Below are 55,990 nucleotides of genomic sequence, written 5' to 3'. Positions count from 1 at the left end.
CGTCGAGACCGCCGAAGGCGTGACCGAGGACGAGTTGCGCGCGGCGACCGAGGCGACCATCGTCTGACGGCACACCGCCCGGACACTTGCAAGGCGGCCCCGCGGGGCCGCTTTTTCGTTTGTGCGGCGTCCCTTGCAGGGACATGGCAGACCGGTCACACTCGCCCCCATGGAAGAAGAGAACGCAACGCAGGTTCAGACCGCGCCGCAACCCGAGGCCGCCGTCCCACCGGAAGCCATGTGGGACCAGATCCTCGCGCTGTGGGTCGGGGTCGAGAATTTCGTGCTCAGCCTCGCGCAACCCGGTTGGCGTCTTTACCAGGTGTTGATCATCCTCGGGATCGCGCTGGTCGCATGGGGCCTGCACCGGGTGTCATCCACCGCGATGAATTCATGGGTGCGGGCGCGCGAAGGCTGGACGCCATGGCAGTTGCGCGGCCTTGTTCAGGTGCGACGGCGGCTGGGGCTTATCTGGTTCTCGCTGATGTCATGGACGCTTTTTGCGGTCATGCAGCAGGTCACGTGGCCGTCGCGGTCCTACCTGATCGGACTTGCGGCAACGCTTGCGACGGCGTGGATCGCCATCGCGCTTGCCTCTGCGCTCGTGCGCAACCGCTTCCTGCGGCGATTGGTGAAGTGGGTGCTGTGGATCTACGTCACGCTGTTCTACCTTGGCATATCCGGGCAGATCGCCGCGTTCCTCGACGGGCTCGCCCTGTCGATCGGTTCGTTCCACCTGTCGGTGCTCGACGTCCTGCTCGCGATTGCGGTGATCGGCGTGCTGTTCACCGGTGCGCGGATCCTCAGCGGCGCGGCTTCGGCCTCGATCAAGAAGAACGAGGACATATCGCCGTCGATGCAGGTGCTGGCGGTCAAGGTCCTGCAACTGATCCTCTATACCGGCGCGTTCTTCATCGGGTTGCGGGCCATCGGCATCGACCTGACCGGCCTTGCCGTCCTGTCCGGCGCCATCGGCGTGGGCCTTGGTTTCGGCTTGCAGAAAGTCGTGTCGAACCTCGTGTCGGGCGTCATCATCCTGCTCGACAAGTCGATCAAGCCGGGCGACGTGATCTCTTTGGGCGATACGTTCGGCTGGATCCAGACGCTTGGCGCCCGCTATGCCAGCGTGGTGACGCGGGACGGCAAGGAGTACCTGATCCCGAACGAGGACCTGATCACGGGGCAGGTGGTCAACTGGTCCCATTCGAACGACTTCGTGCGGCTCGACATCTATTTCGGCACCTCCTACGGCGACGATCCCCACAAGGTCCGCGCGCTGGCGATCGAGGCGGCGAAATCGGTCGAACGGGTGCTGACATACCGCGCGCCCGTCTGCCACATCGTCGGCTTCGGCGACAGTTCGGTCGACTACATCCTGCGCTTCTGGATTCGCGATCCCACCGCCGGTCTGACGAATATTCGCGGCAACGTCTACCTGGCCCTGTGGGACGCGTTCCAGGCCAACGGCATTTCGATCCCGTTCCCGCAGCGGGAGGTCCGGATGCTGAACGAAAGGGACGCCGCGGCGCTGGGCGACTGACGGCGGCCATTCGCCCGCCAATGCGGGTTTCCCTGTTTTTCCTGTGGCCGCGCCGCGATTCGCTGTATGCTGGTAAACAGTTGAATTATTTGGGACAATTGCCATGAGATTGCCGGTATTGTTGACGGTATGGAGCGGTATCCTCGCCCTTGCGGGGTGCAACGTGCTGGATAACGGCACGCTCGCGCAGATCGACGCGGTCGGTGGACCGCTGAACGCTGACCCTTCCAGGATCGAGATCCTCGTGGACTTGCCGCCCGGCCTGGGTATCCCAGAGGGCGCTGCCGTGATGAACGTGTCCGCCGTGCGCAACGACATCGGCGCGCGGAATGATGCCTCCTACGTGCTGGAACAGGGCACGCGCGACGACGGGTTGCGCCGGTTCCGCGTGGCGCCGGGCGATATCGACCGGCTGCGCGCGCAACAATCGCTTCTGCGCGAATGGGAGACCGAGGCACCGGACCGGACCGAGGGATCGCTGACCGTGGACGTGACCGGCTGCGCCATCGGGGCAGGGCCGCAACCCACGGCATCGCTGTCGATCTTCGCCGTAGTGCTGCCGAACCCGACGCCACGCCCGCTGTTGCGGGGTGTGCCCGTCAGCCAGATCATGGACGCCACCGATCAGCGCGAATTGCCCGCCTGCTGAGCGGCCCTGCGCTGCCTGACGATCCTCGGCGGGATGTCGCAGGTCCCAATATTGAGATTTCGCAATGGCGATGTTACGATGATGTCACACCCGGCGCCGGGTTCGAGGCGCATGACATAGGAGGACCCTGGTTCTGTCTTTGACCGTTGATGCGGCTTCGGCCGCGGAACGCACGCAGGCCGACACGGCCCGCGATACCGCCACCGAAAGCGATGCCCTTCTGGCGCGCATTCTGGCCTCTCTTGACGAAAACAAGGCCGAGGACATCGTGCAGATCGATCTGCGCGGGAAATCGTCCATGGGCGATTACATGGTGATCTGCTCGGGCCGGTCGTCGCGGCAGGTCGCGTCGATCGCCGAAAAGCTGGTGGCCGATATCAAGGCCGACCTTGGCCGGTCGGCCAAGCTGGAAGGCAAGGATACCGGCGACTGGGTGCTGATCGACACGGGCGACGTGATCGTCCACGTCTTCCGCCCCGAGGTGCGCGAATTCTACCAGCTTGAAAAGATGTGGCTGTCCCCGGCGGAACAGGCCGCGCTGCCGGCCACGCAGACGGCCGCAAGCTAGGTTGCGCGTTCACATCTGCGCGGTGGGCCGTATCAGGAACGGCCCCGAAGCCGCGTTGATCGACGATTACCGCACGCGGTTCGACCGGACGGGGCGTGCCCTGTCGCTCGGGCCGCTGGCGCTTCACGAAATCGATGACCGCAAGGGCGGGTGGGAGGCGGAGGCCTCCGGCCTCGAACGCGCCGTGCCCAAGGGTGCGGTGACGGTGGCGCTGGACGAACGCGGTGACAGGCTCACCTCCCCCGAACTGGCCGACAGGATCGCACGGTGGCGCGACGAGGGGGCGGGCGATCTGGCCTTCCTGATCGGTGGCGCGGACGGGCTCGCCCCGCATCTGCGGCGCGGAACGGGGGGCGCGCTGTCGCTCGGCCGCATGGTCTGGCCGCACAAGCTGGCGCGGGTGATGCTGTGCGAGCAGTTGTACCGCGCCGCCTCGATCCTCGGGGGCCTTCCCTACCACCGCGACTGAGCCGCCTTGCCGCGCAAGCCCGCCACGTGCTTATCCTGCGACATGGAATTCACCGACACGTTGCCCGAAGACCTTCTGCCCCTGACGGAGGCGGAATCGCGCGTCGTCGCGGAAGCGTCGAAAGGCAGCCGCATCACGCTTGGTGACGGATCGTTGCCAATCGAAGACGCTGAAGACGTCACGGTCCGCGCCGCTTTTCTGCGCGCCCTTCTTACCGCGCCAGTGTCAACACTTGGCAGCAAGGGACTGCGGTTGCGGGGCGCGTGGGTGACCGGTGTGCTGGACTTGCAGGGCGCGGATTTCGACCACGACATCTCGATTTCCGCCTGCCATCTCGCCGAATCCGTCGAACTGGTGAACGCGCGGGTGCGGGGCCTTTATATCTCCGGGTCACGGCTGGCCGGACTGCATTGCGACGGAGCGCACCTTGATGGAGCGCTGTTCCTGCGTGGCGGAACCGCGATCGCGGGGGAGATCAGCCTCGCAGGCGCGCGGGTGGGGGGCGATGTGCAGCTTTGCGATCTGACGATCACCGCTCCGGGGCAGGACGCGGTATTCGCGCAGGGAGTTCAGGTCGATGGATCGCTGTACCTCGGGAACTATCCCTATAGCGAGGAGGTGACCTCGCTCACCTGCGACGGGGCGCTGTTCCTGTCGTCGGCGCAGGTGTCGGGCGACGTGTTCATCACCAATTGCGCGGTCACGCCCATGGAAGGCGCGGCCAGTGCCGTCTTTGCCGAAACCGAAGAACACGGGCCCGGCATTGCCGTGTCCCTTGCCCGCGCCCGCGTTGCGGGGCTGCTGTATTTCGCCGACAACCAGATCACACGCGGATTGCTCAACCTTGCCGGGGCGACTGTGGCGCGGCTGCGCGACGAACCGGCAGCACCGGGCGCGACCTACCCGATCCGGCTGGACGGGTTTCGGTACGAAGACTTCAGCCGCCACACCAGCACCGACGTGGGCGACCGGCTGGCATGGCTGGCCCGCCATCCCGAAGGTCTGCCCTTTGTCGCGCAGCCCTACGAACAACTGGCGAGCGTCCTGCGCCGACTGGGCCATCGCAGCGACGCGCGCATGGTCCTGAAGGAGAAGGAACACCTCCTGCGCCGCGATGCGCGCGCGATCGCGGTGGCACGGGGTGGATACGGGTTGCGCTGGGCGGGCATGGCCGTGGGCGACGCGATGATGCGCTATGGCGTGGGTTACGGGTACCGTCCGGGCCGCGTCGTGATCTGGGCGCTGGCGCTGATCCTCGCCCTAGGCGTGTTCTTCGATACCGTCTGGCGAGCCGGCGACATGGCGCCAAACGCCGCGCCGGTGCTGGTGTCCCGTGGCTGGCAGGAGGCTGTCGCAACCCATCCCGACAACCCGGCGGAGCATTGGTCATCCCCCGGACAACCCGGCCAGGACTGGGAGACGTTCAACGCCTATGCCTATGCCGCCGACCTTGTCGTGCCGCTTGTATCCTTCGGGCAGGAGGCCGCGTGGGCCCCGACAACGGCCAATCCTGACAGCCTGTGGGGGCGGACGGGATGGTGGCTGCGCTGGTTTGCCAAGGTGGTGGGCTGGATCGTGACCGCGCTGGGCGCAGCCGCGATCACCGGCGCGGTCCGGTCGGACTGATCACGCGCCGTAGGGCACCCAGACGGTTTTCACATCCGTCGCGGCTTCGAGATAGGCGCGCACGGGGATGTCGCCCACGGGCCGCGGATCGATCCACGTCCGCTTGAGGTTGCCCGCCGCGCCTTCCTCGATCCGTTTCGCCAGGCCGGGGTCCGAGAAGGACCAGACCGCGTCGACATCCAGATGGTCCGCCAGTGTCCCGGCCATGTCGCCATGCGCGCCGGTCAGGATGTTTACGACACCGCCCGGCACGTCCGACGTGTCGAGCACCTGGTAGAAATCCGTCGCGGCGAGCGGGAAAGGATCGGACGCCGCCAGCACGCAGGTCGATCCCATCGCGATCGCCCCCGCCATCGGCGCGACCAGCCCCAGCAGCGGTGCGGCATCCTCGCACAAGACGCCGATCACGCCGGTCGGTTCACGCAAGGCCAGCGCCAGACCCCGGATCGGCACGTCCCGCGCCTCGCCACTGAACTTGTCGGCCCATGCGGCGGCAGAGAAGAGGGTGCTGATCGAGGCTTCGACCTCGGCCTTGCCGCCGCGCTTGCCGGTCAGTCCGTCGATGCGGTGTGCGAATTCGTCCGCGCGGGCGGACAGGTTCTCGGCCACGTAGTAGAGGATCTGCGCCCGCAGGTGCCCGGTGGACTTGGCCCAGCCGGACGCCTTGTGCGCGGCCTCGACCGCGTTGCGCACGTCCTTGCGGTTGGCGAGGCCGACCTCTCCCAGCATCTTGCCCTGTTTCGACCAGACCCGCCGGGAATAGCCGCCGTCGGGCCGCGCCTGCTTGCCTCCGACATACATCTTGGCGGTCCGGTCGATCCCGTCGCCCCCGGCTTTGCCCGCCTTGTGCGGCGCGACCTGCGCGCGAGTCTTGGGTTTGGCGGCGTCGCGGGTATAGGCCATCAGCCCTTCCCACCCGCCTTCGCGCCCGAACCCGCTTTCACGCACCCCGCCAAAGGGCGCGGCGGCGTCGAACATGTTGGTCCCGTTGACCCAGACCACCCCTGCGGCCAGCCGCGGCGCGATGTCGAGCGCGGTGTTGATGTTCTCCGACCAGACCGATGCCGCGAGGCCGTAGCGGGTGTTGTTGGCGACCTGCACCGCCTCGTACGGGGTGCGGAAGGTGGTGGCGCAGAGCACCGGGCCGAATATCTCGTCCTGCATCAGCGGCGCGGCGGGCGAGAGGCCGGTGATGAGGGTGGGGGGATAGAAACAGCCCTCGGGCATGTCGCAGGCGGCAACATAGGTCTCGCCCTCGGTATTGCCGTCCACCATGTCGCGGATCGTCTGCAACTGCACCGGATCGACGATGGCGCCCACGTCGATGCATTTGTCCAAGGGATCACCCACGCGCAGCCCATCCATGCGGCGCTTGAGGCGGCTGTAGAAGTCGTCGGCCACGCCCTCCTGCACCAGCAGGCGCGACCCGGCGCAGCAGACCTGTCCCTGGTTAAACCAGATCGCGTCCACCAGCCCTTCGACGGCGGAATCCAGATCGGCATCCTCGAACACGATGTACGGCGACTTGCCGCCCAGCTCCAACGTCAGCGCTTTGCCCTGTCCCGCCGTGGCGCGGCGGATGATGCGGCCCACCTCGGTCGACCCGGTGAAGGCGACCTTGTCGATGCCGTCGTGTTCCGTGATCAGCGCGCCCGTGTCGCCGTGGCCGGTGACGATGTTCACCACGCCTCTCGGCACGCCCGCCTGTGCGCAGAGATCGGCAAAGCACAGCGCCGTGATCGAGGTATACTCGGCGGGCTTCAGCACCACCGTGTTGCCCATCGCCAGCGCGGGCGCGACCTTCCACGCCAGCATCAACAGCGGGAAGTTCCACGGGATCACCTGCCCGCACACACCCAAAGGTGCCCGGCCCGGCAACTCCTCTTCCATCAACTGCGCCATCCCGGCGTGATAGTAGAAATGCCGCGCCACCAGCGGCACGTCGATGTCGCGGCTTTCGCGGATGGGTTTGCCATTGTCCAGCGTCTCCAGCACCGCGAACAGGCGGCTGTGTTTCTGGATGCCCCGTGCCAGCGCGTACAGCACCTTGGCCCGCCCGTGCCCGCCCAGCTTCTCCCAGCGTGGCTGCGCCTTGCAGGCGGCGGCGACGGCGGCGTCCACATCGGCGGCGGTGCCCTTGGTCAGTGTCGCCAGCACCTCGTCATTCGCCGGGTTGCGGCTTTCGAAATCGTCGCGCGGGTCGGTGAAGGCACCGTCGATGAAATGCCCGAACCGGCTGCCCTGATCGACCAGCCACGCCAACGCGTCGCCCGCGCTTTCGGGGGCGGGGCCGTAGTCCATGCTGTCGAAGATCTCGGAAACGCTCATCTGTTCTGTCTTTCCCAAATGCCCGATGCGTCAGCCGATGGCATGACGGTGATTGGCCGAGTACGCCCCCGTGACGTGATGTTCGAGCTGCCGTTCGATGTCTCCCAGAAGCGAGGACGCGCCAAAGCGGAAGAGGTCGGGCCGCAGCCAGCGATTGCCCAATTCGTCCTTCATCAGGGCGAGGTACAAAAGCGCATCCTTCGCCTTCGATATCCCGCCCGCGGGCTTGTAGCCGACGCGGTGCCCGGTACCGTCGTGGAACTCGCGGATCGCGCGGATCATGGTCAGGGAGACGGGCAGGGTGGCGTTGACGCTTTCCTTGCCGGTGGACGTCTTGATGAAATCCGCCCCCGCCATCATGCAGACGAGCGAGGCCCGCGCGACATTGCGCAGCGTTCCCAGCTCTCCAGTGGCGAGGATGGCCTTCACATGGGCGGGTCCGCAGGCGGCGCGGAAGGCCTGCATTTCGTCATACAGCGCCTGCCAGTTGCCCATCAGGACGTGCCGACGGGAGATCACGATGTCGATCTCGGACGCGCCTGCCTTCACGCTTTCTTCGATCTCGGCCACACGCAAGTGAAACGGCGACAGTCCCGCGGGAAACCCGGTGGAGACGGCGGCGACGGGGATGCCCGAGCCCTCCAGCGCCTCCACCGCCGTGCCGATCATGTCGTGATAGACGCAAACCGCGCCGGTGGTGAGTCCGGTAAGACCCAACGCCTCCAGTATGTCGGCGCGGACGGGTTGGCGGGCCTTGGCACACAGCCGCCGCACCCGGCCGGGCGTGTCGTCCCCCGCCAGCGTCGTCAGGTCGATGCACGAGATCGCACGCGCCAGCCATGCCGCCTGGTAGTCCTTCTTGATCGAGCGTCGACCGCCCAGCGTCGCCGCCCGCCGTTCGATGGCCGAGCGGTTCGCGGTGGCGCGCATCACCCAGTCAAGGTCGAGCGCCATGCCGGGGTTTCGCACCTCTACCGTCTGCGGCAGGGTCGACGTTTCGGATGTGGTGGTCTGCATATGCGTGCCGTCCAATTTTTACCAAACGGTAAAATAAAATCAGGCCCGTGTCACCAGTGACGCCACGGATCGCGGCCTTTGGAAACTATGCCTGAATTGCATGGGGTCGCAATGGGCGGAAGCTGGCCTTTCTGTTGCGAATGGCTCGCAACTCTTGACGTTTTGCGAATGCCTCGCATATTCATTCCAAGGAAGGCTTGCGAGGCACCATGCTGATCACCCGCCGTCATGCTTTATCGTTGACCCTTGGCGCTGCCGCACTGGCGCGCCCGGTGGTCGCGTGGGCAAATGCGCCGCTGTCCGTCGTGGCGACGACGGGCATGATCGCCGACACCGCGCGTCGGATCGGGGGTGACCTTGTCGAGGTGCGCGCGCTGATGGGGCCGGGCGTTGACCCGCACGCCTATCGCCAGACCCGCAGCGACATTGCCGCCATGACGCGGGCAGACCTCGTGCTGTGGAACGGGCTCTACCTTGAAGCGCAGCTTGAAGAATTCATGCACACCCTGTCGCGCCGCATGCGGGTGGAGGCGCTGGCCGAAGCGCTGCCGACCCACCTTCTGCGCGCGCACCAGGATTATGCGGACCGCTATGACCCCCACGTCTGGATGGTGCCCGCGCTGTGGCGGTTGGTGGCCGAAGAACTGGCGCGCGTCCTGCGAGATATCCGTCCCGACGCGGCGGACCGGATCGACGCCAACCTCGCGGCTTACATCGCCGAGCTCGAATCCGTTGGTGCCTATGCGGCGGACGTGCTGGGGCAGGTCCCTCCCGAAGCGCGTGTGCTGCTGACGGCCCATGACGCGTTTGGTTATTTCGGCGACGCTTACGGGTACGAGGTGATCGGCGTGCAGGGCATCTCCACCGAATCCGAGGCCGGATTGCACCGCATCACCGAACTGGTGGACCTGCTGGTCGAGCGGCGCGTTGGCGCGGTGTTCGTCGAGACCTCGGTCAGCGACCGCAACATGCGCGCCCTGATCGAAGGTGCGGCGGCCCGTGGTCATACCGTGCGGATCGGGGGCGAGCTGTTCTCGGACGCGATGGGGATCGACGGAACGTATGAAGGCACGCTGATCGGGATGCTCGATCACAATGCAACGGTTATCGCACGGGCGCTTGGCGCCGACGTGCCGGCAGGCGGCATGTCCGGCCGGCTTGGGCTGAAAAGCGCCCGTTTGGGAGGAAACGGATGACGGTTACGCTGGCAAGTTCGGATGGCACGGCGCTGGCTTCCGCGCCCGATGCCGGCGCGGCCCTGACCGTGCGCGGCATGACGGTGTCCTATGGCGAGACGCCGGTGATCTTCTCGATCGACATGGATGTCCTGCCGGGCAGCATGACCGCGATTGTCGGGCCGAACGGCGCGGGCAAGTCCACGCTCCTCAAGGCCGTTCTGGGCATCGTGAAACCGCTGTCGGGCACGGTACGGGTTTTTGACCGTCCCCTGCGCGAGGCGCTGCCGCGCGTGGCCTACGTTCCGCAGCGCGCCAGCGTCGACTGGGATTTCCCGACCCGCGTGATCGACGTGGTGATGATGGGCCTCGGGCGGGAGCTTGGCCTGCTGGGACGTGTCCGGGCGCATCACCGCGCGCGGGCGATGGATTGCCTTGAACGCGTCGGCATGACGGAATTCGCCGCCCGGCAGATCGGGCAATTGTCCGGCGGCCAGCAGCAGCGCGTGTTCCTCGCGCGGGCGCTGGCGCAGGGGGCCGACCTGTACCTGCTGGACGAACCGTTTGCCGGTGTCGATGCCGCGACCGAGGCAGCGATCATCGCGGTCCTGAAGGAACTGCGCGCGGCCGGGAAGACGGTGGTGGCGGTGCATCACGACCTGTCGACCGTGCCGGATTACTTTTCGGACGTTTTCCTCATCAACCGGACGCGCATCGCGCAGGGTCCGGTCGAGGACGTCTTCACGCCCGAAATGCTCGACCGGACCTATGGCGGTCGTCTTGCGACCGCGCAGCTGGGTGGCCTGACCCGCGATGCTGTTTGACGCACTCACCCTGCAACTTGGCTACAACGTCACGCTGGTGATGCTGGGCGCGGCGGCGCTGGGCATGGCCGCCGGTGGAGCGGGCACTTACCTGTTCCTGCGCAAGCGCGCGCTTGTGTCCGACGCTGTCAGCCACGCGACGCTGCCCGGTGTGGGCGTCGCCTTCCTTGTCATGGTCCTGCTGGGCGGGGACGGGCGCTGGCTGCCCGGCCTGCTTGCGGGATCGGCGCTGACGGCGGGGATCGGGCTTTTGTGCGTCGCGGCGCTGACCCGGCGTACCCGGCTGACCGAGGACGCCGCCATCGGCGCGGTCCTGTCGGTGTTCTTCGGGCTTGGGATCGTCCTCCTGACAATCGTGCAGACCCTGCCGCTGGGACGGCAGGCCGGGCTGGAAAGCTTCCTGCTTGGATCGACGGCCGGGATGCTGCGATCCGACGCCTTGCTGATCGCGGCGGGCGGGGTCGTCACGTTACTGGCCGTGGCAACCCTGCACCGGCCCTTCACGGCGGTGGCCTTCGATCCGGGATTTGCGCAGGCGACAGGGCAGAACATTGCCCGGATCGACCTGACCCTGATGATGCTTGTCATGGCGGTCACGGTCGTCGGCTTGAAGGTCGTGGGCCTGATCCTGATCGTGGCCTTGCTGATCATCCCGCCGGTCGCCGCGCGGTTCTGGACCGACAAGGCGGAAACCCTCGCCCTGATCGCCGCCGCGCTGGGCGGGCTTTCGGGATATGTAGGTGCGGGTCTGTCCGCCACGGCACCGGGGCTGCCGACCGGGCCGATCATCGTACTTGTCGCCTTCGCGCTTTTCGCCCTGTCCTTCCTTGCCGCGCCGGGGCGTGGTGTCGTCGCGCTGGCCCTGCGGCACAGGCATTTCCAGCACGCGGTTCACCTGCGGCAGGGCCTGCTGGCCATCGCCTCCGAACAGCCGATCTACGAGGCGCTGACGATGCGCATCCTCCGGCGCGAGGGGCTGGTGCGCGCCGATGGTGTCCCGACCGATGCGGGCCGAGGCCGGGCCGCCAAGGCGCTGAGGGACGAAACCCGCTGGCAGGTCGCACGCGGGACCGAGCATCTGTCAGGCCTCGCCGCGCGCCACGACGGGTTGACCGAGATCGAGACGGTCCTCACCGCCGACCAGATCGCCGAGATCGACGCCCGCATCGCAACCCCGGTGGAGGTGGGCTGATGGGTGCGGATTTCGTGGCATTGTCGATTGTCCCGCTGGTCATCGGCGTGCTGGCCGCCGTCGCCTGCGCGCTGCCGGGCAACTTCCTTGTCCTTCGCCGCCAGGCGCTGATTGGCGATGCGATCAGCCACGTTGTGTTGCCGGGCATCGTCGTCGGCTTCCTTGTCGCGGGTGTTGCCGGAACGTGGCCGATGCTGATCGGCGCGACCGCCGCCGCCCTTGTCGCGGTGCTGATGATCGAAGGCATCCAGCGGCTTGGCCGGGTCGAACCGGGTGCGGCGATGGGGGTCACCTTCACCACGCTCTTCGCGGCGGGCGTGTTGCTGCTGGAACAGTCGGATACCTCGAGCGTGCACCTCGACGTCGAACATGCGCTTTACGGCAATCTCGAAAGCCTGATCTGGATCGACGCGACCGGATGGGGATCGCTGGTTGACCTGCAGGCGCTTGCCGGGCTGCCGCCGGAACTGACGCGGATATCGGTCGCGGCGCTTGGCGTCGTCGCGTTTGTCTGGTTCGCGTGGCGCCCGCTTGCCGTGTCGACCTTTGACGAGGGGTTTGCGCGCTCGATGGGGCTGCCCGTCCGCGCCATCGGTATCGCGTTGGTGGTCGTGTCCGCGCTGGCGGCGGTGGCCGCCTTCGACGCTGTGGGCTCGATCATCGTGATCGCGATGTTCATCTGCCCGCCAGCCGCCGCGCGGCTGGTCACCAACAGGCTTGTGGCGCAAGTTGCATGGAGCGTCGGATTTGCCGTCCTGTCGGCCGTCGCAGGCTATGTGCTGGCGGGGTATGGCCCGATCTGGCTGGGCTTTGGCAATTCCGTCAGCGCCGCCGGGATGATCGCGACGGTGTCCGGCCTGATCCTTGCGGTCTGTGCCATCGCGGGCCCCGCGCGGCACGCCACGACCTGAACGCTGAGGTCCCGGTCAGACCAGACCCGCCTTGCGGAACAGGGCGTACAGATCGGCCTCGGGCCGTGGCCCGATATGGGAGATGACCTCACCGGCAGCGATGCATCCCATGCGACCACAGGTTTCCATGTCGTGTCCGGTGGTCAGGCCATAAAGGAAACCGGCAGCGAACTGGTCACCGGCGCCCGTGGAATCGACCGGTACGACCGACACGACCGGCACGTCGGTCCGTTCCCCGCCCGCCTGTATGGCGACGCCATCGCCGGAACGGGTGCACACGACAAGACCACATTCCTCCGAGGCGGCCGCCAGCACCGTGTCCAGATCATCCGTCTGGTAGAGCGATTTCAGCTCGTCCTCGTTGCAGATCACGTAATCCATCGGGCCCGAGATCAGGGCGCGGAAATCGGCGCGGTGGCGGTCGACGCAGAAGGGGTCGGACAGGGAGATGCCGGCGCGTGCGCCCGCGGCGCGGGCCAGGTCGGCGGCCTTGAAAAACGCCTCTTTGCCCGGATCCTTGTCGAACAGGTAGCCTTCGAGGAACAGGACATCGCAGTCGCCCGCCACGTCCGGGTCCACGTCGGCGGGGCTCACGTCCTGGCTGATCCCGAGATAGGTGTTCATCGACCGCTCCCCGTCCGGCGAGACGAAGATCATCGAACGTGATGTCGGCAGGGCGGCGTCGGTCACGGGCGGGTTGGGGAAATCGGTGCCTTCCGATTGCGTGACCTCGGCGTATCGCCGCCCGATCGCGTCGTCGGCCACCCGCCCGATGAACGCCGTCTTGACCCCCAGCGTACCTAGCCCGGCCAGCGTGTTCGCAACCGATCCGCCCGGCGTTTCCGTGCGGTCCTGCATCGCGGCATAGAGCACGCCCGCGCGGTCGCGTTCGACCAGTTGCATGATCCCCTTCTCGATCCCCATGTGATCGAGGAAGGTATCGTCGGCATGCGAGATCACGTCGGAAACGGCGTTGCCGATGCCCACAACCTGGTACTTGCTCATCTAGGTCTTGTCCTCGAATTGGCAGAGATCGCGGATCAGGCAGGCCCCGCATTTCGGTTTGCGCGCAACGCAGACGTAGCGCCCGTGCAGGATCATCCAGTGATGCGCGTGTTGCTGGAACTCGGTGGGCACGTGATCCTCGATCGCGCGCTCGACGGCATCGACATCCTTGCCGGGGGCGATGCCCGACCGGTTGCCAAGCCGGAAGATATGGGTGTCGACGGCTTGCGCGGGGTGGTGCCACCACATGTTCAGAACCACGTTGGCCGTCTTGCGGCCTACGCCGGGCAGGCCATAGAGCGCAGCGCGGCTGTTCGGCACCTCGCCGCCATACTGCTCGACCAGGATGCGCGACAGCTTCATCACGTTCTTGGCCTTGTTGCGATAAAGCCCGATCGTCTTGATATGTTCGATCAGCTTTTCCTCGCCGAGGTCGAGCATCTTTTGCGGCGTGTCGGCGATCTTGAACAGCTCGCGCGTCGCCTTGTTCACGCCCGCATCGGTGGCCTGCGCCGAAAGCGCCACCGCGACGACAAGCGTGTAGGCATTGGTATGGGACAACTCGCCCTTCGGTTCGGCCTCGGCCTCGCGAAAGCGGGTAAAGATCTCGCGGATCGTGTGGAAATCGAGTTGCTTGGCCATCGCGGGAGGTGATGCCCGGTTTTGATTGAGTGGGCAAGCGAAACGCGAGCCGCGTGGCGACGGGCCGCGGTGCGGCGATCCAACGGTCATGCTGTGTGCATTTATGCCTGCCAAGTCCGGACGCCGCTTGAGCGATGCGCCGACCTAACGGTATCGCCGTGCCGTGGGGCGGCCCGGCGATGCGCGGCGGCCTGCGGCCTTGATTCCGCGCGGGTCCTTTGACCCAACCATTTCGCGCAGGAAACGGGTCGCGTCACCACGCCCGAACGCCTAGGTTTCAAGCCCAAGGAGACCCTGCCATGACCGACATGACCCAATCCTACCATTACGGCGTGATCGGGCGCGCGATCCGCGCGATCGACGACGCCGAAACCCCCCTGTCTCTCGACGAACTCGCGGCGCGCTGCGGGATGAGCACGGCGCATTTCCAGCGCGTTTTCAGCTCGTGGGCGGGCGTCAGCCCGAAACGGTTCCAGCAATACCTGATGCTGGGCCATGCCAAGGCGCTGTTGCGCGACCGGTTCACGACGCTTGAGACCGCCGACAGCGTCGGCCTGTCAGGGCAGTCCCGCCTGCACGACATGTTCCTGCGGTGGGAAGCCATGTCTCCAGGCGAATACGCGCGCGGTGGCGAGGGGCTGACCATCTTCTGGGGCTGGTTCGAAAGCCCCTTCGGCCCGGCGCTGGTCATGGGCACCGAAAAGGGCCTCTGCGGCATCGGCTTCGCCGAGGAGGCGGGGACCGACGCGGCCATGGCCGACCTCGTGAACCGCTGGCCCAACGCGAGCTATGTCGAGGATACCTCGCGCCTGCGCCCATGGGTTCTGTCGGCCTTCGGGGTCGAAAACCCCGGCGAACCGGTGCCCCTGTTCCTGATCGGCGCCCCGTTCCAGATCAAGGTGTGGGAGGCGCTGTTGCGTGTGCCCTCGGGTATGGTCACCACCTATTCCGAGATCGCCCAGTCCATCGGAACGCCCCGCGCCGTCCGCGCGGTTGGCACGGCGGTGGGCCGCAACCCGATCAGCTGGCTGATCCCGTGCCACCGGGCTTTGCGCAAATCGGGCGGTCTGGGTGGTTACCACTGGGGGCTGGAGCGCAAGCGCATGATGCTGGCGCGAGAGGCCCTGCAAAGCGATCCCGCCCTTCGGCAAGGAGCCGCCTAGGGGGAATAAATGTCGCACCTGTCCCTTGATTTGCGGAAAAACAGTGGGCACCTCGGAACGTTATAAACAACGAACCGTTCTGCTTTGGAACGGAAGGAAGAGGTCCACATGTTTCGAGCCCCCAAATCCATCGTGATGGGTGTCGCCGCACTGTCGCTGGTCGCCGCCTGCACAGACCCCGCAAGCGTTGACGGCACCGATCCCAACGCCAAGGCCAAGCAGGGCGCGCTTCTGGGCGCCGCAGCGGGCGCGGTCCTCGGCGTCATCTCGGGCGATGACCCGAAAGAGCGCCGCCAGAACGCGATTAAGGGCGCGGCCATCGGCGCGGCCGGTGGTGCGCTGATCGGCAACCAGCTGGACAAGCAGGAAGCGGACCTGCGCCGTGACCTTGGCAACAGCGAGGTCAAGATCGTCAATACCGGCGACCGCCTGATCGTGACGATGCCCAACGACATCCTGTTCGCAACCGACAGCGCGTCGGTGCGCAGCGACCTGCAGCGCGACCTGCGCGCGGTTGCCGGCAACCTTCAGGCCTACCCCAACACCACGGTTCAGGTCGTGGGCCACACCGACAGCACCGGGTCGTCCAGCTACAACTACGACCTGTCCGAACGCCGCGCCAATGCCGTGGCGGCCGTGCTGACCGGGGCGGGCGTGCCTGCCTCGCGCATCCGCACCTTCGGCCGGGGCGAGGACCAGCCGGTCGCGTCCAACGGTACCGCCGAAGGCCGTGCCCAGAACCGCCGGGTCGAAATCGTGATCCTGCCGAACACCTGATCCGCGCTACCGTGACGGCACGCTGATCTCGATCAGGTTGCCGTCCGGATCGCGCAGGTAGATCGACATCAGGGGCCCCGTCGCGCCGGTTCGCGCGACGGGGCCTTCGATTATCGGCACCCCCAGATCGGCGAGCCACATCTGCCAGATGTCGAGCGACGTGTTGGTCAGGAAACACAGGTCTGCCGATCCCGGCATGGCCACGCGCGCCCTTGGTTCGAACTCCGCTCCGGCCACGTGCAGGTTGATCTTCTGCCGCCCGAAGGTCAGCGCGCAGCGGCGTGATCCGTCGGCGGGGCTGAACCACTCCGCCCGGCAGCCCAGCACGTCCTCGTAGAACTCCACGGTGGCGGCCTGGTCCCGCACCGTGAGGACAAGGTGATCGAGCGCGGCAAGCGCGGGCTTGTCCATCCTGCGGGCTCCTGCATAGTCTCGGCCCATGCAAGATGCCCAGCCTGCCGAACGCCGTCAAACCGATCAGATGGATCCCGACCGCGCGCGGGCCCTGCAGGCGACGCTTGGCCAGCAGCCCACCTTGCAGGCGGGCGATGTCGTCCCGCCCTTTTTCCACCAGGTCTATTTCTGGGACGCCCGGCCACCGTCGGATCTGGGCGCGGACGGGCATCCGGCGATCGGTGACGCCGTCATTCCCGACCTCGGCCTGCCGCAACGCATGTGGGCGGGCGGTGCGCTGGACTTCGCGGCCCCCCTGCGCCTTGGAGAGCCCGCCGAAAAGGTGACGATGTGCGAGGCCGTGCAGGAAAAGACCGGCTCAAGCGGGCGGCTTGCCTTCGTCACCCTGCGGCATGACTTCCGGCAAGCGGACCGCGTGTGCGTGACCGAACGCCAGACGCTTGTCTATCGCGAGGACGGTCCCATCGCCGCGCGCGTCCCCAAGCCCGCGGGCCGGGAACCCACGCGGCACGTGCGGGTGGTCCCGGATGCGACCCTGCTCTTTCGCTATTCGGCGCTCACCTTCAACGGGCACCGCATCCACTATGATCCCGAATTCGCCCGCGGGCCGGGCGGCTATGCCGGGCTGGTCGTGCACGGCCCGCTCCTGGCGCAATGGCTGGTGACCCTCGCACAGGAGAGCCTCGGACCGCTCGCGCGGTTCGAATTCCGCGCGGTCTCTCCGCTGATACTGGGGGAGGCGGCGCGGGTCTGCGCCGATGAGGAGGGGTTCTGGGTCGAGGCCGAAGACGGCCGCCTGTGCATGACGGCGTCAGCCGAGCCTCAGTAACCGGTCCCGCGCAGGACCACGCCAACCGTCCGGATCATCACCACGATGTCGGTGCGAAGCGACTGCGCCCGCCAGTACGCGGTGTCGTAGATCGCACGCTCGGCAAAGCTCGTCTCGTTCCGGTCGGAAATCTGCCACAGCCCGGTGATGCCGGGGCGCATCCGGTAATACGCGTCGCCGGGATACAGCGTGCGCTGGTCGACCATCATGGGCCGCGGCCCGACAAGGGACATGTCGCCGATCAGCACGTTCCACAATTGCGGCAGCTCATCGAGAGAGGTCTTGCGGATGATCCGGCCAATCGGCGTGATCCGGGGATCGAACTTCAGCTTCTGGCTGATGTCCCATTCGCGGCGGGCATCGGGATTCTGGCACAGGTAGTCTTCAAGCAGAGCGTCGGCGTTGCGCACCATGCTGCGCAGCTTCCACATCGAGAAGACGCGCCCGTCCTTGCCCAGGCGCTTCTGGCGGTAGAACGGGTTCACACCGTCCATCGCGATGGCGGCGGACAGGATCGTGAGAACGAACAGGACGGGAACGGCCGCGACGAGCACGATGGCGATGTCGATGCCGCGCTTGATGTAGGATTGGTAAAGTTTTGCGCCGGGCAAGGGCGCGGCAGGCGCGGTCGCAAGGCGTGCCACTTCTGCTCCGGTAATCGGCTGGCGAACTTGCAAGGTCAAAACGGGTGCCCTCCGCACGGTGGCTGGATGCGCGAATGGAAGGCCTACCCGATCGCTCACGCGGTGCCGCTGCGGGTTAAATCCCCGAAACGACGGCCAAATCAGCCAGCATGTGCGTGTCAGCAGCGTGACATCCCATCCACGCGTTTAATCAAGCACCAACCCCCCAGTGCCGCGTGTCGTGTGACGAGGTTATCGGCATTTTTCCGCAATTTGGAAGTGTTCTGCGGCGGTGCGGCACGGCGGAGTCTTGCACGTTATGCGTGTGACGGGGGTGACACACTTGATTAATGATCGATGATCTGAACGGCATTCCAAGGGGCGAATCGCGCGGTTCGGTCATGGATGTCCGACCTTTCGCATTGATGCCGTGTCAGGCCCAATCACCGGCAGAACCCTTTGAATGTTGATCTATTCGCCATAATTTGTGCTGCCCTAACGTAAACGGCTTGCATTTTCTTGGTTTTCCCTGGTGAAACGCAGGCCGTTCGGCTGCCGGGTCAGCGCGTCGACAGGTCCTTTCCGACGGACACGTCTAAGCCGAACGCCAGGCTTCGTCGGGCTTGTGACGCGGCGTCAGGGATGGAAAATTCGTCCCAAATTCCCCCGAAAAATATTTGGCCTTGCCCCAATTTCGCCATGTCTGCGTTTCCCAAAACGAAACAATGATCCCGTTCCGGGCATACTTCGTTCAACTTGCAGATTTTCGGCGGCCAAATGAGCCGGAATTCGGGCATCCCGATTCGAATCGGCCCCGGTTTCGCCGCAATGGTTTCGGTGGCTTGCCGGGTCCGCCCCGTCGGGGTAAGCCGCGTCAACTGGCACGGGAGGCAACATGCCGATTCATGCGTATCAGGGCGATCTGCCGGATGACCTTCGTCTCGGTCCGGTCGTTGCGATCGATTGCGAAACGATGGGGCTTAACCCGCACCGCGACCGGCTGTGCGTGGTGCAATTGTCTGACGGGGACGGTTCGGCACACGTGGTCCAGATCGCGCTTGGCCAGACATCGGCGCCCAACCTCGAACGCCTGCTGACGGATCCCGACACGCTCAAGCTGTTCCATTTCGGGCGGTTCGACATCGCCGCGATGCTGAACGCGTTCGGCGTTCTGACCGCCCCGGTCTACTGCACCAAGATCGCGTCCAAGCTGGTGCGCACCTATACCGACCGCCATGGCCTGAAGAACCTCTTGCAGGAGCTTCTGGGCGTCGACATCTCGAAGCAGCAGCAATCCAGCGACTGGGGCGCTGACGCACTGACGCAGGCGCAGCTGGAATATGCCGCGTCCGACGTTCTGTACCTGCATGCCGTGAAGGAAAAGCTGGACGCGATGCTGGCGCGCGAAGGCCGGATGGACCTTGCATCGGCGAGTTTTGACTATCTGCCAACGCGGGCTCGGCTTGATCTTGCCGGTTGGCCCGACATCGACATCTTCGCGCATTGATTATCCGTCGCCGCATGGCAGGTTGATTGTCACTTGCCGGGTTTGACCGCCGCGCCCTTCCCCGAAGCGCGGAAACCGGTCGACACGGCGCCACTCACGGAAAGGCCGGGCCCGGTCCAATGCTCCGCGATGATCTGTACTCCCAAGTCGTTTCTTGGCTGAAAGTGCTGTTGCCGCTTGCGGCGCTGGCGCTGTTGTCGACGCTGTTCATGCTGTCGAGCAAGGTGGAATACGGCGACATCCCCGTGGCGCAGCGCGACCTGGCCAACCGCGCATCCAAGCAGCAGATCACCGCGCCCTATTATACCGGCGCCACCGATGACGGTGCGCTTGTCAGCATGACCGCGACCGCGGCCAAGCCCGACCCCGACGCACCCGGCCGGGTCAGCGCCGACGGATTGTGGACGCGGATCGACCTGTCGGATGGGACGGTCCTGACCTTCCGCGCCGACGCCGCCACCATCGACGAACCCGAGGACCGGGCCGACCTGACCGGCAACGTACGCATCGAAAGCTCCAACGGCTACGTCATGCTGACTGAAGGTCTGCGATCCTCCATGCGCGCGGTCGCCGCGGAATCGATGGGGCCGGTCAAGGCGACCGGACCTGCCGGCAAGCTGGACGCCGGGAAGCTGAAGATCACGGCGGATGACGCATCCGGCGCCGTCCAATTGGTTTTTACAAATGGCGTAAAGTTGGTATACGAACCGGCGACCTGACCGGGGGATGGACGAATGCGTGCGATAGTTATCCTGTGTGCAGTCTTGTGGCCGTTGCTGGCCTCGGCACAGACCAATATCGCCTTTGGCGCCAATGCCGAAAACCAGAATGCCCCGGTCGAAGTTACGGCCGACTCGCTGTCGGTGGACCAGAAGAACGGCACCGCGATCTTCACTGGCAACGTCGTGATCGGGCAGGGGACGCTGCGCCTTGCCGCGCCGCGCGTTCTGGTCGTCTACCGGCAGGACAGCCAGCAGATCTCGCGGCTCGAAGCGACGGGCGGCGTCACGCTGGTTGACGGCGACGACGCGGCCGAGGCGGAAAGCGCCGATTACAACCTCGATACTCGGACCATCGTCATGCAGGGCAGCGTGCTGCTGACGCAGGGGCCAAGCGCCATCACGTCCGACCGGATGGTCGTCAACCTCGACGACAACACCGCGCAGATGACCGGGCGCGTGAAGACGGTTCTGCAGCAGGGCGAGTGATGGCGCATCTCACGGTGACAGAAGGGTCTTCGGGCCTGCGCGTGCAGGGGCTGCGCAAAAGCTATCGCAAGCGCGTCGTGATCCGCGATGTCACGATGGAGCTTGACCGGGGCGAGGTCGTGGCGCTGCTGGGTCCGAACGGATCGGGCAAGACGACGACATTCTATGCCATCGCCGGGCTGGTCTTCCCCGAAGCTGGCCGCGTCACCATCGACGGGCGCGACGTGACCACGCTGCCCATGTACCGCCGAGCCAAGCTGGGCATCGGGTACCTGCCGCAGGAGATGTCGATCTTTCGCGGCATGACCGTGGAAGAGAACATCTCGGCCATCCTCGACATCGCGGTAAAGGACCGCCGCAAGCGGCGCGAACGGCTCGAGGCGCTGCTGTCGGAATTCGCGATCGAGCACTTGCGTCGCGCGCCCGCGCTGGCGCTGTCGGGTGGTGAGCGTCGCCGAGTCGAAATCGCGCGCTGCCTTGCGGCGGACCCGAAATACCTGCTTCTGGACGAACCGTTCGCCGGGGTCGACCCGATCAGCGTCGGGGACATACGGGCCCTTGTCGCGGACCTGAAAAAGCGCGGGATCGGGGTGCTGATTACCGACCACAACGTGCGCGAAACGCTCGAAATCGTGGACCGTGCCTACATCCTGCATGATGGCACGGTGCTGATGACCGGCACGCCCGACGACGTGGTGCAGAACGAGAACGTGCGCCGCGTCTACCTTGGCGACAGCTTCCGCATCTGACGCGGTCGGGCGCGATGACGCCGTCAATTTTCGATAAATTTCCCACGGTCGAGATTGACAGATGGCCAATTCGCGCGCTCAAATACGAGCATGGCGACCGTTCCACAGCCTCCGCGTACATGTTTGACCTTCACCGGGTCGCGCGGGTGCATATCGGGCCGCCACTTCCTCGGCTTCATTCGCAACTGACCGGTCCAATCAGGCCGGTTCACGGGTGAATTGCCTCTCAAGACAAGGAGACGCGCATGCGTTATCAGATCACCGGCAAGCAAATCGACATCGGCGCAGCCCTGCAGGACCACGTGCGCGATGAACTGGGTAGCGTCGTCCAGAAATACGCCGAGCGCCCCACGGATGCGCAGGTGATTTTCTCGAAGAATGCGCACGAATTCGTCTGCGAAGCGACGGTTCACCTGTCGACCGGCCTGACCGCGCAGGCGCGGGCGCACGCGAACGAGATCTATGCCGCGTTCGACGGGTGCGCCGAGAAGATGGAAAAGCAGTTGCGCCGGTACAAAAGGCGGCTGAAGGACCACCACCGCGAACGGCCCGAGCCCGTTGCAATCTCGGAAGCTCCCTCTTATATCCTCGCCGGTGAAGAAGACGCCGGGGAATCGGAACCGGATACGCTTCAGCCTGTGATCGTGGCAGAAACGCAAACTCGTGTCCCGTCCCTGACGGTTGGCGAGGCCGTGATGCAGATGGAGCTTGCCGGGGCGCCAGTGCTGGTGTTTCGCAATGAAAAGAAAGACAGCGTGAACGTCGTTTACCGGCGTGATGATGGTAATATCGGGTGGATCGAGCCGTAGGCGCGCAAGCGCCGCTTCATCCGGCCTCCCGCAAGAAGGATGTGATCAGGCATGGAATTTTCGGATTTGCTCAAGCCCGAAGCCGTCAAGGTCCTGTCAGCGGTGTCCAGCAAGAAACGCCTGATGCACGATGTGGCCGATCTGGCCGAAGCAAGCGGTGAAATCAAAGCCTCGGTGGCTGTTGATGCATTGCTGGAGCGGGAAGCACTGGGTCCGACCGGTGTGGGCAAGGGCGTGGCATTGCCCCACGCCCGCCTCGCCGGTCTGACCGCGGTGCAGGGCGTGTTCATCCTGCTTGAAACGCCGGTGAATTTCGATGCCGTCGATCGCCAGCCCGTGGACCTGGTGTTCGGCCTGTTCGCGCCGGAAGATGCCGGCGTCGAACACCTGAAGGCGCTGGCGCTTGTGTCCCGCACCCTGCGCGATGCGTCCATCTGCAGCAAGCTGCGCGCCAATCCCGATGCGGCCAAGCTGCACGCGATCCTGACCGAGGCGCAGACAACCCAGGCCGCCTGACGCGCGTCAGCCGCGCCAGGGACCGAACCCGAACATCATGTAATCACGGGCATAGGCGTCCTGCGCCTTCTCCTCCAGCGCCGCGTCATAGATGTCGGCCAGCGCGAAGGGCGTGTCGGCCGGCGCTGCGGGGATGTTAGCCGTGCGCTTGCATCCGGCGGCCAGCGCCAACGCGGGCAGGGTCTGGGCCAGTTCCTCTTCGCGCAGAACCGCGTCGGGCAGGACGAAGTCGCCGAACCCCTGCAAGGCGGTCGACTGGCTTTCCCACGCGGCGACCATCCGCGTGCCGCCGCTTCCCGCCAGGCTCAGTTTCACCCAGTCGAGGAACGCCGAGAAGGCGGTGTAATGCGCCTCTTTCGTCCAGTCAGGCCCCGGCGCTTCGGAAGGGATCGGCAGGTCGTGCACGCGGCGCAGGGTCGCGCGGATCTGCGGCATCGATCCCTCTCCGGTGGCGAGGATGCGCGACGTGAAGACGTGGTGCGCGCGGGCCAGCGGATGCCTCAGGACGGTAAAGCTGCGATGGCCGGGCCGCTTGCGTTTCCACTGGCGCAGGGCCTTCTGGTTCATCGAGGCGGGAAGCTCGCTTGCCTCCAACCCGTCGAGCGCGGCCAGCCATGCGCTCACCTCCTCGACCGGACCACCGCGGATCGGCAGGTAAAGCAGGGGCGCCTCGGCCGCCGCGACATAGCTTGGCACGGCGGGCCCCCGGCGGGGTTCGAAATTCGGGGTGCGGGACAAATGGAAGCGGTCAAGTTCGGCCATCGCCGCCTCTGCCTCTTCCATGTTCTCGATCTTGTCACGCAGGGCGCCGGGGTTCTGGCGTTTGAGCGTGGGATCAAGCGCCTCCATCCGCCCGTCGACGCCCAGATAAGCCGCCAGCCCGTTCATCACGTCGACGCGCTGCAGGTCCTCGTAATCGATATAGAACGCCGTCTGGCCACTGGTCTGCAACCGGTTCATCAGCAGGACCTGGAAGGCCTGCAACCGCGCGACATGGGCGCTGAACTCGTCCGGTTCGAACCGGGCCTTGGCCGTCTTGCGCCCGCGGTGATGGGTCAGCTTCCACTGGCCGGTTTCCTGCGCGATCTTCCAGCTGACATAGCTATCCAGCGGATTGCGCGTCAGCACCACCTTGGCGCAGGCCGTGTCGGCCAGAACCGGTTCCAACACGCGCGGGTCGTGGTCGTTGAAATAGCGAAAACCCCCCAGCCCGTCGCTGCGCTCGCGGATCGCGGTCAAAAGCGCGTGCGGATCTGCTTCGCGATCCGCCTGCCGGATGCCAAGGATCTCCTCGCGGTCCGGGTAGCCGATGAAATGGGGATTGAACGCCTCCCCATGGCATTGCAGCCCCGGAATCGCGTTGATGTTGGTTTCGAGGAAGTTGGACCCGGTGCGCATTTCGGCGAACACGACGAAAGAGGTGAAGCGCCCCATCGGTTATTGCACCAGATAGGGTTTGCGGGTTTTGGGCCGCTGCGTCTTTGGCGCGGGATCGATCGGGAAATCGCCCATCAGGTAGGGATGCATGCCCTGGTTCTTGAGGTTCTGCAGGAACTGCCCGAACCCGGCGAGGTCCTTCATCACCGGCGCCTCGGTCAGGCGGCGCCCCGTGGTCTGGCCGATCTCGTCGATGATGGTCTGCAACGGCTCCATCGGCGCTTCGAGAAACTCCGCCATGGTCCACACCCGCACCCGCGCCTTGACGTGCGGCTTGCGCAGGTCGGTCAGCATCGTCGCCTCGATCTGCTGGTACTTGGCCGCCAGCGTCCGGATGTCACCGAAATTGCGGTTGGATTGGAACAGCGGCACCGCCCACGCGCCCGAGATGATCGAGACCTGCGCATTCGGGTCGGTGCCGAGATGCGGCACGATCTTCTGGTTGTCGGCCGGGCCGAACTGGAAACACTGGCGCTCACCCCTCAGGTTCCACGTCAGGTTCGTCAGAAAGCCTTTCGGGTTCATGTCCCGCAACCCGGCGCTGTCGCTCAGCGCACCCTGGATGACCGTCTGGCCGCCGGCGAAATGCGCCCTGTCAGGTGCGAAGAGGTGGCCGTGCACGCCCGCGCCCGTGGTGCGCGCAAGCCACGATTCGAAATCGCTGAAGAGGTCGGCAAAGCCCTGGAAGACGGAATACTTGTCGGCGGTCTGGCCGTTTTCCCATCCGAGGTTCGGAAAGCGCGACTGCATGTAAAGGCCCGGCCGCCCGCGCGTCCGCCGTTCCACCGCGCGGGCAAAGATGCGGTCGATCTTGCCGGGATTGGGTTCCGCCTGCTGCGCGGGGGTCGGCGCGTCGCCAAGGAAGGTGTCGTACAGCCGATCCGCCTGCGGCCAGATCTTGCGCGCGACAAAGCAATCCGACCGGCGCAGAAGCTGCAGGTGGTCGTCGTAGAAGATATGCGGCTTGCCCTGGAAATCGAACTTGGACAGCGTCAGCGACCGGCTTTCGATGTTCACGCCGTACTGGCGCGCCAGCGTCTGGAAATAGCTTTCGTCAGGAATCCAGACGCGGCGGAAGTACCTGTCATACGTGGCGCGGTCGTCGTCTTCGAGGATCGCGCTCAGCGTCTGGCGCGTCAGGCACCACCATTGCGATCCCATATGGGGCACGATCCCGTTGGGGATACGCCGCTTGAACCGCACAAGCCGCTGCAACTCGACGAACCGGTCGAACAGGAACCGCTGCCGTTTCCACGAGAACGGGAAGCGCAGGGTAAAGCGTTCGGCATCCAGCCCGCCAACCGTCCACGGCACGTCCGCCGTCGTGGCGCTTTCGATGAAATCGGTATGCGGACGGTCGGCAAGATAATCCGCCAGTTCCTTGACCGGGCGCAGCGGCAGGCAAGAGCCAGAGGACAGGTAGACATGCCTTACGTCGGCATATTCGTTCAAAAGCAGCGTCGCGGCGTCCTGCGTCCCCGCGACGATCCCCCATCCGCCCCATTCGCAGGCGTGCCGGCGGCTGAAGCGGATCAGGTCCTCGTTGTCGAGCGCCGCGCGGAACGCGTCATGGGTGGGGCGGGGCACGTTCTTGTCGACATGGATCACCACCGGGCACCCGGCGGCGGCCCAGTGGCGTGCGATCTGCTCTGCCCGGTCGAGCGCGGTATGCACCAGCATGACGATGCCCACGTTCATCGTCATGCCCAGTTCCCCTTGGACATCAGGCCCAATATCTCAAGCTGGCGCCAGTTGATGTATTTCTCGGACCACTTGCACCACATGTCCGGGTTGTCGCGCATCTGGTCGGCATAGGCGCGGTATTCGATAGAGGCCGAGTAATGCTCTTTCCGCTCAAGCTCTTCGGTCGCCTTTTCGTGGAACGTGTCGAGGAACTTGGTGTGCAGCAGGATGCCCGAGGCCTTTTCGCCCCCCCATTCGTCGTAGACGAGGTTCAACCCGCGCGGCAGCAGCATGTGGGTGGACGAGGCATAGGCATAGCGCCGATCCCACTTCACCAGCGGAACCTTGTTCAGCGCCGGTGATTTCTCTGGCTGCTCGGGGAAGAACACGCGCGCCCGCGCGCCGCCCTGTATCCACAGGTTGCCGAACCGCTTGTTGCGCTTGATCGTATAATTGCCCGCGTCGAACCAGTTCGCGATGTCGAGCGGGTTCATCCCCTCTTCGAACGGCTGCGCGTCGATCCGGCCCTTGGGATACATGTCCAGCAGCATGGCCGAGAACGACTTGATCGACGAGGCATCCAGCCAGTCCGTCAGCGCCTGGATGGGCCGTGTGTCGCAGAAGGGAAACTGGAAGTATTCGTCGGGATCGACGGTCAGGCACCAATGCCCGTGACCGTGTTTCATCGCGATGCCGTTCAGCCAGTCCACCCCGAAACGCGAGCGTTTGTAGCTGCGATTGGTGTGCCACAGCGACACGTCCGGCTGGTCGCGCAGGTAATCGCCCGATCCGTCGATGCTGCCATTGTCGACGATCAGGAAGTGCTTCACCCCCATGTCGCGATAGTATTTCAGGAAATGCGGCAGGCGGCGGCGCTCGTTCCGCAGGGTCGACAGGACCAGCACGTCCTGCGGGGCAATCTGGCCGGTGCGATCGGCAACAGAAGTCAGCTCGCGCCGTTTGCGAACGGCGCGGATGCGCAGGCGATGCCGTCGAAGCCTCAGCTTATATGACTGCCACGGACGCACGCGTCTCCTCTACACTCGCGCTCCCCGACCAGAATGCAGGGCAGGCGGTATCACGTCCAGCTTAAGACGATCTTGAAATGCGCATCCCATGTGGGCGGGGAATATCCCTGCATCTTGTCGAGATGGGCGCGCCGCGCTGCTCCGGGGTCCTTGGTCAGGCCTTCTATTATACGGCTCCATGCATAACGGTCGTCCGGCTTTGCGTAAACGGGAATGTCGCCAAGGAACTCCCGATAGACAGGCAGATCGGCGCAGACGACAGGAACGCCCAGTTGCGCGGCTTCCAATGGCGGCAGGCCGAAACCTTCGGCATGGCTGGGAAAAAGGAACCCGGCCGACGATGCGATCAGGTCGGCCACGTCCGCGTCGCCCATCCCCTCGGTCTCGACCACGCCTGCCGGTCGCGCGTCGAGCCGCGCGAAGACGTCTTCGTTCTTCCAGCCGCGGCGGCCCAGGACATGCAGGGTCGGTTTCGGGTCGGGCAGGGCGTCCCACACGTCCAGAAGCAGCGCGTGGTTCTTCCGCGGCTCGATCGTGCCAAGCGTCACGAAATGCGGCGGGTCCGCCGCCGGTTCGGCGCGCGGCGGGCCAAGGTCCGCGCCCAGAAGCGCGGTAACGACGGGCGGGACACGTGCCATGTGGCGCGGCAGGCTGCGCGCGGTGTCATCGGAATTCGCGATGACAAGGTCGGCATGGTCCGCCACGCGCGCCAAGAACCCCTTGAACGGCACCACCGTCCCGTCGCGCTGGAATTCCGGGTGGTCGAGCGGGATCGTGTCATGCACCAGCACCGCGATCCGCGCTCCCGGAACGGATCGGACGGCGCGGATGACCCGCGCTGTGAAGTTCGAGTGCCCGGTGTTCAGGTAGGCCGTCCCGGCGGGGAGGTATTGCCGCAACATCTGGCCCAATCGCGCCGGAAGAGCCCGCGCGCTGGCAAGGCGGCGCGCGGTGCGCTCGGCGCGGCGGCGTCCGGGATTGGCGGGCGGGGCGAGCCGCGACCAGAAAGGCAGCGCGTCCCATGCATCGTCGCGGACATGCAAGACCAGTTCGCACAGCGCCTGCTTGTCCAGCAACAGGTACCCCATCGGCGTTCGGACAAGGCCAAAGGCCGGGTCAGCGCCGATTGCCAGCCGTTCGAGATAGGCGAATTCGACCCGGTCGACGCCCGTCAACCGGTGTCCCGCCCGCCGGATCAGCCGGGTGACATCCAGAAGGCGCGCGGGCGGGGGCGCGTTATTTGGTGTAGTGGCCAGTTTGGTGCCATCTCCAGGCATCGCCGATCATCTGCGGCATCGTAGACCGCTTTGGCCGCCACCCCAACTCCTCGACCGCGCGGGTCGAGCCGGAGACAAGCTTGACACAATCCCCGGCGCGGCGCGGTCCCACGCTGTGCGGGACTTCGCGGTTGGTGACCGCGCGGGAGGCATCGACCACCTCGCGCACCGAGAACCCGGTCCCGGTGCCAAGGTTGAACACCCGGCTGCCCTTGCCGTCCTTCAGCCATTTCAGGCCCAGCACATGCGCGTCCACCAGGTCGCAGACATGCACGTAATCGCGGATGCAGGTGCCGTCGGGCGTGTCGTAATCGTCGCCATGCAGGATCAGCGCGTCGCGCTTGCCCTGTATCGCCTCGATCATGGCGGGGATCAGGTGGGTTTCGGGGATATGATGTTCGCCCACTTCCGCGTCCGGATCCGCGCCCGCCACGTTGAAATAACGAAAGATGACCGAGCGCAGTCCATGCGCCGCTTCGAACTCGCGCAGCATGTCCTCGATCGCGCGCTTGGAACTGGCATAGGCGTTGATCGGCTGCTGGGCGCTGTTTTCGTCTAGCACCACGCCGTCCTGATCGCCATAGGTCGCGCAGGTGGAGGAAAAGACGAAGTCGCGGCAACCGTTTTCGACCGCCGCCTCGATCAGGTTGAGCGATCCGCCGACATTGTTGCGCCAGTATTTGCCGGGGTCGGACATGCTTTCCCCGACCTGGCTGAGCGCGGCGAAATGCATGACGGCTGCCGGGCGGACCTTGGCAAAGACCTCGTCCAGCCGCGCGCGGTCCAGAAGGTCGCCGCGTTCGAAGGGGCCGAACTTGACCGCGTCTTCCCACCCGGTCGAGCAATTGTCGAAGGTGACGGGCGTATATCCCGCCTGTGCCAGCGCCTTGCAGGCGTGAGAGCCGATATAGCCCGCCCCGCCCGTCACAAGGATATTCGTCATGTTCAGGTGTCCCGCGCGCGTCCGATCACTCGGCCGCTTTTTCCGAGGCCATGATCTCGTGCAGGTAGCGCGACAGGTCGTCTTTCAGATCGTCCCGCGACAGGCCGAACGCGACAGTGGCCTGCAGGAAGCCCGCTTTCGATCCGCAATCGAACCGCTGGCCGGCAAAGCGATAGCCGTAGACCGAGCGTTCCTCGTTGATTTCCTGCGCGATGGCGTCGGTCAGCTGGATCTCGCCCCCCGCGCCGGATTTCAGGCGGTTGAGGTTGCGCAGCACATCGGGTGTCAGGATGTAGCGGCCGATCACGGCGAGGTTCGACGGTTCGGTGCCGGGCGCGGGTTTCTCGACCATGCCGTTCACCGACACCATCGATCCCATGTCTTCCTTGATGTCGAGAACACCGTAGGCCGACGCCTTGGCCTTGGGCACTTCCATCGCGGCGACCATGCAGCCGCCGGTTTCGGCATGCGCCTCAACCATCTGTTGCAGGCAGGGCTTGTCGGCTGCGATCACGTCGTCGGGCAGGATGACGGCAAAGGGTTCATTACCGATCAGGCGACGGGCGCACCAGACGGCGTGACCAAGCCCAAGCGCCTTGTGCTGGCGCAGGTAGGCGATGGCACCGGAATCCATGTTGGTGTTCTTCAGCACCTCCAGAAGGTCGTCCTTGCCCTTCTTGCGCAGCTCGTTTTCCAGTTGCGGGGCGTGGTCGAAATAATCCTCCAGCGCGCCCTTGCCGCGCGAGGTCACGAAGATGAATTCCTTGATCCCCGCGGCGCGTGCTTCGTCGATCGCGTACTGGATCAGGGGCCGGTCGACGAGGGTCATGATCTCCTTCGGCACCGACTTGGTCGCAGGCAGAAACCTTGTACCCAGGCCGGCGACGGGAAAGATCGCCTTTGAAACTTTGCTACGCATCCGCTTTTCGCTCCGATCTGCTCTCAACGCCCGTGTTGTCCCACACGGTGCTGTGTTGGCATATACAGTATAAGGATTGCTTCAAGATATGAAGAAAATGCGGCATTTACCGGATTGTTCCCGGTTTCAGGCCAAAATACCGCGTTGTGGCGAGATTCTGCGGGTCTCTTTTTCCACGCGGGAGGCAAATCCGCATACCCGGAACAAGGGCTGATCGCGGTCGCTGCGACCGAACAGGCCGCCCGTCTGCAGCCAGATGCCCGGCTCCACGAACCGGACCCGGTGGTAAAGCGCGGTGGGCGACAGGCAGAAAACCGTCACGCGGCGCCCTTCTTCGACCGCCCTCGCGGCCTGTTCCATCAGCGCGCCGCGCTGCCACGACCGCCCGGACAGGACAAGCGGCGGCGTATCCGCAAGGCGCGGTATCGGCTGAAAGGGCCGCGCGGCATGGGGCAACGCCGGCAGCGTCTCCAACGCGCGGGCCTCGCCTTCTTCGAACCCGGTATCGAAACTGTGCAGGATGCGCTGCAGGCCCCACGGGTCGAGCGGGCCGGTGACCATGTGCCGCAACAGCCGCCTGCGCTGATCGCCGCGCATGCGGGCGCGCGCGGCGTCGATCTGGTGCCGTGGCGCGTGGCGGCGCAGGAAAACCGCAAGGCTCGCGCCGATCTGCGTCATGTCGGTCGGCACGCGGCTTGCGTTGCGGGTGGCGTTGGCGAGGTAGCCGTGATGCACCTCGGCCAGTGGCACGATGGCGGTTTCGCCTCCTCTGGCCGCGAGCCGCATCACGAGGTCGGTCTCGTCAAGGTAATAGCGATAGGCGGGGTCGAACCCGCCCAGTTCCGCCAGCGTGGCGCGGCGGAAGGCCATGTTCGTCCCCTCGACCTTGATCGCCTGCGTGGGCGACGGCGAAAGCGCCGTGGGGGTATCGCCGTCCAGCGCGATTGGAACCGTCGCGCCGGTGCGGTCGACGCTTTGCGCCCGCCACTGGTACGAAATGCCGTTTCGTCCCCGGACGTAGCCACCCGCGGCGTGGATCGTGTCGGACTCTTCGAACGGTGCGCACAGGTGGCGCAGCCACGTGGGTTCGGGCACCGCGTCGTCGTCGATGAATGCCACGACGTCGCCCGCTGCCTGCTCGACCCCCAGATTGCGCGCGACCGAGATGTTGGGCTCGTCGAAGGCCACCGCCTTGATTTGGCCGGTCCGCCCGGTCCTGTCCTCCCACGCAGTCAGCGCCGCCAGACCGGGACGGTCGGCGACCACGACGATTTCGAACGACGGATGATCCTGCTGCACCAGCCCGGTGAGGCAGAGGGTCAGCGCCCCAGCGCGCCCACGGCTGACAACCACCACGCTTGCGGGAAGGGTTGCCATGCCGCGCGGCTCCGGTTCAGCTTTCCTGCAGCGTCACGCCGGGCGCATGCGCGATGAAGAACGGGTTGGCGTAGGTGTCCTTTCCGTAGCGCAGGGGCGTCAGGTCGTCGAACCGGACGACCTCGCCACCGGCACCGGCCAGCACGGCGTGGCCCGCGGCCGTATCCCACTCCATCGTGCGGCCAAGGCGCGGGTAGATGTCGGCCTCACCAGTGGCGACAAGGCAGAATTTCAGCGACGATCCCGCGCTTTTCATGTCCTTGACGGCGTACTTGTTGATGTAGTCGTCCGTCGCCTGATCGCGGTGCGATTTCGAGGCAACGACCATCAGCGCGGCATTGTCGCTGTCCGCGACCGAGATGGGCGAGGTCGCGCCGGGTGCCGCCTTGTCGAATGGTCCGGTTTCCTCGACCGACTGGCCGTCGGCGGTGGTATAGAACAGGCGGTTCCTTGCGGGTGCGTACACCACGCCACGGGTCGGCACGCCGTTTTCCACCAGCGCGATATTGACGGTGAAATCGCCGCGGCGGTGGATGAACTCCTTGGTGCCGTCCAGCGGATCGACGATCAGGAACGTGTCGCCCGACTGCGTGTGCGACGCGGCCTGCTCTTCGGTCACCAGCATCACGTCGGGAAAGGCGGCGCGCAATCCGGCGGAAATCAGCGCGTCGGCGGCTTCGTCGGCGGCGGTGACCGGGCTTTCGTCGGATTTCACCTTCACGTCGAAATCGTCGGAATTGTAGATTTCCATGATCACGTCGCCCGCTTCGAGGGCGAGGCGGCGCATGGTATCGACCAATGCTGTGTAGTCCAAAAATGTCACTCCCTGTGGGAAAGCCCGGACACGCTCCGGGGCGGAATTGATCTGAACCCGCGTGCCCCTTATGCTGCGCGCTTAAGGGGACGGCAAGATTTCCCTGTCAAATCCCATCCCCGCACAGGGTGAGAGGCAGATGTTTGAGCGAACGGACAAACGGCATTCCACGCTGACGACGGTCGTCGGCATGCTGGAGCTCATCTACCATTCCATCGTGCGCGACATCCGGAAGACGCACGGCAATCCGTTGATGTCGCTTTTCATCAACATGATGCAGACGATCCTGCTGGTCGTCGCGTTCTACTTCATGTTCACGATCCTCAGCATTCGCGGTTCGGCGATCCGGGGCGACTTCCTGATCTACGTGATGTCGGGCATCTTCCTTTACATGACCCACACCAAGGCGATGGGCGCGGTGGCCGGGTCCGAGGGGCCCGCCTCACCCATGATGCAGCACGCGCCGATGAACACGATGGTGGCGATCCTGTCGGCGGCGCTGGGCTCCCTTTATATCCAGCTTCTGTCGATGTTCCTTGTGCTGTTCATCTACCACGTGGCCTTCACCCCGTTCGAGATCGAGGATCCGATCGGATGCCTCGCCATGGTGCTCCTGGCGTGGTTCACGGGATGCGCGCTGGGCCTTGTGGTGCTTGCGGCCAAGCCGTGGGCTCCGACCGTCGTCAACATCATCTCGACAGTCTATCAGCGCGCCAACATGATCGCGTCGGGCAAGATGTTCGTGGCCAACACCCTGCCGCCCTTCATGCTGGCGATGTTCGACTGGAACCCGCTGTTCCACGCCATCGACCAGTCGCGCGGCTTTGCCTTCATCAACTACAACCCGCGGAATTCCTCCATTGAATATCCGCTGACAGTGGGCATCATCCTGTTGATGATCGGCCTGATGGCCGAATTCTACACACGGAAGAAGGTGTCCGCCTCATGGTCCGCGCGCGGCTGATCCTGTCCCTTGTCCTGCTGGTGTGGAGCGCCGCTGCCGCCACCGCGCAAACCGCCTTGCCCGCCCTGTTCGACGTCGCGAACGTCGCGTCGGACGACGTGTTGAACATACGCGCCGCCCCGTCTTCGGGCGCGCCCATCGTCGGTGCCCTGTCGTTCGCCGCCCGCAATGTCGAAGTGGTGGAGACAAGCGCCGATGGCCGCTGGGGCCGGGTCAATACCGGCGAGCAATCGGGCTGGGCGCATCTGTCTTTCCTGTCCCGCGTGCCAGGCCAGCCGGATAGCGACCTGCCGCAGCCGCTGACCTGCTTCGGGACGGAACCGTTCTGGTCGCTCACCCTTGAGGCGGGCGAAGCGGGGCTCAGCACGCCGGGCGACGTGGTCGGGTTCGACATCCTGACGACGCAGCGCGCCTCCGGCCGGACCGACCGTTATTCCTTCATCGCCACCCAAGTTCTGCGCGACCTGCACGGCGTCGTGCGGCGCGAGATGTGCAATGACGGGATGTCGGACCGGGCCTATGGCCTTGATGTGGACCTGATCGTGTTGCGCGGTGGCCAGGCGGTACAGCTGAGCGGCTGCTGCTCGGTCGCGCTTCAGTGACCGCTGCCGTCGGCGGGCGGTGACACGACGCGCAGGGTGAGGTTGATCCGCCCGCCCCGGGGCAACAGTGTCGATGACCCGAACCGCAGGCGATCCACGCCGTGATACTTCAGCCGCGCCGGACCGCCCATCACCACCACGTCCCCCGATTTCAGCCAGATCGACTCGGTCTTGCCGCCCCGCTCGGACCCGCCCATGCGGAACAGCGCCTCGTCCCCAAGGGACACCGACACGACCGGCCACGAGAAATCGCCCTCGTCATGGTCGCGGTGCATGCCCATCCGCGCGCCCTCGCCGTAATAGTTCACAAGGCAGCAATCCGGCGTGCGGTCGAGCGACGTGACATCCTGCCAGAGCTTCAGGATCGCGGACGGGATCGGGGGCCATTCCACGCCCGATGGATGGGTCGCCTCGTACCTGTATCCGCGGCGGTCCGTGACCCATCCAAGGCGCCCGGCGCTTGTCATCCGAACAGACATCTTCCGACCCGACGGCGTCTGTGGCTGAACGAACGGCGCGACGCTCGCAACCTGCCGGATATCCTCGACCATCGCGGCCTGCGCCGACCGGTCCAGGTACCCCTGGAACACAACGAAATCTCGCACCGTGACGGGTGCCATGCTGTCCCCTTTCCATGCCTGTCGGCAAATGTGACTAATTTGCCGCAAACTGTTGCCCGCGCCGGTTGCAGGGCAAGTTTGGCCTCCTTATATACGCCCGGACGCTGGCAGTGGGCCATGGCCGCACTGTCATTCACCATTCGGGGGGTCAGGATGCCAAAATGGGTCTGCCCTTCGAGTCATCGCCTTGAAGTCAAAAAGGGATCGAAGAAACATGGCTAAAGTCATTGGTATCGACCTCGGCACCACCAACTCGTGCGTGGCCATCATGGACGGGTCTCAGCCGAAGGTCATCGAAAATGCCGAGGGCGCGCGCACCACGCCGTCCATCGTCGCCTTCACGGACGACGAGCGCCTCGTCGGTCAGCCCGCCAAACGGCAGGCCGTCACCAACCCCGACAACACGATCTTCGGCGTCAAACGCCTGATCGGTCGTCGCGTGGACGATGCGCACCTCAAGAAAGACAAGAAGAACCTCCCCTTCAACGTCGTCGATGGCGGCAATGGCGACGCGTGGGTCGAAGCCAAGGGTGAGAAGTATTCGCCGTCGCAAATCTCTGCTTTCATCCTGCAGAAGATGAAGGAAACCGCCGAGTCGTACCTGGGCGAGGACGTGACGCAGGCCGTCATCACCGTGCCCGCCTATTTCAACGACGCGCAGCGTCAGGCGACGAAGGATGCCGGCAAGATCGCGGGCCTCGAAGTCCTGCGGATCATCAACGAACCGACCGCTGCCGCGCTGGCCTATGGCCTCGACAAGGACGAAACCAAGACGATCGCCGTCTATGACCTTGGCGGTGGTACGTTCGACGTGACCATCCTCGAAATCGACGACGGCCTGTTCGAAGTGAAATCGACCAACGGGGACACGTTCCTTGGTGGTGAAGATTTCGACATGCGGATCGTCAACTACCTTGCCGACGAGTTCAAGAAAGAGAACCAGGTCGACCTGACGCAGGACAAGATGGCCCTGCAGCGCCTGAAAGAGGCGGCCGAGAAGGCCAAGATCGAACTGTCCTCGTCCTCGCAGACCGAAATCAACCAGCCGTTCATCTCGATGGGGTCGAACGGCCAGCCGCTGCACATGGTCATGAAGCTGACCCGTGCCAAGCTGGAATCGCTGGTCGGTGACCTGATCAAGGCGTCGCTGAAGCCCTGCAAGGCCGCGCTGAAGGATGCGGGCCTGTCCACGTCGGACATCAACGAGGTCGTTCTGGTCGGTGGTATGACCCGGATGCCGAAGGTCATCGAAGAGGTGACCAAGTTCTTCGGGAAAGAGCCGCACAAGGGTGTGAACCCGGACGAGGTCGTTGCCATGGGCGCCGCCATCCAGGCCGGTGTTCTGCAAGGTGACGTCAAGGACGTGGTCCTCTTGGACGTCACGCCCCTGTCGCTGGGGATCGAGACGCTGGGTGGCGTGTTCACCCGCCTGATCGACCGCAACACCACGATCCCGACCAAGAAGAGCCAGATCTTCTCGACCGCCGAGGACAACCAGAACGCGGTGACCATCCGCGTGTTCCAGGGTGAGCGTGAAATGGCGTCCGACAACAAGATGCTCGGCCAGTTTAACCTGGAAGACATCCCGCCCGCGCCGCGCGGCATGCCCCAGATCGAGGTGACCTTCGACATCGACGCCAACGGCATCGTGTCCGTGGGCGCCGCCGACAAGGGCACCGGCAAGGAGCAGAAGATCACGATCCAGGCCTCGGGCGGTCTGTCGGACGAAGACATCGACAAGATGGTCAAGGACGCCGAGGAGAACGCCGAAGCCGACAAGGCCCGCAAGGAGCTGGTCGAGGCGAAGAACCAGGGCGAAAGCCTTGTCCATTCGACCGAGAAGGCGCTCGAAGAGCATGGCTCCAAGGTGGACCCGTCGACCGTGGAAGCGATCGAACTGGCCATCGCCGCGCTCAAGGACGAGCTGGAAACCGACAATGTCGACAAGATCAAGTCGGGCATCCAGAACGTGACCGAGGCGTCCATGCGGCTGGGTGAAGCGATCTACAAGGCAAGCCAGGAAGAGGGCGAAGAGCCTTCGGCAGCCGACGCGGGCCCGGACGAAGACGATATCGTCGACGCCGATTTCGAGGATCTGGACGACAGCAAGCGCGCCTGAGCGCCGCTGGCTGAGCCGGGCCCGTCAGGGCCCGGCCTGTCCGGGCCTTCGAAGGAGGGACCAGTTTCATGTCGAAACGCGATTTCTACGACATCCTCGGCGTCCAGAAGGGCGCGAGCGCCGACGAGATCAAGAAAGCCTATCGCCGCAAGGCGAAAGAGCTTCACCCCGACCGCAACGCCGACAACCCCAACGCCGAAGAGCAGTTCAAGGAGGCCAACGAGGCCTATGAAGTGCTCCGCGACGCCGACAAGAAGGCGGCCTATGACCGGTTCGGTCATGCCGCGTTCGAAGGCGGCATGGGCGGCGGTGGCGGACGTCCGGGTGGCGGTTTCCACGGGCAGGGCGATTTCGCCTCGGCCTTCTCGGACGTGTTCGACGACCTGTTCGGCGACATGATGGGCGGCGGCCGCGGTGGCGGTCGCAACCGTGCTGCCCGCGGGTCGGACCTGCGCTACAACCTGCGCGTCACGCTCGAAGAAGCCTTCACCGGCCTGCAAAAGACCATCCAGGTGCCGACCTCGGTGCAATGCGGATCCTGCGAGGGATCCGGTGCCGAAGGCGGGGCCGAGCCCACGACCTGCCCGACCTGTTCGGGCATGGGAAAGGTCCGCGCGCAGCAGGGGTTCTTCACCGTCGAACGCACCTGTCCGACCTGTTCGGGTCTCGGCCAGATCATCAAGAACCCCTGCGCCACCTGCGGCGGGCAGGGCCGCGTCGAAAAGGACCGCGCGCTCAGCGTCAACATCCCGGCCGGGGTGGAGACGGGCACGCGCATCCGCCTTGGTGGCGAAGGCGAAGCCGGGATGCGCGGTGGGCCCGCCGGGGACCTCTACATCTTCATCGAGGTCGCGAAGCATCCGATCTTCGAACGGGATGGGATGAACCTCTTCTGTCGCGTGCCGGTGTCCATGGCCTCGGCCGCGCTGGGCGGTGACATCGAGGTTCCGACAATCGATGGCGGCCGCGCGCGGGTGAAGATCCCTGCGGGCAGCCAGTCGGGTCGCCAGATGCGCCTGCGGGGCAAGGGCATGCCGGCGCTGCGCGGTGCGGGCAAGGGCGACATGTTCATCGAACTGGCGGTCGAGACGCCGGTGAACCTGACGTCGCGCCAGAAAGAGCTGCTGAAGGAATTCGAGAAGCTGAGCGAGGAAAACAATCCCGAAAGCTCCAGCTTCTTCAAGTCCATCAAGGAGTTCTGGGACAGCATGAAAGGCTGACCCGGCACCGGGGCGCATAGCCCTTAATCGGTCGTTAACCAGAATCGGGCCAGCGTGATCGCATGGCCCGATCGTCTTATTTCGCCGAAGCCCAACTTCCGTTCGACGAACCCGTTGCCGCTCCCGCGACCGGCAGACAGCCGTCTTATATCCGGGATCACCGCAAACGGCTGCGCGAACGGTTTCTCACCGGCGGCGCGGATGCGATGCCCGACTATGAACTGCTTGAACTCGTCCTGTTCCGCGCGATCCCCCGGCAGGACGTGAAACCGCTGGCGCGGCGGTTGCTCGAGGTGTTCGGCGATTTCAACCGCGTCCTGTCCGCCCCTGCCGCGCGCCTGTCGGATGTCGACGGCGTGGGCGAGGCCGTGATCACGGAGCTGAAGATCGTGGAGGCCGCCGCGCATCGGCTCAGTCGTGCGCGGGTGATGCAGCGCCATGTCCTCAGCTCATGGGATGCGCTGGTCGATTACTGTCACACGACGATGGCGCACCGCGATACCGAACAGTTCCGCGTCCTTTACCTTGATCGCAAGAACGTGCTGATCGCGGACGAGGCGCAGGGGCAGGGCACGGTCGACCACGTGCCGGTCTACCCGCGCGAGGTCGTCAAACGGGCCCTGGAAGTGAACGCGTCGGCCCTGATCCTTGTCCACAATCACCCGTCAGGCGATCCGACGCCCAGCAGCGACGATATCGCGATGACCTCGCAGATCGTGGCCGCGGCAGAGGCTTTGCGCATCACCGTCCACGACCACCTGATCGTCGGCAAGTCTCGGGAATTGAGCTTCCGCTCCGAAGGGTTGCTGTAAGCGCGGCTCTACTTCAGCCAGACCTCGACCCGCCGGTTGACCGACCGGCCCCAGCTGGTGTCATCACAGGCCATCGGCATCATCTCCCCGAAGGAGGCCGCGCGAAGCGCAAGGCGAGAGAAATCCGCCGTCTCGGCCGCGTCCCTCACCGCGCGCAGCACGGCATCCGCGCGGCTTTGGGCGATGCGGCGGTTGGCTTTCGCGTCCCCGTTCCCGTCCGAGAACCCGGCAAACAGCAGGTCCCGCGTGTCGTACCGCCCCGCCTCCAGCGCTCGGGCAAGCTGTTGCACGTTCGAGTTCGACTGCGCGTCAAGCCGTGACGAGCCAACCTCGAACCGGAAGGAGATCGACAGGCGTTTGCGCCCCGCCAGCGTCGCGACCATCTCCTGCAACTCCGGCAGGCCGAATTCGGTGCCCGCTACGGACACGGCGTTGACCAGCCGGTCACCCTGTGCGTCCCACGGGATCTCTTCCGGCGCCTGGTCGACCAGCCCGGCGCGCCGGATCACGATCTGGGCCAGCGGACTGCGGGTGTAGGCAAGGAAATCGCGCGCGAGTTTCGGCAGCCGCCGCGCGGGCAGGTACAGGAACATCGGCGCGGTGAGGGGGTAATCCTCGGTTTTGATGGTCTGCCGGGAGGCGGCGAGCGAGAAGCCGCATCTGCCGGTCAGCGTCAGCGGCTTGGCATTACCCAGGTTGGCATAGCTTGCGATGCCAAGGGCCAACGCGTCGCCCGACACGTCGGTGACCAACTCCCGGTTGGAATTGCGCGTGACGACGTCGGGGCCGGGACGGGCCCGCGCGGGCGACAGCACCCGGTCGGTCATGGATTGCGCGAGCCCGGTGCCGGGCGCGGGGACATACACCTCGATCGGGGCGTCTTCGCCGCCCAGTTGCGCCCAGTTGTCGATCTCCCCGGCAAGGACACGGGCCAGGTCGGGCAAGGAGATCGTGTCGAGCGGGTTGCCGGGCGCCACGATGGGGACAAGGCCATCCAGTGCCAGCACGCGGCTCCGGTTGGCCTCGCGCAGGTCGCCAAGGCCCGCATCGCGCGCCAGCCGGACCTCGCCCAGCCGGACGGCCCGCAAGGCCATCACCACGTCGGCCTCGTCCGCCAGCAGGTCGGCAAAGCCTTCCTCGGTCGTGCTGGCGCGGAAGGTGAAGCGCGCTACCACGCGATCCTCGCGCGGGTCGAACAGGGCGTATTCCACCCGGTCGTCACCTGCGACGCTCCGCTCTGACCGGAAGCCCGAGGCGCGGGCAAAGGCCTCCACCAGCAGGGGCATGACCCGTTCGGCGATGACGGCGCTGCCCGATAGCCGCATCCGGGCGACATAGGCGCCAAGGTTCGGGCACCCGACGCCGTCGCATTGCACGCCGGACCCGTCGACTGTCAGCTCGCCATAGGTCGTCGCGACCCGGTAGAACTCGCCGTCAAACCCCAGAAGCGTGCCGTTAATCGTGACCGCGCCATCCTGCGAAGTCAGCGTGACGTCCTGCGCGGTGGCGGCAAAAGCCCAGCCCCAAAGAAAAAGTGCGGCAGAGACCGCCGCACGCCATCCTGACATTCAACCCCCGCGAAAGCCGGTTCACTTCGCGGCGATTGTCAGGTCTTCGATCAGGTTTTTCAACACCAGAAAATCACCCACGGTATCGCAATCGGGCATGAACAGGGTCAGGTCCTGCACGCGCAGCGCGCCCGCCTGCCGGTATTCCAGCGTCTGTGCATCCACCTGCCGACCACAATTGGCCTGCGTCACCTCGGCCTCGACGCTCAGGTTCACGGCACCCGGAATGTCAGCCATGCGGGACGGGAAGGTATAGACCTCGGCCAGAAGCGCCTCGTCATCGTCGGCGACGCCAAGCCGGGTCATCAGGCCGGACTTGCCTTCGGCGGTGGCGCGGGTCGTTCCGGGCGCGTCGGCCCAGACATGGCCTTCGGCCCAGTAGGCTGCATCGTATTCAAGCGCGTGCAGGCCGATGCCGGTATCGCGGCCCTTCCATTGCACGACGATGCGGTCATAGGCCTTGAGCGACGCGACGTCGATCTGCGCCACGGCTCCGTCGCCTGACGGGAAGGACGCGATGAAAACGGCTTTCGGGGCCAGCGCGGGAACCGTGATCGACAACGCGCCGTCCGCGTCGGTCCGGTCGGCAAACATCATGCCATTGTGGTGGATCGTCACGCGCTGACCGGCGAGGCAGTCCGCCTTGAGTTTCAGTGCGACCATGGCAGCGGGTCGCGGCGCGGCCTCCAGCGTGATCGGGCAGGCCGGTTGCGGCGCCGCGGATTCTTCGGGAAGCGCGGGCGCGGGCAGAGTCGTAGTGTCCGCAGCAACGCGCACCGGCGTGTCTGGCAGGCGCGGAACGGCCATGTCCCGCGGCGCGGCCATCGAGGCCGTCAGGGTGATGTCGGTCACTTCCAGCGGCTCCGGCGGGGCGCTCGCCGTGCGCGGTTGAACCACGTATTGCATGACAAAGCCGATACCAAGAGCGGCGATCAGGGTCAGGCCCAATAGTGCATTGCGGTTCAAAAGCAGCATGTCTGGCTCCGGGACACGGTTTGGTCCAAGGACAGACGTAATGGTTAATACCGGCGCTCGTTGGACCGCTCTTGGCAAGACAAGCGGCCCTTTTGTGGCATTTTCTGGACGCCCCGCGCGGGGGCGTCAGGCCAGTTTGCCGTGACAGTGCTTGAATTTCTTGCCCGAACCGCAGGGGCAGGGATCGTTCCGGCCGGGGTTGCCCCAGGTCGCGGGGTCATTTTCGTCGAACCCCTCGGCGGCGGTCGGCCCGGCGGCGGCTTGATCGCCTTCGGTCTGACCCGGTTGCCCGGCCTGTGAGGCGTCGGCCTGCGCTTTCAACTGCGCCTGCTGGGCCATCATCTGTTCCATCATCTGGCGCTGCTCTTCTTCTGTCAGCGGACGGATCTGGGCCAGTTGCTGGGTCACCTGCACGCGCAGGCTTTCCAGCATCGACTCGAACAGTTGGAAGGCTTCGGACTTGTATTCGTTCAGCGGATCGCGCTGGGCATAGCCGCGGAAGGCCACGACCGACCGCAGGTGTTCCAGCGTCAGAAGATGTTCGCGCCACTTGGCATCGATGGTCTGAAGCAGGACCTGCTTTTCGATGTTGCGCATGTTCTCGGCGCCGAAATCGACCGCCTTCTTGGCCATCAGCTTGTCAGAGGCATCCTGCAGGCGTTCGCGTACGACCTCGTCGTCGACGCCGTCCTCGTCGCCCCACTTGATGACCGGCTCGTCGATGCCAAGGTGCTCGATCGTGGCGGCGTAAAGGCCGTGCATGTCCCACTGGTCGGCATAGGTCTTGGGCGGGAGGTACTGATCGACCAGGTCGTCGATCACCTCGTGCCGCATGTCGGTCACGATCTCGCTCAGGTCGTCGGCTTCCATGATCTCGCGGCGCTGGCTGAAGATCACCTTGCGCTGATCGTTCATCACGTCGTCGAACTTCAGAAGCTGCTTGCGGATGTCGAAGTTGCGTCCCTCGACCTTGGCCTGCGCCCGTTCCAGCGACTTGTTCACCCACGGGTGAACGATGGCCTCGCCCTCCTGCATGCCCAGCGTCTTCAGAACCTTGTCCAGCCGTTCCGACCCGAAGATGCGCATCAGGTCGTCTTCGAGCGACAGGTAGAACGAGGACCGGCCCGGATCGCCCTGCCGGCCCGACCGGCCGCGCAGCTGGTTGTCGATGCGGCGGCTTTCGTGACGTTCGGTGGCCAGAACGAACAGCCCGCCCGCATCCTTGACCTTCTGTTCTTCGCCCTTGTGCGCCTCTTCGATCCGCGCGCGGATCTCTTCGGGGTCGCCTTCGGGATCGGCAGCGATGGCTTCCATGATCTGGAATTCGACATTGCCGCCCAGCTTGATGTCGGTGCCACGGCCCGCCATGTTCGTCGCGATGGTGACCGCGCCCAGCTTGCCCGCATCGGCGACGATCTGCGCCTCCTGCTCGTGCTGGCGTGCGTTCAGGACGTTGTGCGGCAGGCCCTTTTCCTTGAGCATCGCCGACAGCATCTCTGATTTCTCGATCGAAGTTGTGCCCACGAGGACCGGCTGGCCCTTTTCATGCGCTTCCTTGATCGTGTCGACGATGGCGTCGTATTTCTCGCGCGCGGTGCGGAAGACCTGGTCGTCCTCGTCGATCCGCGCGATTTCGCGGTTGGTCGGGACTTCCACGACGCCCAGGCCGTAGATTTCCGCGAATTCCTCCGCCTCGGTCGCGGCGGTGCCGGTCATGCCCGACAGCTTGTCGTACAGGCGGAAGTAGTTCTGGAAGGTCACGCTGGCGAGCGTCACGTTCTCGGGCTGGATGTCGCAGCCTTCCTTCGCCTCGATCGCCTGGTGCAGGCCGTCCGACAGGCGGCGGCCCGCCATCATGCGGCCGGTGAATTCGTCGATCAGCACGACCTGCCCGTCGCGGACGATGTAATCCTTGTCCTTGGTGAACAGCTTGTGCGCCCGCAGGCCCTGGTTCACGTGGTGCACGACGGTGGTGGATTCCGGATCGTACAGAGACTGGCCTTCCGGCAGCAGGCCGCGCGCGTGCAGGTGCTCTTCGAGGAACTCGTTGCCGTCATCGGTGAAGGACACGTTCCGTGTCTTTTCGTCGATCTCGTAATGATCGTCGTTCAGGTCGGGGATCAGGCGGTCGATGGCGATATACAGGTCGCTCCGGTCCTGCGCCGGGCCCGAGATGATGAGCGGCGTGCGCGCCTCGTCGATCAGGATCGAGTCGACCTCGTCGACGATGGCGAAGTTGTGCCCGCGCTGGCTCATCTCTTCGAGGGAGGAGCGCATGTTGTCGCGCAGGTAGTCAAAGCCCAGCTCGTTGTTCGTGGCATAGGTCACGTCACAGGCATAGGCGGCCTTCTTCTCGTCCTCGGGCTGCTGCGGGTAGACGACGCCGGTCGTCAGGCCGAGCGCGGCAAAGACCTTGCCCATCCACTCCGCGTCCCGCTTGGCGAGGTAGTCGTTCACGGTGACGACGTGCACGCCCTTGCCGCTGAGCGCGTTCAGGTAGGCGGGGAAGGTGGCGACCAGCGTCTTGCCCTCACCCGTCTTCATTTCCGAGATGTTGCCCTGGTGCAGGAATATCCCGCCCATCAGCTGCACGTCGAACGCGCGCAGGCCAAGCGCGCGCTTCGCCGCTTCACGGCAATTGGCGAAGGCTTCGGGCAGCAGGTCATCAAGGCTCTCGCCGCCCATGGCGCGTTTCGCCAGCGCCTCGGTGCGGTCCTTGATCTCGTCGTCGGTCAGCTTCTCGAACTCGGGTTCCAGCGCGTTGATCTTCTCGACCAGCGGGCGCGTCGCCTTGATCTTGCGGTCATTGGGGGTTCCAAAAACCGCCTTGGCCAGTTTGCCGAACATGCGCGTTCCGATCCTCTTGCGCGCCGTTGTCTTGCACGTCGCGAGTGTTCCTCATAAGGGTTTGGTCAAAGGCCCACCCTATGCAGTCCAACGCGATGTAAGGGTCGGGAAACCCCGTGTCAACGCGGGCCCAAGGTGGTCCGCCCGATCGATGAGGACCTGTTCCCATATGACCCGATTCAGCATTTTCCTCGCCGGCGCGGCGATGTCGCTCGCCCTGTCCGCCACCGCGCAGGAAACGACGACGGACGCCGAAGCGCCCGCCATGATCGAGGCAACCGCCGACACCGTTCTGGCCACCGTGAACGGGCAGGACATCACGCTTGGCCACGTCATCGTGATCCGCGCGGGCCTGCCGCCGGAATACCAGAACCTCGGCGAAGACGTGCTGTTGTCAGGTATCCTCGACCAGCTGATCCAGCAGGCTGCCGTGAACGATACGGACGGCGACGAATTGCCCAAGCGGGCGCGCGTCGCGCTGGAAAACGAGAAACGGACCATCCTTGCAGGGCAGGCGCTTGAAGCCGTGGCAAACAGTGCGGTGACCGACGAGGCGCTGCAGGCCGCCTATGACGCGCGCTATGCCGACGCGCCGGTCAAGCAGGAATACAACGCCTCCCACATCCTCGTGGAGACCGAGGAAGAGGCGCGGGAGTTGGTAGAGATGCTGGCGGAAGGCGCCGACTTTGCCGAGTTGGCCAAGGAAAAGTCGACCGGCCCGTCGGGGCCCAACGGCGGCCTTCTTGGCTGGTTCGGCGAAGGGGCCATGGTGCCGTCGTTCGAGGCAGCGGTCATCGCACTCGCCCCCGGCGAGGTGTCGGCCCCGGTGCAGACCCAGTTCGGCTGGCACGTCATCAAGATGAACGAGGTGCGCGACCTCCCCGGACCGTCGCTTGACGACGTGCGGGACGAGCTTGCCGGCGAAATCCGTGAAGAAGCCGTGCGCGCGCACGTGGATGCCCGCACCGCTGCGGCCGATATCACGCGGCTCGACCTGGAAACGATCGATCCTGCCGTCGTGACCCGGACGGACCTGCTGGACGAATAATGGGCGGCGTTCCTCCGCGCTCTCCGCTCGCGCCCGCCAGCTTTCCGGACCTTCCCTCCGTGGCCGGCCTTCGGCTCGCCACGGCGGCGGCAGGCGTGAAATACCGCGGTCGGGACGACGTGATGCTGGCGGTGCTTGACCCCGGTTCGGTGGTCGCCGGCACCTTCACCCGCTCGCGTACCCGGTCCGCGCCGGTTCTGGATTGCGAGGCGAAGCTGGGTGGTGACCCGTCCGGCCCCGCCGCGATCCTCGTGAACGCGGGCAACGCCAATGCCTTCACCGGCCGCAACGGCGTCGCCGCGGTCGAGGCGGTCACGACGGCGGTCGCCATCGCGACCGGTGCCGAGATCGGCCGCGTCTTCACCTCCTCCACCGGCGTGATCGGCGAACCCTTGCCGCATGACAGGATCACCGCGACGCTCGACCAGATGGTCGCGCAACTGGGATCCGGCGATTTCGAAGCGGCGGCGGACGCGATCCGCACCACCGACACCTTCGCCAAGGGCGCCGGAGGGCGCGTTTCGCTGTCGGGCGGGGAGGTCACGATTGCCGGGATCGCCAAGGGCTCGGGCATGATCGCGCCCGACATGGCGACGATGCTCGTCTACATCTTCACCGACGCGCGGATCGAACAGGACAGGTTGCAGGACATGGTCCGGCGGCTGTGCGACCGGACCTTCAACGCGATCACGGTGGACAGCGACACGTCGACCTCGGACACGCTGCTTGTTGCGGCGACCGGGGCGTCGGGCGTCGATGCGGACGACGCCTTCGAGGCCGCGCTGCACGACGTCATGCTCGACCTCGCGCATCAGGTGGTGCGGGACGGCGAGGGCGCGACCAAGTTCGTCGAGATCACCGTGACAGGGGCCGAAAGCGAGGCGGAGGCCCGCAAGATCGGCCTGTCCATCGCCAATTCGCCGCTGGTCAAGACCGCCATCGCGGGGGAGGACCCCAACTGGGGCCGCGTCGTCATGGCGGTCGGCAAATCCGGTGCGGCGGCGGATCGCGATCGCCTGTCGATCCGGTTCGGCGATATCCTCGTCGCCACCGAAGGCTGGGTCGCACCCGGCTACCGCGAAGAGGATGGCGCCGCCTACATGAAGAACGCGGAATTGCAGATCGCCGTCGACGTGGGCGTCGGTGATGCGCAGGCGACCGTGTGGACCTGCGACCTGACGCACGGCTACATCTCGATCAATGCCGACTATCGGTCCTGACATGGCGAAAGTTGTTCTTGTCTCGGCCGTGGCCCTGATCGACCGCGACGGTCGCGTGCTGGTGGCGCAACGCCCCGAAGGCAAGTCGATGGCCGGTCTGTGGGAATTTCCGGGCGGCAAGGTCGAAGAGGGCGAGACGCCCGAAGCCGCCCTGATCCGCGAATTGCACGAGGAATTGGGGATCGACACGTGGGCCTCGTGCCTCGCTCCGCTGACCTTCGCGTCGCACGGCTACGAGTCGTTTCACCTGCTCATGCCGCTTTTCGCCTGCCGGAAATGGGAGGGTGTTCCCCGCCCCAAGGAAGGGCAGGTGCTTAAATGGGTGGCACCGCGCGACCTGAAATCGCTGCCGATGCCCCCTGCCGACATCCCGCTGATCCCGATTTTGCGCGATTGGCTTTGAAGGAACTTGGAAATGCACCGCGTTTCGACGCTTTGACGAAATTTTGAGAAAAATGTGTCAAAAAAGTGTCCAGTTTTGGAACTTTCTGTTTGCACTTCTGCAAGGCCCGACTAACTTAACCTCACACGACCGAGATTTGGGGAGATCCGGTATGCTTAAGACTGTAATTCTGGGAAGCTGCGTGTCCGTGCAAGGCGTGTTCGTCCGGAAATTTTCCGATGGACGCATTGCAGTTCGCGTGGGTGATCGCCTGTTCGCAGGTGTCCCTGCCGCCTGAGATGCGCGCTACCCTTTCGGTCGCGCGATTTCTTCCAGGCTGATCGTGAACCGAAAAGAAAGGCCCCGGAGAGATCCGAGGCCTTTTTTGTTGTCTTGTCGTGATGCCCGCAAAGGTCAGGTCAGCGTGCGCGTCACTTCCTCGCGTTCGAAAATCTCGATCACGTCGCCGGGGCGGATGTCGTCGTAATTCTCGAACGCCATGCCGCATTCCTGGCCGGACTGGACCTCGGCCACTTCGTCCTTGAAGCGCTTCAGCGTCTTCAGCGTGCCTTCGTGGATCACAACGTTGTCGCGCAGCAGGCGCACGCCGGCGGACCGGCGGGCCACGCCCTCGGTCACCAGACAGCCCGCAACCTTGCCGACGCCCGACACCTTGAAGACTTCCTTGATCTCGGCATAGCCGATGAAGTTCTCGCGGATCTCCGCGCTCAGCAGACCGGACGCGGCGGCCTTCACGTCGTCCACGAGGTCGTAGATGACGCTGTAATACCGGATCTCCAGACCCTTCTGGTTGGCCGAGTTGCGGGCGGGCGCGTTGGCACGGACGTTGAAGCCCATGATCGGCGCGCCGCTGGCTTCGGCCAGGCCCACGTCGGTTTCGGTGATCGCGCCGACGCCCGAGTGCAGCACGCGCACGCGCACCTCGTCGTTGCCGATCTTCTCCATCGCCTGAACGATGGCTTCGGCCGAACCCTGCACGTCCGCCTTCACGACGATGGGCAGTTCCTTGACGTTCTCGTCTTCCTTGGCCTTCGCCAGAAGCTGGTCGAGCGTCGTGGCGGCACCGGCGGCTGCGCGCTTATCCTTGGCGGCCTGTTCGCGGTAGGCGGCGATCTCGCGCGCCTGCGCTTCGGTTTCGACCACGTTCAGCACGTCGCCCGCTTCGGGCGTGCCGTTGAGGCCCAGAACCTCCACCGGCACCGACGGCCCGGCTTCTTCGACGCGTTCGCCCTGGTCGTTGATCAGCGCGCGCACCTTGCCCCACTGCTCGCCCACGACGAAGATATCGCCCTGCTTGAGCGTGCCGTTCTGCACCAGAACGGTGGCGACAGGGCCACGGCCCACGTCCAGCTGCGCTTCGATCACCGCGCCTGCGGCGGCCCGGTCCGGGTTCGCCTTCAGTTCGAGGATCTCTGCCTGAAGCGTGATCGCTTCCAGCAGATCGTCGAGGCCCTGACCGGTGATCGCCGACACTTCGACGTCCTGCACTTCGCCCGACAGCTCTTCGACGATCACTTCGTGCTGAAGCAGATCGGTGCGGACCTTGGTCGGGTTCGCCTCGGGGCGGTCGATCTTGTTGATCGCCACGATCATCGGCACCTGCGCCGCCTTGGCGTGGTTGATCGCCTCGACCGTCTGCGGCATCACCGCGTCATCCGCGGCAACCACCAGCACGACGATGTCGGTCACCTGCGCACCGCGCGAGCGCATCGAGGTGAAGGCCGCGTGGCCCGGCGTGTCGAGGAAGGTCAGCTTGTGACCGTTCTGTTCGACCTGGTAGGCGCCAATATGCTGGGTGATGCCCCCTGCCTCACCCGCGACGACCTTCGCGTTGCGGATCGCGTCCAGAAGCGAGGTCTTGCCGTGGTCGACGTGACCCATGATGGTGATGACGGGCGCGCGGGCTTTCAGATCGCCCTCGCTGTCCTCGACCTGGTCGATCACCTGTTCCACGTCCGAATCCGACACGCGGGTGACCTTGTGGCCGAATTCCTCGATGATGAGTTCGGCGGTGTCCGCGTCGATGGTCTGGTTCTGCGTGACCATCATGCCGTTCTGCATCAGCGCCTTGACGACGTCGCCCACGCGTTCGGCCATCCGGTTGGCAAGTTCGGCCACCACGATGGTTTCGGGCAGTTGCACGTCGCGCACGACCTTTTCGCGCTCGACCTGGCCACCCATCGCCTTCTGGCGCGCGCGCTCCTGCTTCCGCTTCATCGCGGCCATGGATTTCTGGCGGCCACCTTCGCCGCCGCGCAGGGCCTGGTTCAGCGTCAGCTTGCCCGACCGGCGGCCATCGTCGCGACCACCCTTGCCGCCCTTGCGGTCCTGCTCGCGTTCGCGCTCGCTCTTGCGGCCCGGCTGTGCGGCGCCGCCCGACGGGCGGGCGGGCCCACGGGTGTCTGCTTTCTCCGGAGCGGGTGCGGCGGCGGCGCGGTTCGCGGCCTCTTCGGCCTCGCGTTTCTGGCGTGCCTCTTCCTCGGCCTTGGCTTTCAGCGCTTCCTCGCGCTCGCGCTCGGCGCGTTCCTTGGCTTCGGCTTCCTCGCGGCGACGCTCGCGCTCTTCGGCGCGGGCCTTTTCCTCGGCCTCGCGCTTGGCGGCTTCGTCGGCTTCACGCGCCTTGGCGGCCTGCACGGCCTTCAGGCGGCGTTCCATCTCGGCATCGGAAATGCCCGCGGGCCGCTTGCCGCTGCCCGAGGTCGGTGCCCCACCCGTCGCAGGCTTGTTGGCCGCGCCCGGTTTGGGCACGACGACGCGCTTGCGCTTGGTTTCCACCACGACGTTCTTCGTGCGGCCGTGGCTGAAGCTTTGCTTCACATTGCCCGAGCGGGCGCCACTGCGCAGTCCGAGGGTTTTTTTGCCGTCGTTGTCGCTCATCTAGTCCGTCTGTCCTTTCCGGCGGGCGGTCCCACCGTTTGCGCCTGATTGCACATCGGCGCGCATGCCTTTGAGGCGTTGCGCTTCCTCTATAACACGTCGGCTGAGTCCACCAGAGCGAATGGCGGCATGAATGACCGCCTGTCGCCCGAATGCCAGACCCAGCTCGTCACTGGTCAACCAGCCCAGCCAGCGCCCGTCACGCGGCGTGTTGAGCTTGCCCTTTCCGCGCTCTGACCCGTCCGAGGCTTGGATCAGCACCTTGACCTCTTCCTTGTCGAGCGCGGTCTTCACCTTCTCGTACCCGGCAATCGCGTCGCCGGATTTGCGCGCCATGCTGATCAGGTCGATCAGGCGCCGCGCCAAAGCCTGTTCCACAAGGTCAGCAAGCCCGTCGGGCACCGTGACCTTGCTGCGTGCCGCGCGGGCGAACTGGCCCTTGGACGCGGCCTTTTCCACGGCGTCCCGCGTCGCGCTGACCCACATGCCGCGTCCGGGCAGCTTGCCCGCCACATCCGGCACGATCGTGCCATCCGGCGACACCACGAAACGCACAAGGCCGGACTTCGGTTGCACCTCGCCCGTGACGATGCACTTGCGTTCGGGTCCGTCCGTCCGGTCCCTGGATTTGCCCCCGCGGCTCAAGTCGCAGCGTCGCGGTCCGGGATCAGACCGCGCCCTCCTCGGTTTCGGCGTCATCGCCTTCGCCTGCGGTGCCGTCTTCTTCCGCGGCAACCAGTTCGTCGGGGTCGACCCAGCCAAGAATGATCCGGGCGGTCATCACGAGGTTCTGCGCCTCGGCAAGGTCCACATCGAATTTTTCGAGCAGGCCGTCATCCTTGACGCGCTCGCCGTCCACCGTGGTCCAGCCACCGGCCAGTTCCCAGTCGGCGCAGGTCGCGAAATCCTCGAGCGTCTTGATGCCGTCCTCGGCCAGCGCCTCCACCATCTGGGGTGTGAGCCCCTCGAATTCAATGAGGCTGTCCTCGGCACCCAGTTCGCGGGCGTGCTCGAGCGCCTTGCGGGCCTGTTCTTCGAGGAACTCGCGCGCACGGGTCTGCAATTCCTGCGCCGTGCCTTCGTCGACGCCGTCGATCACCAGCAGTTCGTCCAGTTCGACATAAGCCACCTCTTCGAGGTTGGTAAACCCTTCGGACACCAGCAGCTGGGCGAAGAATTCGTCCAGATCGAGCGTGTTCATGAACAGCTCGGTCCGCTCTTCGAACTCTTTCTGACGACGCGCCGATTCCTCTTCCTCGGTCATGATGTCGATGTCGAGGCCCGTCAGTTGCGACGCCAGCCGCACGTTCTGACCGCGACGGCCGATGGCGAGCGACAGCTGCTCTTCGGGCACCACGACCTCGATCCGCTCGGCTTCCTCGTCGAGGACCACTTTGCTGACCTCTGCCGGTTGCAGCGCGTTCACGAGGAAGGTCGGCATGTCCTCGTTCCACGGAATGATGTCGATCTTCTCGCCCTGCAACTCGTTCACCACGGCCTGCACGCGGGAGCCGCGCATACCGACGCAGGCACCGACAGGGTCAATGGAGCCGTCATAGGAAATTACGGCGATCTTGGCGCGCGAGCCGGGGTCGCGGGCGACGGCCTTGATCTCGATGATGCCGTCGTAGATTTCCGGCACTTCCATCTTGAACAGTTCGGCCATGAATTCCGGCGCGGTGCGCGACAGGAAGATCTGCGGCCCGCGCGGTTCGCGGCGCACGTCCTTGATGTAGCAGCGGATGCGGTCGTTCGGGCGATAGCTTTCGCGGCCGATCTTCTCGTTCCGGCGCAGCACGGCTTCGCCACGACCCACGTCGACGATGACGTTGCCGTATTCTTCGCGCTTGACGAGGCCGTTGATGATGGTGCCGGCGCGATCCTTGAATTCGTCGTACTGGCGGTCACGCTCGGCTTCGCGGACCTTCTGCAGGATCACCTGCTTGGCCGATTGGGCGGCGATCCGGCCCATGTCAACCGGCGGCACTTCCTCGACATAGGTGTCGCCGACCTGGGGGTTGTCCATGTATTGCTTGGCCTGCTCGACGGTCATCTCGGCCTGGTAGTTTTCCAGTTCCTCGTCCTCGACCACGGTGCGGACGCGGGTAAAGGTCGCGCGGCCGGTCTTGCGGTCGATCGACACGCGGATGTCCATCTCGGCCCCGTAGCGCGACTTGGCCGCACGGGCGAGGCTTTCCTCCATCGCTTCGATTACAAGCGAGGGGTCGATCATCTTTTCACGCGCGACCGCTTCGGCGGTCTGCAAGAGTTCCAACTGGTTGGCCGAGGTAATCGCCATCTGTCCGTCTCCAAGAAGTGGCGTGGCCCGGAAACGAAAAACGGGCCACGCGGCCCGTTTGTCTTTCCGGTGGTGCTCCGGGTGTGGACCCCGGCGCGCCGCTGTTGAAGGCGATATACGCGCGCCGGGGTCCGGTTGCAAGGGGCCAGCGGTCAGAGCAGGAAGTTGGTGGCGTCCAGCATGATTTCCCCGGTCAGGGTGACCTCGAAATCGGCGGCGCCGTCACCGTCCACGTCAGCCTGCACCACGGTGTTGCCGCTCGAGATTTCGTACCGCAACTCGCCCGCGGTGTTGCTGAAGGCCGCGTCGCCGACGAAGTTGAGCGCCTGGTTGCCGCCCTGGGTCGGGTCGCCGTCGATCCGGCTCAGCTCGATCCGCTCGTCCATGGTGAAGTCGGTGATCGTGTCACCCATGCCCGCCATCGAATCGGCGGTGCCGAAGAAGATGAAGCGGTCGGTGCCCGCGCCCCCGGTCAGCACGTCGGCACCCTGGTTGCCGTAGATCGCGTCGTTGCCGATCCCGCCGTCCAGCGTGTCGTCCCCGGCGCGGCCATACAGCCGGTCGGAATGGGTGCCGCCGACGATCATGTTGGCACCCATGTCGCCCCAGATCGCGTCGGCGCGGTTGGTGCCCATGACGTTTTCGACGTTCACGTACATGTCACCCGCGGCCTCGCCCGAGCCCATCACGGTATTGCCAAGGTCGACCATCACGCCGGTCCCGTCGGCAAACATTGCCCAGTCAGAGCCCGCCCCGCCGTCGATCATGTCGGCGCCCGCGCCGCCCTGGATCGAGTCGTTGCCGTCCCCGCCAAGGATCATGTCGTCATCGGTGCCGCCCATCAGCAGGTCGTCGCCACCGGCGCCGTCCACCGTGTCGTCACCCGCGCCAGCATCGAACGTATCCGCGCCGTCGGTCAGGGTAAAGCTGTCGCTGGCCACGCCGCGTGCGTCGTCAAGGATGTCGAGTGCTTGCGCGACGGTGATCTCCTCGATCTCGCCTGCGGCGGCGGGCAGTATCGGCACGTAACCGTTCTGCATGCCGTTCACCTCGCCCTCGGTACCGTCACCGATGCCTTCGGGCACGTCGAGCCCGTGCAGCACCAGTTCGCGCAGCTCCAGCGGCAGCAGGTCGGCGGCGGTGTAGTCGTTGCCGGAAACCGGGCTGAAGAAATTCGAGGAATCGCCAAGGTCGTAATTCTGGATGAACACGATCTGCCCGTTGGCATCCGACATGATCGGCGCGCCGTTGTCCGAGAACGGCAGGATCACGTCACCATAGGAAGGCAGTCCTTCAAGCACCTCGACCATGCCGTCGCGGTCGGTGTCGTTGAACAGCGTCGGCGTCCGGCTGTCGGCAGGTGCGCCGTTTTCATCGAACACGCCGTGAATGTGCATCGGGTGCACCTGTCCGGGGGCCGTGTTCTCGGCCACGACCATGACGTTGAGGTAGCGCGTACCGTCGGCTTCGGTATTGACCGCGATGATCGCGTCGCCGGTCACGCCGGACGAATTGAACGCCGCAAGATCGACGCGATAGACCGCATCAACATCGGCGCGGTTCAGAAAGACTTCAAAGGAAGTAAAGGATTGTCCAAGATGTGCCATGAGTGTCTCCCATTAAGGCGGATATGCGGGAGTCACGGATGCCGGGTGGCAGAAGTTTCAAATTTTGTCGGAAAGGCCGGGAAAGCCGTCAATTTCCGGACGTGTCGCCGTCTTCGTCGGTCTCGACCTCGTCGAACTCGGCTTCGTCCAGCGGTTGCGCCTTGCGCTGGCGCAGCATCTCCTTGACCAGTTCGTCGGTCATCACCAGCTTGGCGTCATTCAGCCAGTCGAATTTCAGGCCGATCGTGCCCTCGTCGACATTGATCAGGACTTCGTCGCCCTCGATCCCGGCCAGCACGCCGCGGAACCGCTTGCGCCCGTCGATCAGTTCGGCGGTCTCCAGCTTCGCGTCATAGCCTTCGTAGAGGTCGAAATCCTTCAGCCGGGTCAGGGGCCGGTCGATGCCGGGCGAGGAGACCTCGAGCGTGTAGGCGTCGAGGATCGGGTCCTCGACATCCAGCGTTGCGCTGACGGCGGTCGAGATCTCGGCGCAATCGTCCACCTCGATCCCGCCGCCGGGACGTTCGGCCATGATCTGAAGCGTCGGCGTGTTGCCGCCCATCAGCCGCAGGCGCACCAATTCGAAACCCATGTCCTCGATCACGGGGGTCACGATTTCGGCCAGGCGGCGGTCCATGGCGGATTTGGCGATCATGTCGGACATCGGTTCGTCGATCCAAAAACAAGCAGCGGGCACAAGGCCCCGTCGATCTGTCGCAGACACATGCCGGATCGGTGCCCGGCGCGGCGCGTCTGCGGGGCATATACGGGGCCGGCGCGGGGTTGCAAGGGGTTTGCCGGCATCGCGCCGCGTGCTAGCCAGAAGCAGTTGGATTTCTTCGGCGGCTGCAAGGATTTATGGCCACGACCTATAACTGCCCGAATTGCGGCGCCGCGCAGGACCCGGCATTCCGCGCCGCCCGCATGATGACCTGCACCTCGTGCGGCACCACCCTGTTCCTCGACCCGTCGGGCGCGCGGGACGCGGGAAGCGCGGGCGTGATGCACGACGCACCGTCGCTTCTGACCCTCGGCACCGATGTGCGCCTTGCGGGCGCGGTGTGGCATGTGGTCGGTCACGCGCGCTATTCCTATGGCCGGGGGCATTGGGACGAATACTGGTGCACCTCCGGCGACGATGCCGCGTGGATCAGCGTCGATGAAGGCGATGTCGTCGTGCAGCGCGCCCTGCCGCCCGACGACGCGCCGCGCCTGTCCGGCCCGCCACCCACAGGCCAGACCATCGAGGTTGCGTCAGGCTTCTGGGGCGCGGACACCTACCGGGTGACGGAACGCGAAGAGGCGCGATGCGAGGCCATTCGCGGCTCCTTCCCCGAACCGCTCGAAGTCGGCGAGACACACACTTTCGTCAACGCCAACGGGGAACATGGTGGCCTTCTGTCCGGTGAGTTTTGGGACGGCGGGCAGGCGTGGTTCCTTGGCGAATGGGTCGATCCGTTCGACGTGCGCGCCGCATGACGGATGTGCGCAGCATAAACTGCACGTCCTGCGGGGCGGGGCTGGACGTGCTGGGCGGGGGGCGTGTGACCACCCATATCTGCGGCTATTGCGGCGCCGAGCTTGCCACCAACGCCGACTACAAGGTCCTGCGCAAGTTCGCCGATATGCCGCGGCCGGTCTCTCCGTTCCACATCGGTATGCGTGGCCGCATCAAGGGTGTCGAATGGACGATCATCGGTACCCTCGGGATGGAGGAGCGCTGGGACGGGCAGGTCTGGGTCTGGACCGATCACATGCTGTTCTCTCCCACCCACGGCTATGCGTGGCTGACGGTCGAGGACGGGCACCTGACCTTCACCCGCCGCCTGCGTGGTGTCGGCACGCGGGTCTGGATGAGCGAGCGCTGGGTGGAAACCGCCGAACACCCGCCCACGGTCAAGGTCGATGGGAAGCGGTACAAGTATTACGAGACGTCGAACACCAAGGTGACCTTCGCCGAGGGTGAGTTCAACTATCGGCCCGAAGTGGGCCAGACCCGCCAGCACATCACGGCGCTGGGCGATGACGCCATGTTGTCGTTTTCCGAAAACGACGGAGAGCGGGAGGTCGACCGGACGGAATACCTGCCGCAGTCCGAAACCTTCGCCGCGTTCGGCGCGACCCCGCCGCCCCCGCCCGCGACCGTGCACCCGACCCAGCCCTATGTCGGCGGCGCGCATGAAGGGTTCCTCGCGCGGGCGAGCTTCGGGTTCGCCGCGCTGTCGGTCGTCCTGTCGCTGTGGTTCTGGCTGCAGCCGGGGGAGCGTGCGCTCGACGTGCGCAATATCGCCGTCGCGTCGCTGCCGCAGGAGTTCACGTTCGATGTGCCGCGCACCGGGCAGCTGACCCGCATCCGCATCAATAGCGACGTGCGCGACGGCTGGGCTTTTGTCGAAGCCTACGTCACCGACCCCGAAGACCGCCCCGTATTCGAAACCGGCCGCACCGTCGAACGCTATCGTGGGGTGTCGGAAGGCGAACGGTGGACCGAAGGATCGGGCGGGTCGACCATCCGCTTCCGCCCCGAACTCGCCGGGCCGCACACCATCGAACTGGCCGTCAGCGAAACCGGCAAATGGTTCGGCAGCGGTATCCGGCGCGACAACCGGGCCGCCATCGGGCAGGTGGGCCTGACCGTGACGAACGGCGTCGCCAGCGGGTTCTGGACGCTATGCCTTGCGGGCCTGTTTGTTGCCTTCGGCCTGTGGCAGCACGCGGGACGATTCCTGCACGACCTGCGCCGCTGGTCGGGCACTGACTGGACGGATGAAGACTGATGATACGCGCCGC

53 protein-coding genes (2 of these 53 running past the window's edge) are annotated in these 55,990 nt (G+C 65.3%); 30 read left to right on the top strand and 23 right to left on the bottom strand.

The genetic code is table 11. The features are described 5' to 3' along the window. From ATO11_RS13085 to ATO11_RS13060, 6 genes are all read left to right on the top strand, one after another. A protein-coding gene (locus ATO11_RS13085) for a 3-oxoacid CoA-transferase subunit B (RefSeq protein WP_050531336.1) crosses the window boundary here: on the top strand, positions 1–67 show its 3' portion. It extends 557 nt beyond the left edge of the window; the window shows 67 of its 624 coding nt (coding positions 558–624); its start codon lies off the left edge, out of view; the stop codon is at positions 65–67. A 171-nt stretch (positions 68–238) separates the two neighbouring features. Beyond that, complete coding sequence (locus ATO11_RS13080) at positions 239–1,540, top strand: mechanosensitive ion channel family protein (protein WP_050531413.1); 1,302 nt, start codon at positions 239–241, stop codon at positions 1,538–1,540. A 121-nt stretch (positions 1,541–1,661) separates the two neighbouring features. Further along, on the top strand, positions 1,662–2,189 hold the full coding sequence (locus tag ATO11_RS13075) for a hypothetical protein (protein WP_050531335.1): 528 nt from the start codon (positions 1,662–1,664) through the stop codon (positions 2,187–2,189). A gap of 139 nt (positions 2,190–2,328) precedes the next feature. Then, positions 2,329–2,757 carry a ribosome silencing factor gene (gene rsfS, locus ATO11_RS13070; RefSeq protein ID WP_082176298.1) on the top strand — a complete coding sequence of 143 codons (429 nt, stop codon included), beginning with the start codon at positions 2,329–2,331 and terminating at the stop codon, positions 2,755–2,757. Position 2,758: 1 nt separating this feature from the next. After that, complete coding sequence (gene rlmH / locus ATO11_RS13065) at positions 2,759–3,226, top strand: 23S rRNA (pseudouridine(1915)-N(3))-methyltransferase RlmH (RefSeq protein WP_050531334.1); 468 nt, start codon at positions 2,759–2,761, stop codon at positions 3,224–3,226. 42 nt (positions 3,227–3,268) lie between these two features. Then, complete coding sequence (locus ATO11_RS13060; protein WP_050531333.1) at positions 3,269–4,852, top strand: hypothetical protein; 1,584 nt, start codon at positions 3,269–3,271, stop codon at positions 4,850–4,852. Here ATO11_RS13060 and ATO11_RS13055 read toward each other — a convergent pair whose 3' ends face one another. Next, positions 4,853–7,180 carry an aldehyde dehydrogenase family protein gene (locus tag ATO11_RS13055; RefSeq protein WP_050531332.1) on the bottom strand — a complete coding sequence of 776 codons (2,328 nt, stop codon included), beginning with the start codon at positions 7,178–7,180 and terminating at the stop codon, positions 4,853–4,855. A gap of 30 nt (positions 7,181–7,210) precedes the next feature. Then, a complete protein-coding gene (deoC, locus tag ATO11_RS13050) occupies positions 7,211–8,197 on the bottom strand; it encodes a deoxyribose-phosphate aldolase (protein ID WP_050531331.1) in 987 nt (328 codons plus the stop codon). Positions 8,198–8,406: 209 nt separating this feature from the next. Between deoC and ATO11_RS13045 the strand changes: the two genes are divergently transcribed. From ATO11_RS13045 to ATO11_RS13030, 4 genes are read left to right on the top strand one after another with little or no spacing between them, the layout of a single operon-like run. Further along, positions 8,407–9,393 carry a metal ABC transporter solute-binding protein, Zn/Mn family gene (locus ATO11_RS13045; protein ID WP_050531330.1) on the top strand — a complete coding sequence of 329 codons (987 nt, stop codon included), beginning with the start codon at positions 8,407–8,409 and terminating at the stop codon, positions 9,391–9,393. Next, positions 9,390–10,196, top strand: a complete 807-nt coding sequence (locus tag ATO11_RS13040; protein WP_050531329.1) for a metal ABC transporter ATP-binding protein — start codon at positions 9,390–9,392, stop codon at positions 10,194–10,196. Before ATO11_RS13045 ends, ATO11_RS13040 begins: the two co-directional genes overlap by 4 nt. Beyond that, a complete protein-coding gene (locus tag ATO11_RS13035; protein WP_050531328.1) occupies positions 10,186–11,388 on the top strand; it encodes a metal ABC transporter permease in 1,203 nt (400 codons plus the stop codon). Before ATO11_RS13040 ends, ATO11_RS13035 begins: the two co-directional genes overlap by 11 nt. Then, on the top strand, positions 11,388–12,299 hold the full coding sequence (locus ATO11_RS13030; protein ID WP_082176297.1) for a metal ABC transporter permease: 912 nt from the start codon (positions 11,388–11,390) through the stop codon (positions 12,297–12,299). The genes ATO11_RS13035 and ATO11_RS13030 overlap by 1 nt, the downstream gene beginning before the upstream one ends. A gap of 15 nt (positions 12,300–12,314) precedes the next feature. On the opposite strand, the gene ATO11_RS13025 is transcribed toward ATO11_RS13030, so the two are convergent. Next, on the bottom strand, positions 12,315–13,304 hold the full coding sequence (locus ATO11_RS13025) for an adenosine kinase (RefSeq protein WP_050531327.1): 990 nt from the start codon (positions 13,302–13,304) through the stop codon (positions 12,315–12,317). Continuing rightward, on the bottom strand, positions 13,305–13,946 hold the full coding sequence (nth, locus tag ATO11_RS13020; RefSeq protein ID WP_050531326.1) for an endonuclease III: 642 nt from the start codon (positions 13,944–13,946) through the stop codon (positions 13,305–13,307). A 299-nt stretch (positions 13,947–14,245) separates the two neighbouring features. Between nth and ATO11_RS13015 the strand changes: the two genes are divergently transcribed. Together ATO11_RS13015 and ATO11_RS13010 are read left to right on the top strand one after the other, a co-directional pair. Continuing rightward, positions 14,246–15,109, top strand: coding sequence for a bifunctional helix-turn-helix domain-containing protein/methylated-DNA--[protein]-cysteine S-methyltransferase (locus ATO11_RS13015; protein ID WP_050531325.1), 864 nt, complete (start codon positions 14,246–14,248; stop codon positions 15,107–15,109). Positions 15,110–15,217: 108 nt separating this feature from the next. After that, the gene (locus ATO11_RS13010) at positions 15,218–15,886 is read left to right on the top strand and encodes a YiaD family glycine zipper/OmpA-like lipoprotein (RefSeq protein WP_050531324.1); all 669 of its coding nucleotides are present in this window, start codon (positions 15,218–15,220) and stop codon (positions 15,884–15,886) included. A gap of 6 nt (positions 15,887–15,892) precedes the next feature. On the opposite strand, the gene ATO11_RS13005 is transcribed toward ATO11_RS13010, so the two are convergent. Then, a complete protein-coding gene (locus ATO11_RS13005; RefSeq protein WP_050531323.1) occupies positions 15,893–16,297 on the bottom strand; it encodes a VOC family protein in 405 nt (134 codons plus the stop codon). A 28-nt stretch (positions 16,298–16,325) separates the two neighbouring features. Here ATO11_RS13005 and ATO11_RS13000 point away from each other — a divergent pair, with 28 nt between their 5' ends. Next, positions 16,326–17,129, top strand: coding sequence for an HTD2 family dehydratase (locus tag ATO11_RS13000; RefSeq protein ID WP_050531322.1), 804 nt, complete (start codon positions 16,326–16,328; stop codon positions 17,127–17,129). Here the strand turns inward: ATO11_RS13000 and ATO11_RS12995 are convergent. After that, positions 17,123–17,812 (bottom strand): sugar transferase, encoded by a 690-nt coding sequence (locus tag ATO11_RS12995; RefSeq protein ID WP_050531321.1) that lies wholly within the window; start codon positions 17,810–17,812, stop codon positions 17,123–17,125. The two genes, ATO11_RS13000 and ATO11_RS12995, sit on opposite strands and share 7 nt — an antisense overlap. A gap of 835 nt (positions 17,813–18,647) precedes the next feature. Here ATO11_RS12995 and ATO11_RS12985 point away from each other — a divergent pair. From ATO11_RS12985 to ATO11_RS12960, 6 genes are all read left to right on the top strand, one after another. Beyond that, positions 18,648–19,259: a ribonuclease D gene (locus ATO11_RS12985; protein WP_050531319.1), complete on the top strand. Its 612-nt coding sequence runs from the start codon at positions 18,648–18,650 to the stop codon at positions 19,257–19,259. A 164-nt stretch (positions 19,260–19,423) separates the two neighbouring features. Continuing rightward, entirely contained in the window at positions 19,424–19,978 is a 555-nt protein-coding gene (gene lptC, locus ATO11_RS12980; RefSeq protein ID WP_050531318.1) for an LPS export ABC transporter periplasmic protein LptC, read from the top strand. A 15-nt stretch (positions 19,979–19,993) separates the two neighbouring features. Continuing rightward, positions 19,994–20,467 carry a lipopolysaccharide transport periplasmic protein LptA gene (gene lptA, locus ATO11_RS12975; RefSeq protein WP_050531317.1) on the top strand — a complete coding sequence of 158 codons (474 nt, stop codon included), beginning with the start codon at positions 19,994–19,996 and terminating at the stop codon, positions 20,465–20,467. Beyond that, positions 20,467–21,216: an LPS export ABC transporter ATP-binding protein gene (lptB, locus tag ATO11_RS12970; protein WP_050531316.1), complete on the top strand. Its 750-nt coding sequence runs from the start codon at positions 20,467–20,469 to the stop codon at positions 21,214–21,216. The genes lptA and lptB overlap by 1 nt, the downstream gene beginning before the upstream one ends. Positions 21,217–21,461: 245 nt before the next feature. Continuing rightward, positions 21,462–22,025, top strand: coding sequence for a ribosome hibernation-promoting factor, HPF/YfiA family (gene hpf, locus ATO11_RS12965; RefSeq protein WP_050531315.1), 564 nt, complete (start codon positions 21,462–21,464; stop codon positions 22,023–22,025). A gap of 51 nt (positions 22,026–22,076) precedes the next feature. Continuing rightward, positions 22,077–22,541, top strand: a complete 465-nt coding sequence (locus tag ATO11_RS12960) for a PTS sugar transporter subunit IIA (RefSeq protein WP_050531314.1) — start codon at positions 22,077–22,079, stop codon at positions 22,539–22,541. Between the two features lie 6 nt (positions 22,542–22,547). Here the strand turns inward: ATO11_RS12960 and ATO11_RS12955 are convergent, their stop codons facing one another. The 8 genes from ATO11_RS12955 to cysQ all read right to left on the bottom strand — a co-directional run bounded on the left by ATO11_RS12955 (position 22,548) and on the right by cysQ (position 31,992). Then, positions 22,548–23,975 (bottom strand): nodulation protein NodH, encoded by a 1,428-nt coding sequence (locus ATO11_RS12955; protein ID WP_050531313.1) that lies wholly within the window; start codon positions 23,973–23,975, stop codon positions 22,548–22,550. Between the two features lie 3 nt (positions 23,976–23,978). Further along, entirely contained in the window at positions 23,979–25,676 is a 1,698-nt protein-coding gene (locus ATO11_RS12950; protein ID WP_050531410.1) for a DUF5927 domain-containing protein, read from the bottom strand. Between the two features lie 2 nt (positions 25,677–25,678). Further along, positions 25,679–26,689, bottom strand: coding sequence for a glycosyltransferase family 2 protein (locus ATO11_RS12945; RefSeq protein WP_110553677.1), 1,011 nt, complete (start codon positions 26,687–26,689; stop codon positions 25,679–25,681). Positions 26,690–26,739: 50 nt separating this feature from the next. Beyond that, entirely contained in the window at positions 26,740–27,966 is a 1,227-nt protein-coding gene (locus tag ATO11_RS12940; protein WP_050531312.1) for a glycosyltransferase family 4 protein, read from the bottom strand. Beyond that, the gene (galE, locus tag ATO11_RS12935) at positions 27,926–28,909 is read right to left on the bottom strand and encodes a UDP-glucose 4-epimerase GalE (protein WP_050531311.1); all 984 of its coding nucleotides are present in this window, start codon (positions 28,907–28,909) and stop codon (positions 27,926–27,928) included. The genes ATO11_RS12940 and galE overlap by 41 nt, the downstream gene beginning before the upstream one ends. A 25-nt stretch (positions 28,910–28,934) precedes the next feature. Beyond that, a complete protein-coding gene (gene galU, locus ATO11_RS12930; RefSeq protein WP_050531310.1) occupies positions 28,935–29,828 on the bottom strand; it encodes a UTP--glucose-1-phosphate uridylyltransferase GalU in 894 nt (297 codons plus the stop codon). A gap of 126 nt (positions 29,829–29,954) precedes the next feature. Continuing rightward, entirely contained in the window at positions 29,955–31,205 is a 1,251-nt protein-coding gene (locus ATO11_RS12925) for a glycosyltransferase family 2 protein (RefSeq protein WP_050531309.1), read from the bottom strand. Positions 31,206–31,221: 16 nt separating this feature from the next. Continuing rightward, positions 31,222–31,992, bottom strand: coding sequence for a 3'(2'),5'-bisphosphate nucleotidase CysQ (cysQ, locus tag ATO11_RS12920; protein ID WP_110553694.1), 771 nt, complete (start codon positions 31,990–31,992; stop codon positions 31,222–31,224). A 166-nt stretch (positions 31,993–32,158) separates the two neighbouring features. Between cysQ and ATO11_RS12915 the strand changes: the two genes are divergently transcribed. Next, positions 32,159–32,983 (top strand): ABC transporter permease, encoded by an 825-nt coding sequence (locus tag ATO11_RS12915; RefSeq protein WP_050531307.1) that lies wholly within the window; start codon positions 32,159–32,161, stop codon positions 32,981–32,983. Then, entirely contained in the window at positions 32,965–33,585 is a 621-nt protein-coding gene (locus tag ATO11_RS12910) for a COG3650 family protein (RefSeq protein ID WP_050531306.1), read from the top strand. The genes ATO11_RS12915 and ATO11_RS12910 overlap by 19 nt, the downstream gene beginning before the upstream one ends. Here ATO11_RS12910 and ATO11_RS12905 read toward each other — a convergent pair. Then, the gene (locus ATO11_RS12905) at positions 33,579–34,205 is read right to left on the bottom strand and encodes an alpha-ketoglutarate-dependent dioxygenase AlkB family protein (RefSeq protein ID WP_050531305.1); all 627 of its coding nucleotides are present in this window, start codon (positions 34,203–34,205) and stop codon (positions 33,579–33,581) included. The two genes, ATO11_RS12910 and ATO11_RS12905, sit on opposite strands and share 7 nt — an antisense overlap. A gap of 214 nt (positions 34,206–34,419) precedes the next feature. Between ATO11_RS12905 and dnaK the strand changes: the two genes are divergently transcribed. The 3 genes from dnaK to radC all read left to right on the top strand — a co-directional run bounded on the left by dnaK (position 34,420) and on the right by radC (position 38,356). Next, positions 34,420–36,324 carry a molecular chaperone DnaK gene (gene dnaK / locus ATO11_RS12900; RefSeq protein ID WP_050531304.1) on the top strand — a complete coding sequence of 635 codons (1,905 nt, stop codon included), beginning with the start codon at positions 34,420–34,422 and terminating at the stop codon, positions 36,322–36,324. Positions 36,325–36,392: 68 nt separating this feature from the next. Beyond that, complete coding sequence (gene dnaJ / locus ATO11_RS12895) at positions 36,393–37,544, top strand: molecular chaperone DnaJ (protein WP_050531303.1); 1,152 nt, start codon at positions 36,393–36,395, stop codon at positions 37,542–37,544. A gap of 62 nt (positions 37,545–37,606) precedes the next feature. Next, positions 37,607–38,356, top strand: a complete 750-nt coding sequence (gene radC, locus ATO11_RS12890; RefSeq protein WP_050531302.1) for a RadC family protein — start codon at positions 37,607–37,609, stop codon at positions 38,354–38,356. An 8-nt stretch (positions 38,357–38,364) separates the two neighbouring features. On the opposite strand, the gene ATO11_RS12885 is transcribed toward radC, so the two are convergent. The 3 genes from ATO11_RS12885 to secA form a co-directional block, all read right to left on the bottom strand. Further along, positions 38,365–39,924: a phosphate ABC transporter substrate-binding/OmpA family protein gene (locus ATO11_RS12885; protein ID WP_050531301.1), complete on the bottom strand. Its 1,560-nt coding sequence runs from the start codon at positions 39,922–39,924 to the stop codon at positions 38,365–38,367. Between the two features lie 21 nt (positions 39,925–39,945). Further along, the gene (locus ATO11_RS12880) at positions 39,946–40,899 is read right to left on the bottom strand and encodes a hypothetical protein (RefSeq protein WP_050531300.1); all 954 of its coding nucleotides are present in this window, start codon (positions 40,897–40,899) and stop codon (positions 39,946–39,948) included. A 126-nt stretch (positions 40,900–41,025) separates the two neighbouring features. Then, on the bottom strand, positions 41,026–43,746 hold the full coding sequence (gene secA / locus ATO11_RS12875; protein WP_050531299.1) for a preprotein translocase subunit SecA: 2,721 nt from the start codon (positions 43,744–43,746) through the stop codon (positions 41,026–41,028). A 169-nt stretch (positions 43,747–43,915) separates the two neighbouring features. Between secA and ATO11_RS12870 the strand changes: the two genes are divergently transcribed. The 3 genes from ATO11_RS12870 to ATO11_RS12860 are packed head-to-tail and all read left to right on the top strand — an operon-like array spanning position 43,916 to position 46,417. Continuing rightward, positions 43,916–44,794 (top strand): peptidylprolyl isomerase, encoded by an 879-nt coding sequence (locus tag ATO11_RS12870; RefSeq protein WP_050531298.1) that lies wholly within the window; start codon positions 43,916–43,918, stop codon positions 44,792–44,794. Then, positions 44,794–46,014, top strand: a complete 1,221-nt coding sequence (gene argJ / locus ATO11_RS12865; RefSeq protein ID WP_050531297.1) for a bifunctional glutamate N-acetyltransferase/amino-acid acetyltransferase ArgJ — start codon at positions 44,794–44,796, stop codon at positions 46,012–46,014. The genes ATO11_RS12870 and argJ overlap by 1 nt, the downstream gene beginning before the upstream one ends. A 1-nt stretch (position 46,015) precedes the next feature. Next, positions 46,016–46,417, top strand: coding sequence for a (deoxy)nucleoside triphosphate pyrophosphohydrolase (locus ATO11_RS12860; protein ID WP_050531296.1), 402 nt, complete (start codon positions 46,016–46,018; stop codon positions 46,415–46,417). Positions 46,418–46,810: 393 nt separating this feature from the next. On the opposite strand, the gene infB is transcribed toward ATO11_RS12860, so the two are convergent. The 5 genes from infB to rimP form a co-directional block, all read right to left on the bottom strand. Beyond that, positions 46,811–49,294 carry a translation initiation factor IF-2 gene (infB, locus tag ATO11_RS12855; protein ID WP_050531295.1) on the bottom strand — a complete coding sequence of 828 codons (2,484 nt, stop codon included), beginning with the start codon at positions 49,292–49,294 and terminating at the stop codon, positions 46,811–46,813. Then, positions 49,295–49,939 (bottom strand): RNA-binding protein, encoded by a 645-nt coding sequence (locus ATO11_RS12850; RefSeq protein WP_050531294.1) that lies wholly within the window; start codon positions 49,937–49,939, stop codon positions 49,295–49,297. It abuts the gene before it with no gap. Positions 49,940–49,961: 22 nt separating this feature from the next. Next, positions 49,962–51,593, bottom strand: coding sequence for a transcription termination factor NusA (gene nusA / locus ATO11_RS12845; RefSeq protein WP_050531293.1), 1,632 nt, complete (start codon positions 51,591–51,593; stop codon positions 49,962–49,964). 152 nt (positions 51,594–51,745) lie between these two features. Continuing rightward, positions 51,746–53,200: a calcium-binding protein gene (locus ATO11_RS12840; RefSeq protein WP_050531292.1), complete on the bottom strand. Its 1,455-nt coding sequence runs from the start codon at positions 53,198–53,200 to the stop codon at positions 51,746–51,748. Positions 53,201–53,288: 88 nt separating this feature from the next. Further along, positions 53,289–53,864: a ribosome maturation factor RimP gene (gene rimP / locus ATO11_RS12835; protein ID WP_050531291.1), complete on the bottom strand. Its 576-nt coding sequence runs from the start codon at positions 53,862–53,864 to the stop codon at positions 53,289–53,291. A 194-nt stretch (positions 53,865–54,058) separates the two neighbouring features. Between rimP and ATO11_RS12830 the strand changes: the two genes are divergently transcribed. The 3 genes in view from ATO11_RS12830 to ATO11_RS22170 are tightly spaced (each overlapping or abutting the next) and all read left to right on the top strand, a layout consistent with a single transcriptional unit that may run on beyond the window. Beyond that, a complete protein-coding gene (locus ATO11_RS12830; protein WP_050531290.1) occupies positions 54,059–54,679 on the top strand; it encodes a DUF4178 domain-containing protein in 621 nt (206 codons plus the stop codon). Beyond that, the gene (locus ATO11_RS12825; protein ID WP_050531289.1) at positions 54,676–55,977 is read left to right on the top strand and encodes a DUF4178 domain-containing protein; all 1,302 of its coding nucleotides are present in this window, start codon (positions 54,676–54,678) and stop codon (positions 55,975–55,977) included. The genes ATO11_RS12830 and ATO11_RS12825 overlap by 4 nt, the downstream gene beginning before the upstream one ends. Beyond that, on the top strand, positions 55,977–55,990 hold the 5' end (the start) of the coding sequence (locus ATO11_RS22170) for a hypothetical protein (RefSeq protein ID WP_165586974.1). It continues 142 nt past the right edge of the window; only the first 14 of its 156 coding nucleotides appear in the window; it begins with the start codon at positions 55,977–55,979; its stop codon lies off the right edge, out of view. The genes ATO11_RS12825 and ATO11_RS22170 overlap by 1 nt, the downstream gene beginning before the upstream one ends.

The sequence above is a fragment of the Pseudaestuariivita atlantica genome (genome assembly GCF_001205715.1).
GTDB lineage: Bacteria > Pseudomonadota > Alphaproteobacteria > Rhodobacterales > Rhodobacteraceae > Pseudaestuariivita > Pseudaestuariivita atlantica.
Note: the sequence above shows the minus strand (reverse complement) of the source record. Positions and strands in the feature narration are given on the sequence as shown.

Bases quoted from the DNA above. Each gene is read 5' to 3' on its own strand.
- ATO11_RS13040 (WP_050531329.1), top strand. From the start codon at position 9,390: ATGACGGTTACGCTGGCAAGTTCGGATGGCACGGCGCTGGCTTCCGCG.
- infB (WP_050531295.1), bottom strand. From the start codon at position 49,294: ATGAGCGACAACGACGGCAAAAAAACCCTCGGACTGCGCAGTGGCGCC.
- secA (WP_050531299.1), bottom strand. From the start codon at position 43,746: ATGTTCGGCAAACTGGCCAAGGCGGTTTTTGGAACCCCCAATGACCGC.
- ATO11_RS12885 (WP_050531301.1), bottom strand. From the start codon at position 39,924: ATGTCAGGATGGCGTGCGGCGGTCTCTGCCGCACTTTTTCTTTGGGGC.
- cysQ (WP_110553694.1), bottom strand. From the start codon at position 31,992: ATGCGCCGCCTCGCCCTCGAAGCGGGCGACGTGATCATGGAAATCTAC.
- ATO11_RS12925 (WP_050531309.1), bottom strand. From the start codon at position 31,205: ATGGCAACCCTTCCCGCAAGCGTGGTGGTTGTCAGCCGTGGGCGCGCT.
- ATO11_RS13045 (WP_050531330.1), top strand. From the start codon at position 8,407: ATGCTGATCACCCGCCGTCATGCTTTATCGTTGACCCTTGGCGCTGCC.
- ATO11_RS12840 (WP_050531292.1), bottom strand. From the start codon at position 53,200: ATGGCACATCTTGGACAATCCTTTACTTCCTTTGAAGTCTTTCTGAAC.
- ATO11_RS13030 (WP_082176297.1), top strand. From the start codon at position 11,388: ATGGGTGCGGATTTCGTGGCATTGTCGATTGTCCCGCTGGTCATCGGC.
- lptB (WP_050531316.1), top strand. From the start codon at position 20,467: ATGGCGCATCTCACGGTGACAGAAGGGTCTTCGGGCCTGCGCGTGCAG.
- ATO11_RS12905 (WP_050531305.1), bottom strand. From the start codon at position 34,205: ATGGCACCCGTCACGGTGCGAGATTTCGTTGTGTTCCAGGGGTACCTG.
- ATO11_RS13055 (WP_050531332.1), bottom strand. From the start codon at position 7,180: ATGAGCGTTTCCGAGATCTTCGACAGCATGGACTACGGCCCCGCCCCC.
- ATO11_RS13060 (WP_050531333.1), top strand. From the start codon at position 3,269: ATGGAATTCACCGACACGTTGCCCGAAGACCTTCTGCCCCTGACGGAG.
- ATO11_RS13035 (WP_050531328.1), top strand. From the start codon at position 10,186: ATGCTGTTTGACGCACTCACCCTGCAACTTGGCTACAACGTCACGCTG.
- dnaK (WP_050531304.1), top strand. From the start codon at position 34,420: ATGGCTAAAGTCATTGGTATCGACCTCGGCACCACCAACTCGTGCGTG.
- ATO11_RS12860 (WP_050531296.1), top strand. From the start codon at position 46,016: ATGGCGAAAGTTGTTCTTGTCTCGGCCGTGGCCCTGATCGACCGCGAC.
- ATO11_RS12870 (WP_050531298.1), top strand. From the start codon at position 43,916: ATGACCCGATTCAGCATTTTCCTCGCCGGCGCGGCGATGTCGCTCGCC.
- ATO11_RS13080 (WP_050531413.1), top strand. From the start codon at position 239: ATGTGGGACCAGATCCTCGCGCTGTGGGTCGGGGTCGAGAATTTCGTG.
- ATO11_RS13010 (WP_050531324.1), top strand. From the start codon at position 15,218: ATGTTTCGAGCCCCCAAATCCATCGTGATGGGTGTCGCCGCACTGTCG.
- hpf (WP_050531315.1), top strand. From the start codon at position 21,462: ATGCGTTATCAGATCACCGGCAAGCAAATCGACATCGGCGCAGCCCTG.
- ATO11_RS13000 (WP_050531322.1), top strand. From the start codon at position 16,326: ATGCAAGATGCCCAGCCTGCCGAACGCCGTCAAACCGATCAGATGGAT.
- galE (WP_050531311.1), bottom strand. From the start codon at position 28,909: ATGACGAATATCCTTGTGACGGGCGGGGCGGGCTATATCGGCTCTCAC.
- ATO11_RS12950 (WP_050531410.1), bottom strand. From the start codon at position 25,676: ATGAACGTGGGCATCGTCATGCTGGTGCATACCGCGCTCGACCGGGCA.
- nth (WP_050531326.1), bottom strand. From the start codon at position 13,946: ATGGCCAAGCAACTCGATTTCCACACGATCCGCGAGATCTTTACCCGC.
- ATO11_RS12880 (WP_050531300.1), bottom strand. From the start codon at position 40,899: ATGCTGCTTTTGAACCGCAATGCACTATTGGGCCTGACCCTGATCGCC.
- ATO11_RS12915 (WP_050531307.1), top strand. From the start codon at position 32,159: ATGTTTGAGCGAACGGACAAACGGCATTCCACGCTGACGACGGTCGTC.
- ATO11_RS13025 (WP_050531327.1), bottom strand. From the start codon at position 13,304: ATGAGCAAGTACCAGGTTGTGGGCATCGGCAACGCCGTTTCCGACGTG.
- ATO11_RS12940 (WP_050531312.1), bottom strand. From the start codon at position 27,966: ATGCCTGGAGATGGCACCAAACTGGCCACTACACCAAATAACGCGCCC.
- galU (WP_050531310.1), bottom strand. From the start codon at position 29,828: ATGCGTAGCAAAGTTTCAAAGGCGATCTTTCCCGTCGCCGGCCTGGGT.
- ATO11_RS12955 (WP_050531313.1), bottom strand. From the start codon at position 23,975: ATGGGGCGCTTCACCTCTTTCGTCGTGTTCGCCGAAATGCGCACCGGG.
- argJ (WP_050531297.1), top strand. From the start codon at position 44,794: ATGGGCGGCGTTCCTCCGCGCTCTCCGCTCGCGCCCGCCAGCTTTCCG.
- ATO11_RS13005 (WP_050531323.1), bottom strand. From the start codon at position 16,297: ATGGACAAGCCCGCGCTTGCCGCGCTCGATCACCTTGTCCTCACGGTG.
- lptA (WP_050531317.1), top strand. From the start codon at position 19,994: ATGCGTGCGATAGTTATCCTGTGTGCAGTCTTGTGGCCGTTGCTGGCC.
- nusA (WP_050531293.1), bottom strand. From the start codon at position 51,593: ATGGCGATTACCTCGGCCAACCAGTTGGAACTCTTGCAGACCGCCGAA.
- ATO11_RS12985 (WP_050531319.1), top strand. From the start codon at position 18,648: ATGCCGATTCATGCGTATCAGGGCGATCTGCCGGATGACCTTCGTCTC.
- ATO11_RS12825 (WP_050531289.1), top strand. From the start codon at position 54,676: ATGACGGATGTGCGCAGCATAAACTGCACGTCCTGCGGGGCGGGGCTG.
- radC (WP_050531302.1), top strand. From the start codon at position 37,607: ATGGCCCGATCGTCTTATTTCGCCGAAGCCCAACTTCCGTTCGACGAA.
- dnaJ (WP_050531303.1), top strand. From the start codon at position 36,393: ATGTCGAAACGCGATTTCTACGACATCCTCGGCGTCCAGAAGGGCGCG.
- ATO11_RS12960 (WP_050531314.1), top strand. From the start codon at position 22,077: ATGGAATTTTCGGATTTGCTCAAGCCCGAAGCCGTCAAGGTCCTGTCA.
- ATO11_RS13015 (WP_050531325.1), top strand. From the start codon at position 14,246: ATGACCGACATGACCCAATCCTACCATTACGGCGTGATCGGGCGCGCG.
- deoC (WP_050531331.1), bottom strand. From the start codon at position 8,197: ATGCAGACCACCACATCCGAAACGTCGACCCTGCCGCAGACGGTAGAG.
- rimP (WP_050531291.1), bottom strand. From the start codon at position 53,864: ATGTCCGACATGATCGCCAAATCCGCCATGGACCGCCGCCTGGCCGAA.
- ATO11_RS12830 (WP_050531290.1), top strand. From the start codon at position 54,059: ATGGCCACGACCTATAACTGCCCGAATTGCGGCGCCGCGCAGGACCCG.
- ATO11_RS12910 (WP_050531306.1), top strand. From the start codon at position 32,965: ATGGTCCGCGCGCGGCTGATCCTGTCCCTTGTCCTGCTGGTGTGGAGC.